Raw genomic sequence first — 54,857 nt, 5'->3', positions numbered from 1 at the left:
GCGCGAGCCGCCTTGAACGGCCCGAGCGCTGGGAGCGGACAGCGGAAATGGCCGTACCCGCACCTTTGCGCGTGATGAGCATGCCATCGGAGTCCGTTCCCAATCAGGCTGAACGACTTTAGGATGGGATCGCACGTGTCCAAATCTCTCGATAGCTTCAATTGTCGCCGCACGCTGACCGCTGCCGGCACCGAATATGTCTACTACGATTTGCTCGAGGCCGAGAAAAACGGCCTTGATGGTGTTTCCCGGCTTCCTTATTCGATGAAGGTGCTTCTGGAAAACCTTCTGCGCAACGAGGATGGCCGCTCCGTTACAAAGGAATCGATCCAGGCCGTGGCCAGCTGGCTCGATGACAAAGGCGCCGCCGGCGTCGAGATCGCCTATCGTCCCGCCCGCGTGCTGATGCAGGACTTCACCGGCGTGCCCGGCGTGGTCGACCTTGCCGCTATGCGCGACGGCATCGTCTCGCTTGGCGGCGATCCGCAGAAGATCAATCCTCTGGTGCCGGTGGATCTGGTCATCGACCACTCCGTCATCGTTGACGAGTTCGGCACGCCGCTGGCCTTCGCCCGCAACGTGGAACTCGAATATGAGCGCAACGAAGAGCGCTACAAGTTCCTGAAATGGGGCCAGCAGGCGTTCGACAATTTCCGCGTCGTTCCGCCCGGCACCGGCATCTGCCATCAGGTGAACCTCGAATATCTCGGTCAGGTCGTGTGGACGAAGGATGAGGACGGCGCGACCACCGCCTATCCGGACACCTGCGTCGGCACCGACTCGCACACCACCATGATCAACGGCCTTGGCGTGCTTGGCTGGGGCGTCGGCGGCATCGAGGCCGAGGCGGCGATGCTCGGCCAGCCCGTCTCCATGCTCCTGCCGGAGGTCATCGGCTTCCGCCTCACCGGCAGGCTGAAGGAAGGCGTCACCGCCACCGACCTCGTGCTCACCGTCACCCAGATGCTGCGCAAGAAGGGCGTCGTTGGCAAGTTCGTCGAGTTCTTCGGCCCCGGCCTCTCCAACATGACACTGGCCGATCGCGCCACCATCGGCAACATGTCACCGGAATATGGCGCGACCTGCGGCTTCTTCCCTGTCGACGGCGAAACCGTACGTTACCTGACAATGTCGGGCCGTGATGAAGGCCGCATTGCGTTGGTCGAGGCCTATTCGAAGGCGCAGGGCATGTGGCGCGACGACAGCTCGCAGGACCCCGTCTTCACCGACACGCTTGAACTCGACATGGGCGACGTCGTGCCTTCGATGGCCGGCCCCAAGCGTCCTGAAGGCCGCGTGCCGCTGGAAGGCATTGCCGACGGCTTCGCACAGGCGATGGAGACCGAGTACAAGAAGGCCGCCGATATGCACAGGCGCTATGCGGTCGAAGGCACGGACTATGATCTCGGTCATGGCGACGTGGTGATCGCGGCGATCACCTCCTGCACCAACACCTCCAACCCCTCGGTGCTGATCGGCGCCGGCCTGCTCGCCCGCAACGCCAACCGCCTCGGCCTCAAGCAGAAGCCGTGGGTGAAGACGTCGCTGGCGCCGGGCTCGCAGGTCGTGGCCGAGTATCTGGAAAAGGCTGGCCTGCAGAAGGAGCTCGACCAGATCGGCTTCAATCTGGTCGGCTTCGGCTGCACCACCTGCATCGGCAACTCCGGCCCGCTGCCGGCGCCCATCTCCAAGACCATCAACGACAAGGGCCTGATCGCCGCTGCCGTTCTGTCCGGCAACCGCAACTTCGAGGGCCGTGTCTCGCCGGACGTGCAGGCGAACTACCTCGCCTCGCCGCCGCTGGTGGTGGCGCATGCGCTGGCCGGAACCGTCACGAAGGACCTGACAAAAGAGCCGCTCGGCGAAGACCGCGACGGCAATCCGGTCTATCTGCGCGACATCTGGCCGACATCGGCCGAGATCAACGAGTTCATCGAGAAGAACGTCACGCGCGAGCTGTTCGCCCGCAAATATGCCGACGTCTTCAAGGGCGACGAGAACTGGCAGAAGGTGAAGGCGCCGGAAGGCCAGACCTATTCGTGGGACGACAAGTCGACCTATGTTCAGAACCCGCCCTATTTCGTGGGCATTAGCAAGGGTGCTGGCAAGGTGTCCGACATCAGGGGCGCTCGCATTCTCGGCCTGTTCGGCGACAAGATCACCACCGACCACATCTCGCCGGCAGGCTCGATCAAGGCTGCTTCGCCGGCGGGCAAATACCTGCTCGACCATGGCGTGAACGTTGCCGACTTCAACCAGTACGGCACGCGCCGCGGCAACCATGAAGTGATGATGCGCGGCACTTTCGCCAACATCCGCATCCGCAACCACATGCTGGGCGAGAACGGCAAGGAAGGCGGCTACACGATCCACTATCCTTCCAAGGAAGAGATGTCGATCTACGACGCCGCCATGGAGTACAAGAAGGAAGGTGTGCCGCTGGTCATCTTCGCCGGCGTCGAATATGGCAACGGCTCGTCGCGCGACTGGGCGGCCAAGGGCACCAACCTGCTCGGCGTGCGCGCCGTGATCGCCCAGTCCTTCGAGCGCATCCACCGCTCCAACCTCGTCGGCATGGGCATCATCCCCTTCGTGTTCGAGGAAGGCACCTCGTGGGCCTCGCTCAACCTCAAGGGTGACGAGCTGGTCGAGATCGACGGCGTGGAGACCATCAGGCCACGCCAGAAGATGGTGGCGAAGATCACCTATGCCGATGGTTCGGTGAAGGACGTTCCCATCCTGTGCCGCATCGATACGCTGGATGAGCTGGACTACTACAAGAACGGCGGCATCCTGCAGTACGTGCTGCGCGATCTCGCTGCCTGATCGTTCAGCAGTGCAGAAATAAAGGGTCGCCGGGATAACCGGCGGCCCTTTGCTTTTACGCAGGAATGGCTCACCGCAACGTGACTTTGCGGTGAGCGCCACATCTGCCAAACAGGTAGGTGCATAAAACAAAGCCGGATAAGCCGGCAGGTTCGGAAATTGCTATGCCAGTCAGAACATTTGTGCGGCTTTGTCTGTTTGCAGTCGCCTTGTCGGCAGTTTCTGGACAGGTGACGGCGCAGGAAAGCGAAACATCCGGTTTCGCAAAGCCCGTCGGGGTGGTGGAGCTGTTCACGAGCCAAGGGTGCAATTCATGCCCGCCGGCCGACAAGTTCTTTGCCGAGCTGGCCGGTAAGGACGATGTCATCGCGCTCGCCTATCATGTCGACTACTGGGACTATCTAGGCTGGCATGACACGCTGAGCACGAAGGATAATACCGAGCGCCAGTATGCCTATATGCGCGCCTTCGGGGCGCGATCGATCTATACGCCACAGGCGGTGATCAATGGCCGAACCCATGTCAATGGCGCGAACCGCAACGCGGTTCAGGGGGCCATGGGCATGCTGAAGTCTTCCGGCAACGGCATGGTGGTGCCGATCCGCGTGGCGCGCGAGGGCGATGGCGTGGTCATCGAAACCGGGGAGGCGGAAGCCGGTTCCGACCTGCCGGATACGGCGCATCTGGTGCTTGCCTATTTCGAGCCGCCGCAGACCGTGGAGATCGGCCGGGGACGCAACCGCGGCCGCGAGATGACATATTGGAACGCGGTTTCTTCCATGCAGACCGCGGGCATGTGGCATGGCAAGGCGCTTCGCTACGAGTTGCCGGCCAGTGAAGTGATGAAGAAAGGCGGATGCGCCGTGCTGCTGCAATCGGTGGCGAATGATGGGCTGCCGGGCCCCATCATCGGGGCGGCGGTCATCAACAGCCCGAAGCGCTGAGCCGCAGGAATTTCAGAGAAACAGGATTTGTGAGGGAGAGGCCGGCTCGGCGGGCATGCCGAGGTTGGTTCGATCCGACTCAGGCCCGTGGGCGGGGGGCTTGGGGGTTACAGGCAAGTGCCGGACCGAACCGTCTCAGGCAACGAGCACAGAGTCGTTTCACAATGGGGCGGAAGCGCGGATAAAAAGTGGCGAAAATGTGACGAAAGATCACCAATTTCTACAGGCTTTCACAAATGTAAGCGCCGGTTTACGCTGAACGAACAGTCTGGAGGCATCGTTTCGATTGCCAGACCCGCTTCCCATTTTTCACAAGACGTCCCGACAATCCAGAAGCACCCCCCTGTTCCCGGTCCGGGGCCACGATAGCCGGCGTACTTGCAATTGCTGCCGGAAAGGGCGAACCTGTCAGGATTGCAGTTGCATTTGCAAGGAATCTGGCATGAGCGAAGGCAGTGCGGGCGCGGGAGAAGGAGACGCTTCCGCAATACTCATCCCGCTTCAGGAGGCGCGCCGCGAGCGCCTCGGCATGCCGGTCTCCTTCGATCGCCGCGAACTCGACCTGATCCTGCGGCTCTATGGACGCATGGTCGCGGCCAATGAGTGGAAGGACTACGCCATCGATCATCTGGAGGACCGCGCGATCTTTTCCGTCTACCGGCGCGCCAGTGAGGTGCCCCTTTTCCAGATCGTCAAGGACCCGAAGCTGGCGAAGCGTCAGGGCGCTTTTTCGGTGATCGCCGCGGGCGGGCGCATCCTCAAGCGGGGGCACGAGCTGGCGCGGGTGCTGGGGGTTTTCGACAACAGGCTGAAGCTGGTGAAGGCGTAAGGCTCAGCCGTCCTTCAGAGCCTTTTCCGGCCATGAGTCAGGATCCGGCGGCTGTTTTGCGCCGCCGTTCATCTCAAGCTGCATGAAGGCCGTGTCCAGCCAGCGGCCGTGCTTGTAGCCCGATCCTTCGAGCTTGCCGGTGTGGCGGAAGCCGAGCTTCTCGTGCAGGCGCACCGACGGGCTGTCTGGTGTGCCGTCGCCAATGACGGCGACGAACTGGCGAAAGCCCAGTTCACGCACCTCTTCGATGAGTTCGCGCATCAGGGCGGTGCCGAGGCCGCGCCCCTTGGCTTCAGGGGAGATGTAGATCGAATCCTCGACGATGAAGCGATAGGCGGGGCGTGCCCGGAAGGGACCGGCATAGGCGTAGCCGAGCACGGTTCCATTGTCGTCCGTTGCGACCAGAAACGGATAGCCGCTGGCGCGCAGCGCCTCGAAACGGCCCTGCATTTCTTCCAACGAGGGCGGTTCAAGCTCGTAGGTGGCGGTACCGTTGAGAACGGCGTCACGGTAGATTTCCGTGATCGAGGCAAGATCGTCCGGGGTCGCCGTGCGTATCATCTGATGTGTCCGGGATGCTGGAGCCGAGGAACATATGCGCGGTCATGAGGCAAAAGAAAAGGGCGGCTGGTGGGCCGCCCTTTCATTTCGTTCGTTGCCTTCGCTCAGCGGCGGTCGCCCATGAACTGGAGCAGGAACATGAACAGGTTGATGAAGTCGAGATAGAGCGTCAGGGCGCCCATGATCGACTTGCGGCCGGCCACGTCGGCGTCGTCGGACTCGTAGTACATCTCCTTGATCTTCTGCGTGTCGTAGGCGGTAAGGCCGGCGAAGATCAGCACGCCGATGGCCGAAACCGCGAAGGACAGGGCCGAAGACTGCAGGAAGATGTTGATGACCATGGCGATGATCAGGCCGAACAGGCCCATGATCAGGAACGAGCCCATGGCCGTCAGGTCACGCTTGGTGGTGTAGCCGTAGAGCGACAGTGCGCCGAAGGCGGCCGCGGTGGCGAAGAAGGTCTGCGTGATCGAGGCGCTGGTGTAGATCAGGAACACCGACGAAAGCGACAGGCCAACCAGTCCCGCATAGACCCAGAAGGTGAGCTGAGCCGCGCCCACGCTCATCGACTGGACGCGGAACGACAGGAAGAACACGGCGGCCAGCGGAGCGAGAATCACAACCCACTTCAGCGGCGATGCGAAGATGGCATAGCCGAAAGAGGTCAGCATCTGGCCGCTCGGCAGCGTGGCGACTGCTGCGGCCGGGTTATTGGTCGTGGCCAGCATGATGGTGGCGACGGCCGCAAGACCGGTGATCAGCAGGCCCATGCCCATCAGGTTGTAGACGCGCAGCATGTAAGCGCGCAGGCCCTCGTCGATAGCCATGTCGGCGCGGCCGTAGGGGGCCGTACGCGTCTGGTAATTGTGAAGGGGGTCAGCCATTGTAGTCCTCTGTTGCTTCTTGCCCCGTCCGGTGTCGGGCGCGTGCCCAGGCGCCGCTGGCGGGGCCTCCAGCATGCCTGCCCGGAATATGAGGGTTCTTTTTGTCCGGAACAAGACCCGTAACCGGAGGAAATCGTTCGTGAGGCCCCAAATCGCGAATTTTTGATCTGCGCCGGCCCCTATGGTTAATGCAGGGCTGGCCGGCAGCTCTGCTGTGCTCTTTCCGCGCCGGAGCGGCTCTTTTTCGCGCGGCCGGTGATTCACAGGTCGCGCAAAACGGGTGCCGCCTTGTGTCCCAGCACCCTCCATGTGCCGACAAGGCCGATGCCGACGGTCAGTACCAGCGCCAGAACGATGGTGCCGAGCGCGACCTCGACCGAGAACTGCGAGGGCAGCGTCATGATCTGCGTGACGACATACCACGCCGCCACGCCGCCGGCCGCGAGGGCGAAAACGGCGGTGGCGAGGCCGAGCAGCATATATTCCAGCGCAAAGGCGGAAATCAGCGTGCGCCGCGTGGCGCCCAGCGTCTTCAGCACCACCGCGTCGTGGATGCGGGCGCGGTTGCCGGCGGCAAGCGCGCCGGCCAGCACCAGCACCGACGAGATCAGCGCCACGCCGGCGGCGGCGCGGATCGCCGTGCCCAACTCGCCGACGAGCTGGTTGACGATGTCGAGCGCATCCTTGACGCGCACCGTCGTCACCGCTGGAAAGGCGCGGGTTACGGCGTTGAGGATGCGTGCATCGTCCGCCACCGTGGCCGTGTCGTCGGAAAGTGTGGCCAGCCAGCTATGCGGCGCGCCCGCAAATGTGTTCGGCGAGAACACCATGACGAAGTTGATGCCGAGCGTTTCCCACTGCACCTGCCGGAAATTGGCGATGCGCGCCGTGAGGTTGCGGCCGAGCACGTTGACTGTCACCGTGTCGCCGACCGCGAGGCCGAGTTCCTCGCCTTCCTTGGCGGAGAATGAAACCAATGGCTCGCCCGTGTAATCGGCCTGCCACCAGCTTCCCGACGTCAGGGAGGCGTTGCGCGGCTGCTCGGCCTCATAGGTGAGGCCGCGATCGCCGCGCAGCACCCATGCGCCGGCCGGCGGAATGTCCAGTTCGCGCACATCGGTGCCGTTTAGCGCGGTGACGCGACCGCGCAGCATCGGCACTTTCACCAGTGTGCCCTGAGGCGCTTCCCTTGCAATGAGCGTGGAGAAGGCCTCGACGTTGGCGGCCTGTATGTCGACGAAGAAGAAGTTGGGTGCCTTTTCCGGCAGGCTGTCGGAAATCTGGCGGCGCAGATTGCCGTCGATGAGCGCCAGCGTGACGAGCAGCGTGAGGCCGAGCCCCAGCGCCAGCACCACCGAGGGGGTGAGCGCGCCCGGCCGGTGGATGTTGCCGACCGCCAGCCGCAACGAAGTGGAGCGCACGCGCGGCGCCCTTCTGGCCAGCCATTGCACCAGCCATGCCACGAGGCGCAGGACGAGAAAGGACAGCACCGCCGCGCCGACGAAGGTGACGGCGATGCGCCGGTCGTGGGCCGTGAAGATGGCAAGTGCGGCCAGAGACAGGGCGATGACTGCGGTGGCCGCGAGATAGACGAACCGCGGCCGCCCTCGCGCCTCGAAGCCGAGTTCGCGGAACAGGGCGGTGGCCGGCACATCGCGGGCACGGCCGAGCGGCATGAGCGCAAAGGCCAGCGTGACGAGCAGCCCGAAGGCGGTGGCAAGCGCGAGTGCGCCCGGATAGATGCCCGCTTCCGCCGGCACGGGAATGACTGCCTGCAGCGCGCCGGAGGCGGCAAAGGGCATCAATACGGCCAGCACGAGGCCGGCGGCGATGCCGATCGCCGCGATCAGAAGCGTCTGCACGAGATAGACGGTGAAGACGAAGCGGCCGGAGGCTCCAAGGCTCTTGAAGGAGGCGATGACGCCGCGCTTGCCGTCGAGATAGGCGCGCACCGCATTGGCGACGCCGACGCCGCCGACCACAAGCGAGGTGAGGCCGACCAGCGTGAGAAACTGCGAAAAGCGCTCGATATTGGCTGAAAGCGCCGGGGCGGCATTGGAGCGGTTGCGGATCGACCAGCCGGCTTCGGGGAAGGCTGTGCGCGCCTGTGCCTCCACCTGCGCAAGCCGGGCATCGCTGGCGCCGGGCTCCAGTTTCAGCTTGTAGGAATGTTCGACAAGGCTGCCCGTCACGACAAGGCCGGAAGCCTGCAGCCCTTCCAGCGAGACGAGCAGGCGCGGGGCGAAGCCGAAACCTTCCGAAACGGCATCCGGCTCGCTCATCAGAACGGCGCGCAGCTCGAAGGTCGCGTTGCCGAGCATGACGCGGTCGCCGACCTTCAGCCCAAGACGCTCGAACAGAAGGTCGGGCGCGGCAGCGCCAAAGGCGCCGGCGCTCTCGCTGAAAAGCTCTTCGTGCGCCAAAGCCGGCTGTGTCTCCAGCGTGCCGTAAAGTGGATAGGCATTGTCGACGCCCTTGACCTCGACCAGCGCCTGATCGGAGCTGTCGGGCAGGCGGGCCATGGAGCGCATGCTGGCGCTGGCCGACACGTCACCTGCAGCTTTCAGGAAGCCGAGTTCGGCGCTGTTCGCCTCGCGCTGGCTGAGGCGGAAGCGCAGGTCGCCGCCGAGCAGAGGCTGGCCCTGCGCTGCCACGCCGTCGCTGATCGAACGGGCGACGGAATTGACGCCGCCGATGGCTGTAACGCCGAGCGCAATGCAGGCGAGGAAAATGGCGAAGCCGGAAAGGCCGCCGCGCATTTCGCGCAGGGCAAAGCGGCAGGCAAGCGCAAGCTGGCGGGACATCGTCATCATGCGATCGCCGTCGCAGCCAGCGCGGGCCCGCTATCCTCCGTCTCCCCGCTCTCGATGCGGCCGGAGCGCATGGCGATGCGGCGCGAGCAGCGCGCGGCAAGTGCCGGATCGTGAGTGACGAGCACCAGCGTCATGCCGCGCTCGGCTGCCTTGGAAAACAGGAGGTCGGCGATCTGCCGGCCCGTCGCCTGATCGAGATTGCCGGTGGGCTCGTCGGCAATCAGGATCGGCGGGGAAGGGGCGAGCGCGCGGGCGATGGCGACGCGCTGCTGCTCGCCGCCGGAAAGCTCGCCCGGATAGTGGGTCAGGCGTTCGCCAAGGCCCACCGCCACCAGTTCCTGCTCTGCCACCCTGAAGGGTTCCGGATGGCCGGCCAGCTCCAGCGGCACGGCGACGTTTTCCAGCGCCGTCATGTTGGGAATGAGGTGGAAGGACTGGAACACGATGCCGATATTGCGGCCGCGGAAGGCGGCGATCTCGTCCTCACTCTTGCCGTTCAGCGTCATGCCGGCCATCGTCACGCGGCCGTCGTCGACGCGCTCGAGGCCCGCCAGAACCATCAGCAGCGTCGACTTGCCGGAACCGGAGGGGCCGACGATACCGGCGATCTCGCCCTCCCGGACGGTCAGATCGATGCCCTTCAGCACATGCACCGAGGATGCGCCTTCGCCCAGCGTCAGCGATACGTTTTCCAGTTCGATGACGGCTTTTGTCAAAACGGATTGATCCTATATGGAGGGAAGGGCAAACGCCCTTAAGCGAGAATGCATCGGACATATGGGGGCAAAAGCATGGCTTTCAAATACACGTTTTTGTTTCCTGCCTCGGTGTGGTGCGCGATGTTTGTCGGGGCGATGTTTTCATTTGCCGTCCCGGCTCGGGCGGATGCTGTGCAGATCGTCGGCTTCGGCGACAGCCTGATGGCCGGTTTCGGGCTGGGGCCGGGCGAAGGTTTCACCGAGCAGCTGCAGGATGCTCTCAGGGCCAGGGGCCATGACGTGGTTGTCGCCAATGCCGGCGTTTCCGGCGACACCTCCAGCGGCGGGCTCGCCCGTCTCGACTGGTCGGTGCCGGACGGGACCGATCTGGTCATTCTCGAACTCGGCGCCAACGACATGCTGCGCGGCATCGATCCGGCGATCGTCGAAAAGAACCTCGACGAGATGCTCGCGCGGCTGAAGGGGCGCGGCATCGATGTGCTGCTGGCGGGCATGGTGGCCGCCCCCAATCTCGGCCATGCCTATGGCGAGGCCTTCGGCTCGCTCTATCCGCACCTGGCGCAGAAGCACGGCGTCATCCTCTATCCGTTCTTTCTCGACGGCGTCGCCGCCGAGCAGGATCTGCTGAGCGAGGACGGCATGCACCCGAGCGCCGACGGTATCCGCACGATCGTCGGGCGGATCCTGCCCACCGTCGAGAAGGCGATTGCAGCGCTGCCGAAGGACTGACCACGGTTTTGTCTTTCCCCAGCGGAAACGGCGGAGGCCGAATAATTAGCTTGCCGAACCGTTCTATCGGTGGTCCGCTGACATACAGGGTTTCGATTCGAGGACAGGAGGCTATGCCATGCCGCGTCTTTTCACCGCTCTCGAAATTCCGCGTGATGCCGCGCTATCGCTCTCCCTGCTGCGGGGCGGCCTTCCCGGCGCCCGCTGGATCGACGTCGAAAACTATCACATCACGCTGCGCTTCATCGGCGATGTCGAGGGCCATGTGGCCGACGACATAGCCGACGCGCTCGACCGGGTGCGCCGGCCTTCCTTCACGCTGGCGCTCACCGGGGTTGGAGCCTTCGGCCAGAAGAAGCCGCACTCGATCTGGGCGGGGGTTACGGCCTCGCCGGATCTTTCCGCTCTGCAGGCGGAGATCGACCGCATCTGCCAGCGCCTCGGGATAGGTGCCGATCCGCGCAAGTTCACCCCGCATGTGACGCTGGCAAGGTTGCGCAATTCGAACCCCGCCGAGGTGGCGCGCTACCTGTCGGCACGCGGCAATTTCTCCGCCACGCCCTTCAAGGTCGGCCGTTTCGTGCTGATGTCGTCACGCGATTCGGTGGGTGGCGGACCCTATATCGTCGAGGAAGCCTGGCCGCTGACCGGCAGTGTCGCGGTAAGCCGCGTCGACAGTGCTTCCGACGCCTCGCGGATCATGCGGTAGACTTTCTCGAAGCCGTCCGCCCCGCCATAATAGGGGTCCGGAACGTCGCGCACGGTTCCCAGCGTGTAGTCGAGATAGAGATGGATGCGCGCCTGTGCGTCCTGCGGTGCCATGCGGCGCAGGTCCTGCACATTGGAGCGGTCCATCCCAAGGATGAGGTCGAAGCGGGAAAAATCCCCGGCATCGACCTTCCGCGCGGTCTGGCCCGAAATGTCGACGCCATAGCGCGCGGCCACGGCGATGGAGCGCGGATCGGGTGGCGACCCGGCATGCCAGCCGCCGGTTCCGGCAGAATCCGGCACAAACAGGTCACAGAACCCCCGTTCTGCGGCAACAGTGCGAAAAACGCCCTCCGCCAGCGGTGAGCGGCAGATGTTGCCGAGGCACACGAACAGGATCGAGCTTTTCGGTTTGGCGTCCATCACGGCAGGCCCTATGTTCAGTTGTTCCACGCGGATAACACGGAAACAGGCCATGGCACGAGAGAAACTGGCACCGGACGCCATCACCACGTCGCTTGAGGAACGTCCCGGCTGGGCGCTGAGCGAGGACCGGCTGGCCATCGAAAGGCGTTTCAGCTTCGGCAATTTTTCCGAAGCCTTCGCCTTCATGACGCGGGTGGCGCTGGCGGCGGAGAAAATGGACCATCACCCGGAATGGTCGAACGTCTACAAGACCGTCGATATCCGGCTCAGCACCCATGCTGCGGGCGGGCTCACTGAACTCGACTTCGGCCTCGCGCGCCGCATCGACCGGATTTTCGGCGCCTGAACCCTGTTTGAGACGCGAAAATCTTGCACCGCGCCCTTCGCCCCACCACATTACCGGCAAGGGCCGGCAGAAGGCGGGCCGTTTGAAGGAGATGCTGGCACATGGCTGAAAGGACCGTTTTCGATCTCTTCGGCTTCGCGGACAAGGTTGGCGGCGAACAGGAGGTGCGCGAAAAATTCTGGCGCACCGCCAAAAGAGCCGCGCGCCAAGTTCCGTTCATGGAAGATGTCGTCGCTGCCTACTATTGCGTACTGGACGCCAATACGCCGCTGAGAGCCAAGGGCATTCTCATTGCTGCGCTCGGCTACTTCGTGCTGCCGGTGGATGCCATCCCCGATGTGATCTTCGGCCTTGGCTTCACCGATGACATTGCGGTGCTGAGCGCTGCAATCGCCGCTGTCAGGACGCACATCACCCCCGCCCATAAGGCGGCTGCGAAAGACGCATTGGCCGAAGACGCCTGATTTCAATCTCTTAAGCATGTCGTTTTCCCGAAACCGCGTCACGCTTTCGGGCGACATGCTTTATTACGATGGTTTGGCAGGCCCCCGAACTCCGGTTCCGGGGCCGCTTCGCGTTCAATTTGGATAAAAGTCAAATTCTTGCCTTTTTCCTCCAGTCCAAGTCGCCGGCAGGGACGTCGCGCCGGACCCCGCAAAACGACAAATTGCGGGAAAAGCGCGGAGATGGCGGCGGTTTCTATGGCGGAAGTCCATTTTCTTTTGCGGTCTTCACGCTTTGGTAACCCAGATTAAATCAAATTGAAGAGATCGGGCAGGGCGAGACGCCGGCCTGCTCCCCACTGTTTGGAATATGGGAATCACAATGCGCCGATTGATTGCTACAGTTTCTGGTCTGATCATGCTCGCCACGGCTTCGCCCGTTCTGGCCCAGCAAGCGACCAAGATTGGCCAGCACAATGCGTGGGGCACCTACAGTTATCAGGCTTCCGGCGGCAAGGTTTGCTACGTGCTGACCGTTCCCACCGACAAGCAGCCTCCGACGCTCAATCATGGCGACATGTTCTTCTTCGTGTCGCAGCGCCCGGGACAGCAGGTCAGCTACGAGCCGCAATTCATTGCAGGCTATGATTTTCAGGCCAACTCGAAGGTTACCGTCAGCGTGGGCGACAGGTCCTTCACAATGTTCACGCGCGGCAAGTCCGCATGGGTCGAGAATGCCGCCGACGAGCCGCAGCTCATCGCCGCCATGCGCGCCGGCGCGGACATGAAGGTGCAGGCGAAGTCGGGACGCGGCAACACCACCAGCTACGTGTTCTCGCTCAAGGGCATTTCCGCGGCCCTCGGCTCCATCGCCAGCTGCAAGTAAGCCTGTTCCGCCAATCGGAATGCGAGCCGGGTCCTTTGGGCCCGGCTTTTTTGTTCGCGGCACATGTGACGACACTGGGCCATGAGTGCGGGCCCTGACTTTGGGGGCATGACTTGGGGGCCCCTGTCTTTTGGGGGCGATGACTCCGGGTCAAACTTGTGCTATCGGGCGCGCTTCATCCCGGATCTGCTGCTGCAATCGGCCGCAAAGCACCTATATTGGGCATCATGAGCCTTTCATTCGATCTCATTCCTGCCGGCGCGCGCGATGCGCTGCGCATTCGTCCAGCGCCTGAGAAGCCGTCGCTGATCGGTTTGTCGCGCGAGGAAATGGCTGATGCGCTGGTCGAGGCCGGTATCGTGCCGCAAAAGCAGGCGAAGATGCGTGTGCAGCAGCTCTGGCACTGGCTTTATGTGCGCGGCGTTTCAGACTTCGCGCAGATGTTCAACATCTCCAAGGATCTGCGCGCCGCGCTGGATCGCAGTTTCACCGTTGCGCGACCGGAAGTCGTCGAGGAGCAGATCTCCAACGACGGCACGCGCAAGTGGCTGTTCCGTTTTCCGCCGCGCGGCGCGGGTCGCCCGGTCGAGATCGAGACCGTCTATATCCCGGAAGAGGGGCGCGGAACGCTGTGCATTTCCAGTCAGGTCGGCTGCACGCTGACCTGCTCCTTCTGCCATACTGGCACCCAGAAGCTGGTGCGCAACCTGACCGCCGAGGAAATTCTGGCGCAATTGCTCACCGCGCGCGACCGGCTGGGCGACTTTCCCGACACCGATACGCCGGCAGGCGCCATCGTGCCGGCGGAAGGACGCAAGGTGTCCAACATCGTCATGATGGGCATGGGCGAGCCGCTCTACAATTTCGAGGCGGTGAAGAAGGCCCTGCTGATCGCCTCCGACGGAGACGGGCTGTCGCTGTCGAAGCGGCGCATCACGCTTTCCACCTCCGGCGTCGTGCCGGAGATTTACCGCACCGGCGAGGAGATCGGCGTCATGCTTGCGATCTCGCTGCATGCTGTGAACGACGATCTGCGCGACCTTCTGGTGCCGATCAACAGGAAGTATCCGCTCGAACAGCTGATGAAAGCCTGCCGCGAATATCCGGGCCTGTCCAATGCGCGCCGCATCACCTTCGAATATGTGATGCTCAAGGACGTCAATGACAGCCTCGAAGACGCAAAGCAGATGGTGAAGCTGCTGAAGGGCATTCCGGCCAAGATCAACCTGATCCCGTTCAACCCGTGGCCGGGCACCAACTACCAGTGCTCGGACTGGGAGACGATCGAGCGTTTCGCCGACTACATCAACGCCGCCGGCTATGCCTCGCCGATCCGCACGCCGCGCGGGCGCGACATTCTCGCCGCCTGCGGCCAGCTCAAGTCGGAATCGGAGCGCATGCGCAAGGTGGACAGGCTGGCGCTGGAGGCGATGATGATCGCCGGGCACGGCGAGGCTTGAGCGATCTGCTGAGGGTCCTGCTTCGCTTTGCGACGGTGGTCGCCGGTTATGCGGCCGCCTGCCTCGCCGCCAGTTTATTCCTCTACGTCCTGTTTCTCGGCTGGTCCGGGCTGGCGCAGGAACAGGAGCTTTCCACCTTTAATGCCGGCATGGTCGTGGCCGTGCCGATCTTTGCCCTGTTCATCGCTCATCTGAACTTCTGGCCGGCGGCTGTCGCCATTGTCGTGGGCGAGTTTCTCGGTCGGCGCGACTGGCTGTTCTATGCGATTGCCGGCGGGGTTGTTGCGGCGGCATTCGCCGGGCTGTTTTACGGAGGGACGGGACAGGCGGATGGTTCCGAAGACACCGCCATCCTTCTGGCGATGATCGGCAGCGGGCTTGTCGGCGGGCTGGCCTACTGGCTGGTGTCCGGCATGTGGACGCCGGACTGGCGTGGGCGCAACCGCGACCGGCTTCCGCCTACTTCGCCTGAGTCGTCAGGATCTTGATCGCGAAGGCCGAGAACACGCCGGCGAACAGATAATCCGTGAGCCGCGTGATGCGCGGGCTCTTCTTCAGCAGGTTTGCCAGACGGTCCGCCGCGATCACCATGGTCGCAGTGAACGGCAGCGCAATGAGGATGAACATCAGGCCAAGGAAGAACAGCTTGCCGGGCGCATGGGGATCGTGCGCCGATACGAATTGCGGGAGGAAGGTCATGAAGAACAGGATGATCTTGGGGTTCAGCAGGTTGATGCCCAGCCCTGTCGCCCAGTTGCGGGCGAGCGAGCGCGGCGCCTTGCCGGTCACCTCCGGCGAGAAGGCCGATCCATGACGGATCGCCTGAAAGGCGAGCCAGATCAGGTAGAGCGCGCCGACGATCTTGAGCACGAAGAAGGCCTGCGGTGAGGCCACGATCAGGGCCGACAGACCGAGCGCCACCAGCGCGGTGTGGAAGACGATGCCTGTCATGGCTCCGAAGGCGCAGGCAAAGCCGGCGGCTTTTCCCTGCGACAGGGCCCGTCCGACGAACAGGGTCATGTCCGGGCCCGGGGTGATCGTCAGGACAACGGTGGCGATGGCGAACTGCACCATCACGGTTGCGTCGGGAATGAAATTCATGGGCGGGCCTGCCTGAGAGAAGCGCAAAAGAAAAGGGCGCCGCATTGCGCGACGCCCTCTTATATCCGATCTGCGAATGCAGTTCGAGATGGGGTCAGCTGTCGAAATAGCTCTGCGTGCCGTGGGCCTCGATCGCTTCAGCCAGCCGGTTCAGCGCGTGGACATAGGCGGCCGTGCGCGGCGTGGTGCCCCGGTCGACCGAAAGCTGCCAGATGGCCCGGCCTTCGCGCTCCATGATGGTGCGCAGCTTGGTGTGGATTTCCTCCAGCTCCCAGTAATAGCCCTGCTTGTTCTGCACCCACTCGAAATAGGAGACGGTGACGCCGCCTGCATTGGCCAGAATATCGGGCAGCACCACGACGTTGCGTTCGGCGAGGATCTCGTCGGCTTCGGGCGTTACCGGGCCGTTGGCGAGTTCCAGGACGAGACGCGCCTTCACGGTGTGGGCGTTGTGCTTGTGGATCATGTTTTCCAGCGCCGCTGGCACAAGGATATCGCAGTCGACGCCGACCAGATCGTCGGCGGCAATGGCCTCATGGCCATCCTTTCCGGCAGTGTAGACGACCGAACGGTTATCGTTCTTGGCCGCCATCAGGGTGTCGAGGCTCAGCCCTTCTGCCGAATGCACGGCGCCGCCGGAATCCGAGACGGCCACGATCGTGTGGCCGTCGCCGGCGAGCAGCGAGGCGATGTACTGGCCGGCGTTGCCGAAGCCCTGAATGGCGATGCGAAGCTTGCCGTTCAGGCCCAGTTCCTGCGCCAGATGCCGCACCAGATAGTAGCCGCCGCGCGCGGTGGCGTCGCCGCGGCCGACGGAGCCGCCGAGCGCCAGCGGCTTGCCGGTGATGACGGCAGGCGAGCTCTTGCCGACGATCTGGCTGTACTCGTCAGCCATCCAGCCCATGATCATGGAGTTGGTGTAGACGTCGGGTGCGGGAATGTCGCGGTCCGGCCCGATAATGCCGGCGAAAGCCTGAATGTAAGCGCGCGACAGGCGCTCCAGCTCGGCCTTGGAGAGCTGGCGCGGGTCGACCTGAACGGCGCCTTTGCCGCCGCCATAGGGCAGGTTCATCACGGCGCATTTGAACGTCATCCAGAAGGCCAGCATCTCGACTTCTTCGGCCGTCGCGTCGGGATGGAAGCGGATGCCGCCCTTGGTCGGGCCGCGGGTGTCGTCATAGCGGCATCGCCATGCCAGGAAGGATTTTCGCGAACCGTCGTCCATGCGGATCATGAGGCGGGCTTTGGTCGTCTCTCGCGGATATTTCAGCTTCTCGATGACATCGGCGTCGACATTGAGGTGCCTTGCGGCATCGTCCAGACGTACCAGTGCGCTATCAAGAAGACTTTCTTCCGCCATCATATGATCCTGTCAGTTCGGGTGGTAATGATGCGCCCTGGCGGGCGCGGGCCATGAAATGCACGAAAAAGTGCAGATTCACAAGAAAAGGTTTTATATTGAGCACATTTCGTCATTTTGTTGCGCACTCTGCCGAAGCAGCAGGCACCTGCTGAGATTCCGTCCGGACGCTTTGCCGGCGCGGCTTTGCTGCCTCCCGTTCCTGCTTCCTGGGCGCTTGTCCGGCGCGGCTTTCCTGCTATGACTGCCCACGCAGTTTTTGCGCCTCGCCGCAGTCCCGGAACGAACATCGGAAACGCCCATGACCAAGCTGAAAGACGTCAAGAAGGTCGTGCTCGCCTATTCGGGCGGCCTCGACACCTCCATCATCCTGAAATGGCTGCAGACCGAGCTGGGCGCGGAGGTCGTCACCTTCACCGCCGATCTCGGACAGGGCGAGGAACTGGAGCCGGCGCGCCGCAAGGCCGAGATGATGGGCATCAAGGACATCCGCATCGTCGACCTGCGCGAGGAGTTCGTGAAGGATTTCGTGTTCCCGATGTTTCGCGCCAACGCGCTCTACGAGGGCACCTATCTGCTCGGCACCTCCATCGCCCGGCCGCTGATCTCCAAGCATCTGGTCCAGATCGCCGAGGAAACCGGGGCTGACGCCGTCGCCCATGGCGCGACCGGCAAGGGCAACGACCAGGTGCGCTTCGAGCTTTCGGCCTATGCGCTCAACCCCGACATCAAGGTCATCGCGCCGTGGCGCGACTGGTCGTTCAAGTCGCGCACCGATCTGATCGAATTCGCCGAAAAGCACCAGATCCCGGTGCCGAAGGACAAGCAGGGCGAAGCGCCGTTCTCGGTCGACGCCAATCTTCTGCACTCCTCCTCGGAGGGCAAGGTGCTGGAAGATCCGTGGGTGGAGCCGCCGGAATATGTGCACCAGCGCTCCGTCTCGCCGCTTGATGCGCCGGATGCCGCAACCGAGATCGAGATCGAGTTTTTCAGGGGCGACGCGGTCGCGCTCAACGGCAGGAAGCTGTCGCCGGCCACGCTGCTCGCCGCGCTCAATGACCTCGGCCGCGACAACGGCATCGGCCGCATCGATCTGGTCGAGAACCGTTTCGTCGGCATGAAGAGCCGCGGCGTCTACGAGACCCCCGGCGGCACCATCCTGATCGCAGCGCACCGCGCCATCGAGTCGATCACGCTGGATCGCGGCGCCGGCCATCTCAAGGATGAGCTGATGCCGCGCTATGCGGAACTCATCTACAACGGCTTCTGGTACTCGCCGGAGCGCGAGATGCTGCAGGCGCTGATCGACAAGAGCCAGGAAGACGTGGAAGGCACGGTGCGGCTGAAGCTCTACAAGGGCAACGTCATCGTCACCGGCCGCAAGTCGGCGAAGTCGCTCTACCGCGACGACCTCGTCACCTTCGAGGACGACCGTGGCGCCTATGACCAGAAGGACGCCGAAGGCTTCATCCGCCTCAACGCGTTGCGCCTGCGCACGCTGGCGGCCCGCCGCCGCAACACGCGGTAAAAAGCTTCAGGCAGCGCGCATCAGTTGAGCAGATGCGCGCTGCCGCTGACGATAAGCCGGATGCGCGTTCCGACCTGTGGCGCGCCGGCTGAAGGCTGGCGCAGGACGAGAGTGCCTGCTTCGCCCGCACCGTTGGCCACCTCTACCGTGAGCGTGCAGGTCGGTCCGCTGAATTCCGAATCCGTCACCATGGCGCTCGTGCCGCCGGCCTGATCCGGCCCGAGCCCGACCTGCTCCGGCCGCAGCAGGATTTCGGCCGTCTGGCGGCTTTCGTCGCGGTCGACGGGGATAGCGCCCAGAATGCAATGCGCGTGGCCGGCTGCGACGCGGGCTGGCAGGATGATTGCCTCGCCCAGAAACTCCGCCACCATGCGATCGCGGGGCCTGAGGTAAAGATCACGCGGAGAGCCGGCCTGCATGATCTTTCCCGCGCGCATCACCGCCACCTGATCGGCGAAGGACAGCGCCTCCTCCTGATCGTGGGTGACGAGGATGGTGGTGACGCCGGCCGCATCCAGAACGCCGGCGACCGTCTTGCGCATGGCCGCGCGAAGGCCCGTATCCAGCGCCGAGAACGGCTCGTCGAGCAGCATCAGGCGCGGCTTGCGGGCCAGCGCCCTTGCCAGCGCCACGCGCTGCTGCTGGCCGCCGGAAAGCTGGTGCGGACGCCGTTGCAGGAAGCTTTCGTCGAGGCCCACCAGCCGGATTAGGTGCTCGACCTGGCCATCGCGGTCCGGCCCGCCGCGGGGCATGCCGAAGCCGATATTGGCGGCGACGGAGAGGTGTGGGAACAGCGCGCCGTCCTGCGCGACGAGGCCGATAGGGCGCCGGTAGGCGGGAAGGAACGCGCCCGGTCCGGTAAGCGGCTCGCCATCGAGTTCGATGCTGCCCGCATCGGGCGGCTCGAAGCCGGCGATGAGACGCAAAAGCGTGGTCTTGCCGCAGCCGGAAGGGCCGACGATGGCGGTGCGGCCGCCGGCGGCGACGGAAAGGTCTATGCCGTTCACTGCTGCCACGGGGCCATAGTTTCGGCACAGGCCGGAAAGCTGAAGAAAACTCATTGTCCGGCCATCTTCTTCGATTGCACGTAAAGCAGCCATGTCAGCGGCAGCGAGGCCGCAACCATGATCAGCGCGTAGGGTGCGGCGGCCGCATAGTCGATCTCGCCGCTATAGGCCCAGAAGGCGAGCGCCAGCGTGCGGGTGCCGCTGGGGGCCAGCATCTGGGTGGCGGTCAGCTCGTTGAGGATGCCGAGCGCCACCAGCGCCATGCCAGCCGCGGCACCGGGTGCGGAAAGGCGGATGGTGGTGGACCACAGCGCGTTGAACGGGCGTCGCCCAAGATTCATCGCTGCCTGCTCCAGCTCCGGTGGCGCCTGCGCGATCGAGGCGCGCAGGCTGATGATGGCGCGCGGCAGGAACATCAGCATATAGGCGATGAGGATGGTGGCGAGCGTCTGGTAGAGCGGCAGCAGATAGCGCACGGTCAGCGTGACCAGCGCCAGCGCCACGACCACGCCGGGCAGCGACCCCACCATGTAGTTGCAGCCTTCCAACATGCGTTGCAGGCGCCCCGGCGCTCGGATCGACAGCCACGCCATGGGAATGGCGGCAAGGGTGGCGAGCAACGCGCCGCCGAGCGCCAGCACCGTGGTGTGGCCGAGTGCGGCGCCGATCTCGTCCATGCGCCAGACAGCGACCCCACCCGCCCACAGCCAGCGGGCGATGGTATAGAAAGGCACACCGAGCGACAGCGCCATCACCACGGCGAGCATCAGCAGGCAGGGCAGGGCGGCGCGGCCGAGCCTTGTCTTCGCCGGATGGCGGGCGGCGCCGGAGCCGACGCGGGCATAGCGCTCGTCGCCGCGCGCCAGCATTTCCAGCGCCAGCAGGGCGAAGCAGCAGGCGATCAGCACGCCGGCCAGCATGTTGGCGGCGGGGCCGTTGAAGGTGGACTGGAACTGGTCGACGATGGCCGTGGTGAACGTGTCGAAGCGCACGAAGACGAAGAGCCCGTATTCGGCAAGCAGATGCAGGCCAACCAGCAGCGCGCCGCCGCACAGCGCCAGCCGCAGCTGCGGCAGGATCACGCGGAAGAACACGCTCCACGGACCATGGCCAAGCGCTGCCGCCGCGTCTTCGAGCGCGGGGTCGAGACGCCTAAGGGCTGCCGAAACCGGCAGGTAGAGGAAGGGAAAATAGGCCAGCACCGAGACCAGAACGCCGGCTCCAAGACCGTTGAGGCCGGGCACGATGGTGACCCACGCATAGGAATGGATGAAGGCAGGCACGGCAAGCGGTGCCACGCACAGCCATGACCACAGACGTGCACCCGGCAGATCGCTGCGTTCCGTCAGCCAGCCAAGCGCCACTGAAAGCACCGCGCAAGCGGGTACGGCAAGCAGTTCGAGCAGCAGCGTGTTGACCAGAAGCTCGCCGACCCTTGGGCGGAAGATGAGCGATATGGCCGTTCGCCAGCCGGTCTGCACCGTCACCCACAGGATGAAGGCGAGTGGGACCAGCGTCAGCAGCGTGACCAGCAGCGCCGCGAACCCGATCCAAGAGAAGCGCAACGGTGCCGCCGCCGGCCGCGCGGCGGCAGGCCCGGCAATCAGGGTGCCGTCGGTCAAGGTCCGCATGGGCGTTTACATCAGGCCCGCATCGGTCATCAGGTCGGTCACTTTGCGGGAATTCAGCGTTTGCGGATCGATCTTCGGGGCCTGCAACTCCTCAAGCGGTACGAGGGCGGCGTTGGAAGGCTCGCCCCTGCCCACCGTGTATTCGTAGGACGTGCCTTCGCGCAGCACCTTTTGACCGCCCTTGCCGACGATCCATTTCAGGAACGCCTGCGCCTCCTGCGGGTGCTTGCTGGACGCCAGCACGCCGCCGCCGGAGATGGACACGAACGCGCCCGGATCGCCGTTGCGGAAGTAGTGCAGCTCGACGTCACTGCTGTTTTCTCCGGTGCGGGCGCGGTCGCCGAACCAGTAGTAGTGATAGATGATGCCGCCATCGATCTCGCCGCTGTTCACCGCCTTCAGAACGGTGTTGTTGCCGCGATAGGCCTTGAAATTGGTCTTCATCGCCTTCAGCCAGCCGGCCGTTAATTCTTCCCCCTTCAGTTGCAGGAGGGCGCTGACGATGGCCTGAAAATCCGGTCCCGAAGGCGAGGCGCCCCAGCGGCCCTTCCATTGCGGGTCGGCCAGATCGAGCAGCGAGTTGGGAAGCTGGTCCTGCGTCAGCCTGTTGCTGTTGTAGGCGAACACGGTGCTGCGCGCGGCGATGCCGATCCAGTGGCCGCCGGAAGGGCGATATTGCTCCTCGACCAGCGCCAGCGTGTCGGCATCTACCGGAGCGAACAGGCCGGCCTGCTCCACCTGCGTCATGGCGGGCGAATTCTCGGTCAGGAGCACGTCCGCGGGCGAAGCCTTGCCCTCGGCCACGATCTGGTTGGAAAACTCGCTGTCGGCGCCGTTGCGCAGCGTCACCCCGATGCCGGTTTCGGCGGTAAAGGCCGCAGCCCATTCCTTCGCAAGACTTTCATGCTGGGCATTGTAAACAATGATCTGCTTCTCCTGAGCCATTGCCTGCGAGGATAAGAGGAGGCCGGCCAGGGCCAGCGTGCTGCCGAATAGGGCGGAAAGGGCAGGGTGCATGAGTTGTCTCTCGAACATGCTTTTGCGGCGAAGTGCCTGAAAGCTCATACATGATCCTATCAGTCAACAATCGGGCGGCAAAGGATTCTCGAAATATCGCTTTTTCGCCAGAGTGGGCTGGTTTTGCACCGTTTGTCGCATATATTGCAGCGCAGCATTTTTATCCCTCCCATCGCGGAAAGGACCGTCATGAGCGCCACCAGAACCGCAGTTGTAACCGGCTCCACCTCCGGAATCGGCCTCGCCATTGCCCGCGCGCTTGCCGCGCAGGGCTGCAACGTGGTCGTGAATTCGTTTTCCGACAGACCGGAGGACCATGAGGTCGCGGCAGAAATAGCCCGCGACCACAAGGTGGAAGCGGCCTATATCGGAGCCGACATGTCAAAGCCCGCCGAATGCCGCGCCCTGGTGGCGAAGGCGGCCGAGCGTTTCGGGTCGGTCGATATCCTCGTCAACAATGCCGGCATCCAGCATGTGGCGCCGGTCGAGGAATTTCCCGTCGAGAAATGGGATGCCATAATCGCCATCAACCTGTCCTCGGCCTTTCACACCATTGCGGCGGCGATCCCGCTGATGAAGCGGGAAGGCGGCGGGCGCATCGTCAACATCGCCTCGGCCCACGGGCTCGTCGCCTCGCCGTTCAAGTCGGCCTATGTCGCGGCCAAGCACGGCATCATGGGCCTCACCAAGACCGTGGCGCTGGAAATCGCGCGCAACCACATCACCTGCAATGCGGTGTGCCCCGGCTATGTGCTCACCCCGCTGGTCGAGGCGCAGATCCCAGACCAGATGAAGGCCAACAACATGGACCGCGACACGGTCGTTCGCGAGGTGATGCTGGACAGGCAGCCGACCAAGGAATTCGTCACCGTGGAGCAGGTGGCAGCCGCTGTCACCTACCTCTGCTCGGAGGCCGCCGCGCAGGTCAACGGCACGCATATCTCCGTCGATGGCGGCTGGGTGGCGCAGTAAGCGCCGCCCGTCCCCACTCACTCCCCAGCCTTCGGAAGGATCGCATATGCGGGCCAACGGTAACACTGTGCAGCGCAAGAAGATCAACATCGCCTTGCAGGGCGGTGGATCGCATGGCGCCTTCACATGGGGGGTTCTGGATCGCCTGCTGGAAGACAACAGGCTCGACATTGTCGCCGTCTCCGGCACGAGCGCGGGCGCCATGAACGCGGTTGCGCTGGCCGATGGCTTCGTGCGCGGCGGTGCCGAAGGCGCGCGCACCAAGCTGGAGGATTTCTGGCGCGCCGTGGCGCGAAAGGGCCGTTTCAGCCCGGTGCAGCGCACGCCATGGGATGTGCTGTGGGGCAACTGGTCGATCGAGAATTCGCCCGGCTACATCTGGTTCGACACCATGTCACGCGTGGTGTCGCCCTATCTGGCCAATCCGCTCGGTCTCAATCCGCTGCGCGATGTGATCGAAAGCGAGATCGATTTCGACAATGTGCGCTCCTGCAAGGCCATGCAGGTGTTCATCTCGGCCACCAATGTCGAGACCGGCCAGATCCGTGTCTTTTCCGATGGCGAGATCGACCGCGACACGGTGATGGCGTCCGCCTGCCTGCCGCAACTGTTCCGCGCGGTCGAGATCGATGGCGTGCCTTACTGGGACGGCGGCTATGGCGGCAATCCGGCACTGTTTCCCTTTTTCAGGGCCACCGAGACCGAGGACGTGCTGCTGGTCCAGATCAACCCGGTGCAGCGCGAGGGCGTGCCGACCAGCTCCAGCGAGATCCAGAACCGCATGGACGAAATCGCCTTCAATGCAGCCTTGCTGCGCGAATTCCGTGCCATTGCCTTCGTCAAGGAACTGATCGCGGCGGGGCGGCTGCCGCATGGCGAGTATCGCGATATCCGCATGCATCGCATCGATGCCGATGCGGCGTTCAAAGGGCTGTCAGCTTCCTCCAAGATCAACGCCGAATGGGCGTTTCTGGAATATCTGCGCGATCTCGGGCGCGATGCGGCCAGCGACTGGCTTGAGGAGAATTTTGATGCGGTGGGCGAACGCGCCACGCTCGATCTCTCCGGCGAGCTGGACGACGGCATGAAGCCGCTGAAAGTAGCGGCGCCCCCTCCGGGTGCGCGCGTCAGTCGCTTCCTTGCCACCCGCAAGCGTCCGCCCGGGGCGGGCAGGGTGCAGGGCTGATCAGGGCAGCAGCCCTGCCAGATCGAGCGGCTGGATCACCGGCCCGGCACCGGCTTCGCCAAAAAAGGCTTCCACGCCATAGATGTCGCGCAGGTTCTGCGGGGTGAGCACCTGTTTTGGTGAACCATCGGCCACGATGCCGCCCTCATGAAGCAGCAGCAGGCGCGAACACCAGCGCGCCGCGAGTCCAAGGTCGTGCAGAGAGGCGACCACGCTTTTTCCGCCCGCGGCAAGCGAGGCGAACAGGCGCATCAGCGAAATCTGATGGGCCGGATCGAGGCCGGCCGTCGGCTCGTCGGCCAGCAGCAGCGGCGCATCCTGCGCCAGTGCGCGCGCGGTCAGAACCCGTGCCTTTTCGCCTCCGGAAAGCTCGGTGGCGATACGGTCGCGGAAGGCTTCGATGTGCATGCGCTGCATGGCGGCATCGATGATGGTTCTGTCCTGTGCATTCAGCGTGGCGAAGCCTGCGCGGTGGGGTTCGCGGCCGAGGGACACGATCGTCTCCACCGGCACGGCCCATGCGATTTCGCGCTCCTGCGCCAGATAGGCAACGCGGGTCGCGCGCCGGCGCGCGTTCATGGCTCCGGCGACCTCACCGGACAGGCGGATATGGCCCTGTGTCGGCACCAGATCGAGCACCGAACGCAGAAGGGTGGATTTGCCCGCTCCGTTCGGACCGATCAGCCCGACGAATTCGCCGGCTTCGACCTCGAATCCCAGCCCGTTCAGCACCTGCCGGTGCCCGAGCCTGACGGAAAGGTTTTCGACCGAGAGCAGAGTCACGTGAGGCTCCTGCGGGTGCGGAAGACGAGCCAGAGGAAGAACGGGGCACCGACGATTGCGGTGAGCACGCCAAGCTTGAGATCGCGCTCGGGAGCGATGATGCGCACCAGTATGTCGGCGCCGAGCACCATGGATGCACCGCCGAGCGCACTGGCCGGCAGCAGGCGCGACGGCCGCGCCCCCACCAGCGGGCGCAGGATGTGCGGCACCACCAGCCCGACGAAGCCGATGGCACCGGCCACGGCCGTCGCTGCGCCGACGCTGGCGGCCGTGCCGAACACGGCCAGCAATTGCACGCGGCGCAATTCGATGCCCATCGAGGCAGCCGTTTCGGAGCCGAGGGTGAGCGCATCGAGTGCGCGCCCCAGCGAGCCCAGCATGATCCAGCCGATCAGCATGAAGGGCGCGGAGAGCCACATATGCGTCATTGAGCGGTCGGTGAGTGAGCCCAGCATCCAGAACATGATCTCAAGGGCCGCGAACGGATTGGGCGACAGGTTGAGCGCCAGCGAGGTCATGGCCCCGGCGAAGCTGGTGACGGCAATACCGGCGAGAATGACGATGAGGGCCGACCCCCGCGCACCGGCAAGGGCCTGCACGATCAGAACGGCTGCTACCGCGCCGGCAAGGGCGGCAAGCGGCAGAGCGAGCAGGAAGGCGGCGGACAGGCCGGTATAGATGGCAAGAACGGCACCCAGCGAGGCGGAGGCGCTGATGCCGAGCAGACCGGGTTCTGCCAGAGGATTGCGCAGATAGCCTTGCAGGACAGCGCCGGAGAGGCCGAGCGTCGCGCCGATCATCAGCCCGAGAATGGCGCGCGGCAGCCTGATCTCGCGCATGATGAGGGCAACGCCATCGGCTTTGCCGGAGAACAGAGCCGCCATGCTGTCGCCAAAGCCGATGGCCGCCGGGCCGACCGTCAGCGACAACAGGAACAGCACCAGCGTGAGTGCGGCAAGCAGCGCGATCAGGAAATGGTAACGGCGATCGGCGTTCATGGCTGGCTCTGTTCCCTCGCCGCATCCTGCAGCATGAAGGCGGCATCAAGGGTGAAGGGCGCCCCGCAGATCATTTTCGCGACCGGCAGATCCACGACCTTCTGCCCTGCGAGGGCGCGGAAAGCCGGGTGGACGAGGTTTTCCTGCGCCAGCGCCGGTGTGCCGTAATCGCTGCTGGAACGGCCGATCAGATCGGGTTTTGCCATGATGAGCTGCTCCAGCGGCAGGCGCGCCGAGCCGGCGATTCCTAGCCTTTCGGCGATGTTGACCAACCCCGCCGCGGTGAAGATCTCGTTGGCCAGTGTGCCGCTGCCCGCCGTGTAGCTGTTTGGCTCGTACAGCGCGATGGTTTGGCCGGATTGCGGGCCGGAGGCGAGACGCGCAAGACCGGCGTCCACCTCGGCGATCAGTTCGGCGGCGCGCTGCTGGCGATGGAGGAGCTCACCGATGCGGGCGATATGGTTACGGACATCGTCAAAGGAGGTTGCCGGGGCGAATTCCTCAACCCTGAATCCCAGACGGCGCAGCAACCCGACGGTGGCGCGCGAGGAGAACGTGCCGGCGAGAACGAGGTCGGCTTCCATGAGGAAGATTTCCTCGGCAAGCGCGTGATTGATCACGAAGGCTTCCGCCTGCCGCGCCATCGCCGAGCTGCGCGGGTCGCTGGCCAGCACGGAGACGGAATGAAGCTGCCCCTCGCCGGCAATCAGCATGGCAAGCTGGTCGGTACACAGGTTCATGGAAACGACGCGGTGGGGCGCGGTATCCTGCGCAAGGGTCGGCATCACCGAAAGACCCACGGCAAATGCCGTCAGCAGATTTGCGCGCCATGCCGCAAAAATGGCGCGCAAAGGGGAATGCTTTCGGCGGTTGCCTCCGGGCACTAGAGCATTTCCGGTGAAAAAGGGATCACTTCCAATACTCTATCTCCATGTTTCCACGCAGTTCCGGACGCAAAACCGCTGCGCACTTTTGCTGGAACTGCTTTAGAACTTCGCCTTGATTCCCGCGAAGGCAGCGATACCGGGTGTGCCGTAGTCTTTCACGGTCTGGTAGTTCTCGTTGAGCAGGTTTTCACCCCGAAGATAGATCTGCGTGGACTCCGTGAGCTGGTAGGCGACTTTGGCGTTGAGCAGCACATAATCATCCAGCTTTGCGCCGCCGTCCACGACATCCGCGACGAATTTCACGTCTGCGCCAATGGTCCATTTTTCGGTGGGCCGTGCTTCGGCCGAAAGGACAACGGCATGTCGCGGAATACGGACGTTGCGGGTGCCGTCCGCCTTGCGGGAATCCGTATAGGTGTAGGAGCCGCCGAGGTCGAGCCAGCCGGTGGCGGCGTAGGTGAAGGAAGCTTCGACACCTTTCGAGCGCGTGGTGCCGGGTGTCTGGTCGTAGTAGCCGCCCCACGGATAGCTGAAATCGTTTATCCAGTCGATCTTGTCGTCCACCCTGATGTGGAAGTAGGTGACATCGGCCGTCAGCGCCCCGCCCAGCAACTGCTGCTCCACACCGATGTCGAAGCTGCGGCTCGTCTCGGGCTGAAGGTTCGGGTTGCCGACGCTGGAGGGGGCGTAAAGCTGGTAGAGGCTTGGAGCCAGAAAACCTGTTCCATAAGATGAATGAAGGCGGGTTCCTGTGATGGCAAACAGGTAGGACGCCGTGCCGCGATAGGTGGTGTGTCCGCCGAATTCGGAATGCTCGTCATGGCGAAGCCCAGCGGTGAGCACCAGATCATTCACCGGTTCGAGGACCGCCTGAGCCCACGCGCCGGTGAGGTCGAACTTGCCCAGCGGGCTGCCGCCGCCGGCATCGTCGGCTTCCTGTTTTTCATGGTCGAGGCCATATTGCAGGAGAACTCGTTCCGTCGCCTCGAACGACCCCTGATAGTCGATCTTCTGCCGCGTGCCGATGAAGAGGCTGGGAGACCCGTCCCACACGCTTTCACGGTCCGATTTGAAACCTTGAGCGGAGACGGTGTTCTTCAGCCTGCCGTCCATGAGATCGAAATTGAGGCCGAACCGGCCTCCGGTCATCCTCGCCCGCTCATAGCTGTCGGGATCGTCGGGGCCGTTGCCATCGAACTCGGCCTTGGAATTGAGATGCAGGACCGAGCCAAAGACCGAAAAGGCTTCGTTGATCCTGTGTTCGGCGGTTAGGTCGATATTCAGACTGTCGAGCCCATCCCGCTCCCGGCCGTCTGCCCGGGCCGAGATGCCGTCGGTGTGCAGTCCCGAGATGTTGCCCGCGAATCCCGATCCTTCGTTCGCAGCGGTAAATCCGTAGCGGCCGCGCACGGTGCCGAAGGAACCGCCCTCGGCCTCGACCGTATGGTGAATGCCGCTGTCCGGTTGGCCGAGTGTCGAGATGTTCACCAGACCGGCTATGGCACTGGAACCGTAGAGGGTGCTCTGGGAGCCCTTCAGAACGTCCACATTGCTGATGCCGCCGGTGAGAAGATACTGGTAATGCGTCAGCACCTGTGTGCCGGTTGGATCGGAAATGTCGATGCCATTGTAGAGCGTCTTGACGTAGCCGGAGCCAAGCCCGCGCACGAAAAGGCCGGTTGTGCCGCCGAGGCCGCCATTTCTGGCAACCGAAACGCCGGGCAGCAGGTTCAGATAGTCGCTGAGGACCGGACGGGATTTCGCCCCGATTTCCGCCTGCGTGATCTGCTCCACCTTCGAGCCGACCTTGTTCTTTTGGGTCGGGGTGCGGTTGGCGGTTACCGAGATTGTCTTCAGCTCGATGACATCGGTGGCCTGCGGGCTTTCATCCTGCGCCCGGACGGTACCGGTAAGCGTCAGCGAGCAGATGCCGGCCGCCAGAATCGTTGTTCTCATCGTCATTTCCCCCTGCCGGGCACGGGTGCGCCCGGAAAAACAGCCTTTCACCGGGAACTGGCAGGCAGGGGAGGTGCAGTCTGCACCCCCGGCCGTACCGGCACGCGGCAACACGTTTCGTGTCACCGCTGCGGACGGCCGCGCCCGATCTCACCCCGAGATCAGACATGGGTGACCGGAACCGGCAGGTCTCCTGACTTCCGCGTCATTGCCTCCCGCCGCCTTCCCGGACCGTTAAGATCCAGTGGCATATCGGGGGAGGCTCGGCGGCTACAGTTGCGGGGGCAGTCGCGGCTTTGCCGGCAATGCGGCAGACCGTGTTCCCTTTTCATCCGTAATCGGAACCAGTTCCGGTTGCGACGCTAAGCATCGCTGGCACGGCGTGTCAATTCCGACAGTACGGGATCAGGAATGCCCGCCGCACTTCTCGTCCTTGCGGGGTGGCGAAAATTCCGCTACGTCGCCGCTTTAGCTGACGGGAGCAGGCCATTGACCGACCGACAAGCCGATGTCGCCATCATCATGGGCAGCCAGTCCGACTGGGCGACCATGCGCCACGCCGCCGAAACGCTCGCCGAGCTTGGTGTGTCCCACAAAAGCCTCATCGTTTCCGCGCATCGCACGCCGCAACGTCTCTATGATTTTGCCCACGGCGCGAAGGCTGCCGGCTACAAGGTTGTGGTGGCCGGCGCCGGCGGGGCCGCGCATCTGCCGGGCATGACGGCGGCGATGACGTCGCTGCCCGTGTTCGGCGTGCCGGTGGAATCGAAGGCGCTGTCGGGGCAGGATTCGCTGTTGTCGATCGTGCAGATGCCGGCCGGCATTCCGGTCGGCACTCTGGCCATCGGCAAGGCCGGCGCGGTCAATGCGGCACTTCTGGCCGCCGCCGTGCTGGCGCTCACCGACCATGCGCTGGCCGGGCGGCTGGAAGCCTGGCGCGCCGCGCAGACGGACAAGGTTGCCCTCGAGCCGAAGGACGACGCGTGATGCTGGCGTCCGGATCGACCATCGGCATCGTTGGCGGCGGCCAGCTTGGCCGCATGCTGGCCATGGCAGCCGCCCGCCTCGGCTACCGCATCGCCGTGCTGGAGCCGCAGGCCGATTGCCCGGCCGCGCAGGTGGCGAACCGGCAGATCGTGGCTGCCTATGACGATCCGGCCGGGCTGGCCGAACTGGCCGCAATCAGCGATGTCATAACCTATGAGTTCGAGAACGTGCCGGTGGAGGCCGCCGAGAGGCTCGCCGGGCGCGTGCCCGTTCTGCCGCCGCCGCGCGCGCTGGAGGTGTCGCAGGACCGGCTGAGCGAAAAGCAGTTCCTCAACGGCATCGGTATCGACACGGCCCCCTTCCTTGCCGTCGACAGCGACGCGGACCTTGCGTCCGCCCTGCACAGCTTCGGCGGCAACGGCGTGCTGAAGACGCGCCGCATGGGTTATGACGGCAAGGGCCAGCGCGTGTTTCGCCATATGGAAAGCGGCAGCTATTCCGGCGTCTTCGAGGCGATGGGGTCGGTGCCGCTGATCCTCGAAGGGCTCATTTCCTTCGGGTGCGAGATTTCGGTGATCGGTGCGCGGGGCGCGGACGGCAGGGTGGAGACCTATGCGCCGGCGCGCAACGTCCATCGCGACGGCATCCTGCACACCTCCACCGTGCCTGCCGCCGTTCCCGACATTACCGCCGACGTTGCGCGGGCGGCTGCCGCCTCGATACTCGAAGCGCTCGGCTATGTGGGCGTCATCGGCGTGGAGTTCTTCGTGCTGGACGACGGGTCGGTGCTGGTCAACGAGATCGCGCCGCGGGTGCACAATTCAGGCCACTGGACCGAAGCCGCCTGCGTCGTTTCGCAGTTCGAACAGCACATCAGGGCCATTGCCGGGTTGCCGCTGGGCGACACGCGCCATCACAGCGCCTGCGTGATGGAGAACCTGATCGGCGACGATGTCGCGCGCGTGCCTGAACTCGTGGCGGAACCGGACGTCCTTGTCCATCTCTATGGAAAGGCAGAGGCGCGTCCCGGCCGCAAGATGGGCCATTTCACCCGCCTGACCGGCCGCAACTGAGCCTGCGGCAATGGCCGTACGGCGTATTCTTGTTCCTGTCGCAATTCGCTGTCAGGGGTAGCCGGGATCAAAGGCGGGGAAGTCTGCATTGGGACGTATATGGGTATTCGCGGCCGTATTGCTCGGCGCCCCGCTGTTGATGGGCGCTCATATGGGCGTGCAGCAATTGCTCGGCAACTTCCATGAGGTGATACCGGGCGAATTCTACCGCTCCGGACAACCGGACGGGGACGACGTCGCGACCTATGCGGACCGCTACCAGATCCGCACCATCATCAACCTGCGCAACGAGACCCCTGATGCCGAAGCGCTGGCAGCGCGCGCGGCGGCGGAGGGCCACGGCATCAGGATCATCGATTTCCCGATGTCCTCGTCGAAGGGCCTGCCCGTCGAAAAGTCTGCCGAACTTGCCGCCCTGATGCGCGACGCGGAAAAGCCGCTTCTGGTGCATTGCGACCATGGTGCGAACCGCACCGGGCTGGCATCGGCCATCTACACGGGTGCGATCGCCGGCAAGGGCGAGATCGCGGCCGAGTTGCAGCTTTCGCCCTATTACGGCCATGTGCCGATCCGCGGGGTTGGGCGATACGAAATGTATCGCTCATGGGACCGGTTCGAGGAAACGATCGGCTTCTGACGCTGGTCGAAGCCAGCTTTCCCTCATGTTCGCACGGATTTTCTTTCGTACGTGTACGGGTGCGACATGGTGCCCAAGTGACTTCTGGCGTGGCGGGACGTACTGAATTTTCAGAAATTTCTGAAAATTGGTCCGCCATGAACCTTCCGCCACTCATACAGTCTTTCGTGCTGCACTTCGGCGAGATGGGCAGCCGCTGGGGCATCAACCGCACGGTCGGCCAGATCTACGCGCTGCTCTATGTGTCGCCGGAACCTCTCTGCGCAGATCAGATCGTGGACGGGCTCGGCATTTCGCGCTCCAACGTTTCCATGGGGCTGCGCGAGCTTCAGGCGTGGAATCTGGTGATGCTGCGCCACATTCCCGGCGACCGTCGCGATTTTTTCGCCGCACCCGATGACATCTGGCAGATCCTGCGCACGCTGGCGGAGGAGCGCAAGAAGCGCGAGGTCGATCCCACCCTTTCGGTGCTGCGCGAGCTTCTCATGCAGCAGCCCAGCAGCGAGGAGGAACGTTACGCACAGTCCCGCCTTATGGAGATGAACGGACTCATCGAACAGCTCACGAACTGGTATGATGACGTCAAACGACTCGATACGGAACGGCTGGCGACACTGCTCAGCCTCGGCTCAAAGGTGACGAGGCTGCTCGATGCGAAGGATCGCATCGTCTCGCTTGGCCGCAAACGCAGGGGGGACGGACAACCGTGAGTGCGCTCGACACGGCGATTGCCCGGCAACTGGCTGAGGAACCGGCCCTGCGAAGGCCGGCTGAAGCCGAAATCCCCCAAATTTCGGAGCAGGTTGCGGTCAGGACGAAGCGCCGGCGCCGCGTTTCAAAGCCGTCCGCCTCGCCGGGCAGACTGCCGATCTTTCTTCAGTCGGCGGCATCACTGATCTGGATCGGGCAGGCCGCTCTGCTGGCGCTGGCCATCGGCGACATCGCTGCCGGCACCGGCATGAACGCGGTGATCTGGCCGGCCGTCGGCGTCTTCCTGCTTGGCGTGGTGCGGGCGGGTATGGACCGGGCAGGATCGCGCCTTGCCTTCCTCGCCGCGCGGCGGGAGCTTTCCCGGCTGCGGGATCATGCCGTTTCGGTGCTCGCCACCCGCTCGCCGCTCGATGCGTCGCGCCCGTCATCCGGCTTCGTCGCCAGCACGATGGCCGAGCAGGCCGAGGCGGTGGTGCCCTATGTCGCGCGTTTCCAGCCGCTGCGCTGGCGCGCCGTGATCGTTCCGCTCGCCATCTTCGTTTGCGTTCTGCCGCTTTCCTGGGTGGCTGCCCTGATCATGCTGATCGCGCTGCCGCTGATCCCGATCTTCATGGCCCTGGTCGGCTGGCGGGCGAAGGAGGCGAGCGAGCGCCAGCTTGCCAAGATGGGCGATATGAACGCCTTCCTGCTCGACCGGCTGCGCGGCCTTGCCACGATCCGCAGCTTGGGCGCGGTCGACCGCACGGCGTTGCGCCTGCGCGAGGAAGCCGATCTCCTGCGCAGCCGCACCATGACGGTGTTGCGCATCGCTTTCCTGTCCTCGGCGGTGCTGGAGCTGTTTTCGGCGCTGGGCGTCGCCATGGTGGCCGTCTATGTCGGGTTCCATTTCCTCGGCCAGCTCTCGTTCGGGGCATGGGGCGGGCAACTGTCGCTGACTGAGGGCGTGTTCATCCTCATGCTCGCGCCGGCCTTCTTCGAGCCCATGCGCGACCTGTCCGCCGTCTGGCACGACCGTGCCGCCGGTGTGGCGGCTCTGGAAGCCCTGCAAAAAGTGGCGGCAGCCGGTGAGCCTATCGTTGCCGCCGAGCGGACCGGCACGGCGAAAGCCGATGGCGCCGCTGTGGGCATCGCCATCGACGATCTCCATTTCAGCCATGCCGGACAGGATTGCCCGGAGCATGGTCTTCAGGTCTTCGATGGCCTGTCGCTGGGTATTGCGCCGGGCGAGCGCGTGGCCGTCATGGCGCCGAGCGGTGGCGGCAAGTCCACCCTGCTGGCGCTGATCGCCGGGCTTGCGGTGCCGGAAGCGGGCACCATCCGCATCGGCGGGGAGACCTTGAGGCCGCAGACGGCGGCGCGGCTGCGGGCGGGCATGGCGTGGGTCGGCCAGTCGCCGCATATCTTTGCGGGAACGCTTGCGGGCAATGTCACGCTTGGCCGTCCGGGTCTGGACGCCGCGGTCGACGCCGCGCTCGATGCCGCACGTCTCGGTGACGTGGCACGGGACCGCAGGTCCGTGCTTCTGGGCGAGGGCGGGGCCGGGCTTTCCGGCGGCGAGGCGCTGCGCCTTGCCATTGCGCGTGCGGCCGCAACACCCGGCGTCGGGCTCGTGCTGGCCGATGAGCCGACCGCACACCTCGACCGCCGCACGGCCGGCGAGATCACCGATATGCTGCTGGACATCGCCGAAGGGCGCACGCTTATCGTCGCCACCCATGATCCGGTTCTGGCGGCCCGAATGGATCGTATCGTCACGCTTGGTGACGCAGCCGGGAAAGGGGAGCGGACATGAGCGCTTTGCGGCATCTGCGCGCTGTCGCCGCGCTGTTCTGGTCCGGCAACCGGCCGATGCTGGCAGCCGGTGCGCTGCTGGCGCTGTGCACCGCGCTGGCGGGCATTGCGCTGCTCGGCCTGTCCGGCTGGTTCATTACGGCCACCGCGATTGCCGGGGCCTCCGTGGCGACCGCGCTTGCCTTCGACGTGTTCGCGCCCGCCGCCGGCATTCGCTTCCTGGCGCTTGCCCGCACCTTTTCCCGCTACGGCGAACGACTGGTCACGCATGATGCGACATTGAAGGTGCTGGCGCGCCTGCGCGAGCGGGTGTTCCGCGGCTTCGCCACCGACATGCAGGCGCGCAGCCTCGCGGCCCGTCCGTCGCGGCTGCTGTTCAGGCTCACCGTCGACATCGATGCGCTGGATTCGCTTTATTTGCGCGTTGTGGTGCCGCTGGTGGCGGCGCTTGGTTCGGCGCTGGTGAAGGCTGCCGTGCTCGGGGTCATCGCGCCGGTTCTGGGCATTGGCATCGGTCTCCTGCTCTTTTCGTGCGGGCTCGCCATTCCGGCGGTTGCCGCCGCATGTTCGCAAAAACCGGCGCGGCGGCGCGCCCATGCGCTGGAAGTGCTGCGCTCGCGCACCATCGACCTGATGCGCGGCCAGACCGATCTGGTGATGACGAACAGGCTGGCCGCACAGGCAACGGCGGTTTCCCACGCCGACGCGCGGCTTGCCTCCGCCGACGATGCGCTGAACCGCATCGAAACCAATACGGGCTTTGCCTTCGCCATTGCCGGCGCGGCTCTGCTGGCGATCACGCTGGTCGCCGCTGCCATGCTGGCGGAAAGCGGCGCCATCGGCGCGCCTGTGGCGGCGCTGGCCGTGTTCGTGGCGCTTGCCTGTCTCGAACCCTTCACCGGCCTGCGCCGTGGCGCGCTGGAGCTTGGGCGCGTTCTGCTCTCCGCCCGCAGGCTGGGCCCGAAGCTTGGCGATGCAGCAGATGAGGTGCGCGGCGCCGCCCGCCCCGCTGACTCCACCAATGCGATCGAGATCACGGATGCGACGCTCTCCTACCGCTGCGGCGAACGCCCGGTTCTGCAAGGCCAGTCGCTTTCGATCGCCAAAGGCGAGCGCGTTGCCCTGATCGGCACGAGCGGGGCTGGCAAGTCCACCATGCTGTCGCTGATCGCGGGCGAACTGGTCCCGCAGGCGGGAACTGTCGCCACGCTGCCCGCCACCCTGCTCACCCAGCGCACGGAGCTGTTTCGCGACACGTTGCGCGGCAATCTTCAGCTTGCCCGTGCCGATGCCGGCGACGGTGAAATGATGCAGGCGCTGCACGCAGCCGGACTTGGCACCTTCGTGGCCGAATTTCCCGAAGGCCTGGACACGATGCTGGGCGAGGGCGGCACCGGCCTTTCCACCGGTCAGGCGCGCCGGCTGGCGCTGGCCCGCCTGTTGCTGCGGGACACGCCGGTGTGGCTGCTCGACGAGCCCACCGAGGGCGTGGACGGTGCGACGGCGCGCGATGTCGTCGACTGCATCGGCGCCTGTGCGGAAGGTCGCACGCTCGTCATCGTTACGCATATACGCCGTGAAGCGGAACTGGCCGACCGCATCGTGGTCATGGAGGAGGGCCGGGTGGAGAATGATTTCACGCGCGGCAGCGAAGGCTATCGCAGATTGCTCGACCGGCTGCGGCCGGACTGAGCACAGGGTTCTCGACGCCGGGAAAAGGCGTCACATCAGCCAAGGAGGCCGGAAAGCCGGAGTAGCCATGGAACTCGATATTGTCGATCTGTCGCGACTTCAGTTCGCGATCACCGCTCTGTACCACTTCCTATTCGTGCCGCTGACGCTCGGCCTGTCCGTGGTCATCGCGATCATGGAAACCGTCTATGTGATGACCGGCCGCGACATTTGGCGCCAGATGACCAAGTTCTGGGGCACGCTGTTCGGCATCAACTTCGTCATGGGCGTGGCCACCGGCATCGTTATGGAATTCCAGTTCGGCATGAACTGGAGCTATTACAGCCATTATGTCGGTGACATCTTTGGCGCGCCGCTGGCGATCGAAGGGCTGATGGCGTTCTTCCTCGAAGCGACCTTCGTCGGCCTGTTCTTCTTTGGCTGGGACAAGCTCTCGCGCCTCGGCCATCTGGCCGCGACATGGGCGGTGGCCATCGGCTCCAACTTCTCGGCGCTGTGGATTCTCATCGCCAACGGGTGGATGCAGAACCCCGTGGGATCCTCCTTCAATCCGCAGACCATGCGCATGGAGGTCAACGATTTTGCCGCCGTGCTGTTCAATCCGGTGGCGCAGGCGAAATTCGTGCACACCGTCTCGGCCGGCTACGTCACGGCATCGATCTTCGTGCTCGGCGTTTCGGCTTGGTATCTGCTGAAGGGACGCCATCTCGAACTCGCCAAGCGCTCGCTCACAGTCGCGGCTTCGTTCGGCCTCGCCGCGTCGCTGTCGGTGGTGGTGCTGGGTGACGAGAGCGGCTACCTCTCCACCGAGCATCAGAAGATGAAGCTCGCGGCCATCGAGGCGATGTGGAAGACCGAGCCGGCGCCTGCCGCCTTCACCGCCATCGGCTTTCCCGATCAGGAAGCGCGCAAGACCCACTATGCCGTCCATATTCCGTGGGTGATGGGCCTGATCGGCACGCGCTCGCTGACCACCGAAATCCCCGGCATCGAGGACCTCGTGGCCCATGCCGAGACGCGCATCCGCAACGGCATGGCGGCCTATGGCGCGCTGCAGGAAATCCGGGCGGCCGGCAGCGATGCGGCCATACCGGAAGCCGCGCGCACGACCTTCGAGGAAAATGGCGCGGACCTCGGCTATGCGCTTCTGCTGAAGCCCTATCTCGACGACCCGACGCAGGCCAGCGACGAGCAGATCGCGCAGGCGGCATGGGATACCGTGCCCAACGTTCCGACGCTGTTCTGGACCTTCCGCATCATGGTGGGGCTGGGCTTCTTCTTCATCGCGCTGACGGCCGTGTTCTTCTACCTCTCGGCCCGCCATCAGCTTGACCGCTATCCGTGGCTGCTGCGCGTCGGCGTGTTCGCCATACCGCTGCCGTGGATCGCGGCCGAATGCGGCTGGATCGTCGCCGAATTCGGACGCCAGCCATGGATCATCGAGGGCGTTCTGCCGACAGCGGCTGCCGTCTCCAATCTCGGGGCCGCGACGGTGCTGGCCACCATTGTCGGCTTCTCGCTGATCTATTCGGTGCTGTTCGTCGTCGAAATGGCGCTGATGCTGGCCGCGATCCGCAAGGGTCCGGAGGCCGATCACGCCCCGCGCACCCGGCTTGCACCTCCTTCCCTCGCTCCGGCGGAGTAGATGACATGATCCTGCATGAACTTCTCGACTATCAGACCCTGAGGGTCATCTGGTGGCTGTTGCTCGGCGTGCTGCTGATCGGCTTCGCCGTCATGGACGGTTTCGATCTCGGCACCGGCATGCTCCTGCCCTTCGTCGGCAGGGACGATGTCGAGCGCCGCGTCGTCATCAACACGGTCGGCCCCGTCTGGGAAGGCAATCAGGTGTGGCTGATCCTCGGCGGCGGAGCGATCTTCGCCGCCTGGCCGCCGCTTTACGCCGTGTCCTTCTCAGGCTTCTACCTCGCCATGTTCGCCATCCTGTTCGCGCTGATCCTGCGCCCGGTTGGTTTCAAATACCGTTCCAAACGCGAAAGTGCCGCGTGGCGCAGCGGCTGGGACTGGGCCCTGTTCATCGGCGGCCTCGTGCCGGCGCTGGTGATGGGCGTGGCGGTCGGCAATGTGCTGCAGGGCGTGCCGTTCCGCTTCGGCACGGATCTGCGCATCTTCTATGACGGGACGACGCTGTTCGAGCTGCTCAATCCGTTCGGCCTGCTGTGCGGGCTGCTTTCGGTGGCCATGCTGGTCATGCACGGCGCCTCGTGGCTGGTGCTCAAGACCGAAGGCACGGTTGCGGCGCGCGCCCGCCGCTATGGCGTGGGGGCGGCGATCGCCACGATCGTCCTGTTCGCGCTCGGCGGCATCTGGCTGTGGCTGGGGATCGATGGCTATCACATCACCAGCACGGTGGTGACGGACGGACCCTCCAACCCGCTCGCCAAGACCGTGGAGCGGGCATCGGGCGTGTGGTTCGAGAACTATGGCAACCATCCGTGGATGATCATCGCGCCGGTGCTGGGCTTTGTCGGGGCGCTTGCCAATCTGGCGCTGCAGCGGGGCAGGCGCGAGATCGTGCCGGTGCTCGCCAGTGCCGTCTCGATCCTCGGCATCATCTCGACGGTCGGTCTGTCGATGTTCCCGATGATCCTGCCGTCCTCGCTCGATCCCAACTCCAGCCTGACGGTGTGGGACGCCTCTTCCAGCCACCTCACCCTGTTCATCATGCTGGTGGTGACGGCGATCTTCATCCCGCTCATCGTCGCCTATACGAGCTGGGTCTACCATGTGCTGTGGGGCAAGGTGGACGAGAAGGAAATCCGCGACGGCAGCGGCCACGCTTACTGACGCAAAGGAGACGTGAAATGTGGTATTTCGCCTGGCTGCTCGGCCTGCCGCTCGCCGCCGCTTTCGCGGTGCTGAACGCCATGTGGTACGAGCTCATGGATGATGCCGCCAAGGCGGCCGCGCCGGCGCCGGCTGCGGCCCCGAAAAAGAACAGGTAAGGCACAACCATATCCGGCAACCGCCACACGGAAGTTGCCGGATATGGCCTGCGACAGGGCTATCGTGACGCTGCCTGTCGCAGGCGCAGCAGATCCACCGGGCGGTTGTCGATGATCGCTTCCATCGAAAAATAACCGGTGACGGTCGCCAGATCGAAGTCGGTGATCAGCCTTTGATAGAAAGCGTCATAGCCGGCCATGCCGCGGGTGATCACCTTCACCATGTAATCCCAGTCGCCGCCGATCCGGTAGAAGTCGATGACCTCCGGCAGCTTCTCGACATGCTTGCGAAAGCGTTCCGCCCATTCCTTCGAATGATGGCGCGTGCGGATCATGACGAGCACGGTCAGGTCGAGCCCAAGCGCGGAGAGGTCGATGTCGGCATGCGAGCCGCGAAGGATGCCGTCGCTCGTCAGCCGCTGCAAACGCCGCCAGCAGGCATTCTGCGAAATGCCGGCTTGCTCGGCCAGATCGCGCTGCGACAGCCCGGCCTGCTGTTGCAGGCAGTTCAGAATTCTGAGGTCGATGCTATCAATTTTCGCCATTCTTAGATCATGTGACCCAATTTTTGCCATTCTGTGCATTAAACAGGTGAAGTTTCAACCGATAATCCGCGTAGAATCTTCCATCTCGTATCTTCGAATGGGTCAGAGGTGGGCAAATGACGGTTTCGGCGCAGTTTGGCGGCAGTCCGCTGGACCGGTTTCGGCAGGAACTGGCGCGGGAAGACATCGTGGCGGAGCTGCGCGCCGGCCTGATCGGGGCGGATGCCGTCATCGACGGTCCGTTCGGCGCGAAGCCCATGGTCTATGCCGATTATGTCGCCTCGGGGCGGGCCTTGCGGCAGGTGGAACGCTTCGTGCTGGAAGAGGTGCTGCCCTATTACGCCAACAGCCATACCGAGGCGTCCTGGTGCGGTGGCTTCATGACCCGTTTGCGGCGCGACGCGCGTGCCGTGATTGCCAGTCATTGCGGCGCTGACGAGAGCCACGCGGTCATCTTCACCGGGTCGGGCGCGACCGCCGGCATCAACCGGCTGGTCAGCCTGTTCGGCGTTGCCGAGGCGGTGCGGTCCGGCCGGCGCGTGCGTGTCATCATCGGCCCCTACGAGCACCATTCCAACATCCTTCCATGGCGCGAAAGCGGTGCCGACATCGTGGAAATCGCGGAAGCTGCGCAGGGCGGTCCCGATGCGGGGATGCTTGCCGATGCTCTGGGCGAGACAGGTTTTGATCTGACGGTTTGCGCCTTTTCCGCTGCATCGAACGTGACCGGCATCGTGGCCGATGTTGCGGGCCTGACGCGGATGGTGAAGGCTGCCGGCGCGCTGATGGTGTGGGACTACGCCGGCGGCGGCCCCTATCTGCCGATCGCCATGACGCCGGAAGATGATGCGGTGATCGACGCCATCGTGTTGTCGCCGCACAAGTTCATCGGCGGACCCGGAGCTTCCGGCGTGCTGGTGGTTCGGCGTGATGCGGCGGCGATCAGCAAACCCTCTTGGCCGGGTGGCGGAACGGTGCGTTTCGTAACCTCGCAGGCGCATGACTACAGCGGCAATCTCGAAGCACGCGAAGAAGCCGGCACCCCGAATGTGGTGGGTGATATCCGCGCTGCGCTTTCCGTCCTCGTCAAGGAAGCGATCGGCGCGGACTTCATGCAGCGCCGCAACAGCGAACTGGCTGGCCGTGCCGCGCGCGCGTGGCAGGGCGTCGAAAATCTCGAACTGCTTGGCCTGCCCGTGCCGGGCCGGTTGCCGGTGTTCTCGTTTCGCATTCGGGACGGCCGGGGTGGCTATGTGCATCAGCAACTGGTGACGCGCATGCTGAGCGACCGTTTCGGCATTCAGGCGCGTGGCGGCTGCGCCTGCGCCGGTCCTTACGTGCTGAGACTGCTGTCGATCGATGAGGGACGCGCGCAGGAGTTGCGGCAGGCGATCCTGTCCGGAGACGAGATGGCGAAGCCGGGTTTCACGCGGCTGAACTTCAGCGTTCTGCTCGACGATGACAAGGCGGACTACATCATTGATGCGGTGAGGCAGATGGCCGGCGATGCCGCCATCCATGCGCCGCGCTATGACTTCGATCCCGGCCGGGCGATCTTCTTCCCCGCAAAATCGGCCTGAGCGGGCGCTTCCCGCAGCAAGCCGGTTTCAGGCCACGCCAACGCGTTGCAGCGCCAGTGCCTTCTCGATCGGCAGCGCAGGCGAGAACAGGTACCCCTGTGCGCATGCGCAGCCCATCGATTGCAGGATGCGCGCCTGATCCGGGGTTTCCACGCCTTCCGCCATCACCTCGATGCCAAGCGTCTGCGCGAGGTCTATGACCGCTTTCATCAGCAGGCGGCTTTCCTTGGCGCCTGCCAGATCGTTGGCAAAGCTGCGGTCAATCTTGACCTTGGAAATGCGGCCGTCCTTGAGGGAGGCCAGCGTGGAAAATCCGGCCCCGAAATCATCCAGCACGATCGAGATGCCGGCGCGGGCCAGCCGGCCGAGTTTTTCGCCGACGCGCCCCAGATCGACGGGGGCTTCCTCGGTGATCTCGATTTCCAGCATCGAAGTCGTCAATCCGCGTTCGGCCAGACCTGCGAGGATCATGGTGTCGATGTCGGCTGCTTCGAGTTCCCGGGGGGAAATGTTGATGGCGATACGGATCCCGCTTCTGCCTTCCTCGCGCAGCCTGTCCATCATGTCGCAGGCGTTCCAGAAGACTGTTTCAGTAAGTGCCGGCAGCAGGCCTGTGGTTCGCGCGGTCGTGATGATCTCGGGCGGCGCAATCTGCCCATGCTCGGGATGCTCCCAGCGCAGCAGGCTTTCGAAGCCGACGATCCTGCGCGTGTCGAGGCGTACGATTGGCTGATACCAGCTTTGCAGCTCTCCCGATGCCAGCGCGGCCTTCAGGTCGCGTTCGATGCATTGCTGGCGTCTGAAGGCCCCCTCAAGCACGGTATCGAAGATGCACAGATTGTTCCGCCCCCTGTCCTTTGCCGTGTAGAGAGCAAAATCCGCGCGCAGCAGCATATGCGTGAGATGCGGATCATCGGCAACATGGATGCCGACGGACGCGCCGACCTGAATGGAATTGATGCCGGCATAGGGCCGCGAAATCGAGGCGATGATGCGCAGGGCGAGCTGCTCGGTATCGGCTGCGGCCGCGCGCCCGAAAAGCAGGACGAATTCGTCGCCGCCCACGCGCGCCAGAGTGGCCTCGGCCGGGGCCTCGGCCCTTATCCGTCCCGCGATCTTCAGAAGCAGATCGTCGCCGACGCGGTGGCCGTAGGTGTCGTTTACCGATTTGAAGCCATCGAGATCGATGAGCATCGCCGTGAAGGGGCCATCCGCAGGTTTCAGGCGACTGACGGCCTGCTCAAGTCCGCGCCTGTTCAGAAGACCCGTAAGCGGGTCTTCTCTGGAATTCTTCTCCATTTTACCGGCATGGTGATTGGCTTCATATTTGAGCCTGCTCGTTTCGCGAAAACGCTCCTGCCCGAGGAAGGAGCTTTTCACCAGCCCTCCGAAAAACAGCGTGCTCGTGAAGGCGAGAACGTAGTCGTCGAGCTCTCCACCCATGATCATGCACACCACGACCGCAAGCAGCGGGGGAGCCATGAACAGAATGGGAAGCGCCGCATAGCAGGCACTGTAAGATACCGCGCCGGCCGAGATGCCGGCAACGATGACCAGATAAACGGGTGTTTCGGGAGCCGTGAAGCCGTCCGAGATAACGGCGACATATGCCCAGGCAACGCCCGCCAGAAATGCCAGCGCCATGTAGCCGCGCAGCCATTTCGAGAGCGTTGCGTAGTCCTGTTTTTCCAGCTCTTCATCCTGCGGCTGGCGCAGCGCCAGGAGAATGCGCGCGCCATTGACCACGTTCACGATCACGAGCCAGGCGAGCGTCGTCCAGTCGGCGCCGGAAATGGATTTGACAAGAACGATCAGCACGGAAAGCACGGTGCTGATGGGCATCGAAATGAGAAGGCTGGCTCGCAGATCAGCGAGCTGATCGCGCAGAACGCCCAGCTCAACCCCTTTTTGTCCTGCCGGAAATGGCATCTCGTTCGCGCGCTTTGACACTCTCATCCCGCCGTCTGATACGGTAGCAGGTTGAAGAACGCATTAACGCTTTCACCCGCCATCACGGCAAGCCATCATGCGGAATGAAAATCCGGTTTATGGGGAATTCGTGCGATTTGTTCTGTTAGGGTAAACGACGCGAGCCTCAGCTGTTGTTCACTCAATCTGAAGATCGTGCAGACATCGGCCGCAGCGTCGTCATCAGCCGACGGGATCGGCGATCGTGTTCTCGATGGCGGCGATATTGAGTTCCAGATAGGCAACGCGCTGAATGGTGCTGTTGCTTGGCAGCGCTTTGTTTCTGGCTGCTTCCAGCAGCAGAGCGGCCTGCTCCTTGCGCAGCATCTTCGAAAGGTTCTGCAACTGAGATTTTTCTTGACCCGTCATGAAGCCGGTATAGCGACAGGAGCCACATCACTCAAGCATTGTCATGACATAAAGCCGGCAAGAAGAAGCTGATCCGCCACGGCCCGGAATCAGGGAAGTTGGTGGAGCTGAGGGGGATCGAACCCCTGACCTCGTCATTGCGAACGACGCGCTCTCCCAGCTGAGCTACAGCCCCATCAGCAGGATGGCGCATTTATGTGCGGCGGGCGAAAACTGTCAAGCGTGCAATTTTGTGTTTTCGCCCGCAAAGCCGAGGCCATGCAGGACTTGCCGGTCCGGGCCGCAATGGCTACATGTCGTCAACAATCGGAGACCCGCATGATCGCCCTTATCCAGACTGTCGTCCTGGCGCTTGACCTCTACTGGTGGATCATCATCGCCTCGGCCATCTTCTCCTGGCTCTATGCGTTCAACGTCGTCAATCCGCGCAACCAGTTCGTCGGAACCATCGGCAATATGCTGTTTAGGCTGACCGAGCCGGCGCTGCGGCCGATCCGCCGTTTCATGCCGGACCTTGGCGGCATCGACATCTCGCCGATCATCCTGCTGCTGGTGCTGTTCTTCGTACGCCAGTTCCTGCTGATGAGCGTGGCGCCTCTGTTCCTGTAGGACAGGTAGTGGATCTGCCATGCAGGCTTCGGGACGACGGGCTCGACCTCTATGTACGGCTTACGCCGAAATCGTCGAAGGACGAGCTGGGCGGCGTCGAAGCTTCAGCTGACGGGAAGATTTACCTCAAGGCGCGCGTTCGTGCAGTACCCGAAAAGGGAGCTGCCAACATGGCGCTGGAAAAGCTGGTTGCAAAGAGCCTTGGCGTGCCTGCGACGACGGTGCAGGTGGTGGCGGGGGGAACCGCGCGGCTCAAGACGGTGCGGATAAGCGGAGAGCCGCTGACGCTTCAGCAGAAGCTGGAGCAGACCCTGTCGCGGTGATGGTGTCACCTAACGGGGTCTGCTGAAAAAGCTTACTTCGAGGCGCGGGCGCGCTCGAGGCCTTCGACGATCATCTGACGGGCGCGGTCCGCACCGTGCCAGCCGCCGATCTTGACCCACTTGCCGGGTTCCAGATCCTTGTAGTGCTGGAAGAAGTGCGCGATCTGGTCGAGCGAGATCTGCGGCAGGTCGGTATAGTCGTGGACGTTTTCGTAGCGCTTGGTGATGTGCGGGGACGGCACGGCGATGATCTTCTCATCCTGACCGGCATTGTCTTCCATGATCAGGACGCCGATCGGGCGCGCATTGATCACGCAACCCGGCACCAGCGCGCGGGTATTGCAAACCAGAACGTCGACCGGATCGCCGTCGCCGGACAGCGTATGCGGCACGAAGCCGTAATTCCCGGGATAGCGCATCGGCGTGTAGAGGAAGCGGTCGACGAACAGCGTGCCGGCTTCCTTGTCCATTTCGTACTTGATCGGCTCGCCGCCGACCGGAACCTCGATAATGACGTTGACGTCTTCCGGAGGGTTGTTTCCGGGCGATATGGCGTCGATGCGCATGTCTGGGCCTCTTGGTTTGCAGAATTCCCGGCACGGCACCGGCGGGTGTCGTTGCGGGAACGAGATGAAAATCAGGGAGAGACTGCATCCTGAAACGACGCAGCATCACGTCCTGCGCGTCGCAATAGCGGGGCTTTCCGTCGCAGGCAATGCGACGGAACGAACCGATTGCACATTTGATCCCGAAAAAGACGCCGGCTGTTGCAATCGAGCGTTCAGCAGGAGTGGAGAGCGAAGCGTCTGCAGGTCACTCCCAGATGAAAGCGACCTTCTTCAGGGCTTTCTGCTCGAAGATCTCGACGCCTTCGGCGACATCGCGGCCGCCGGCTCCCGCATAGAAGGCCAGCGCATTGTCGTTTTCTTCCAGAGCCCAGACCACGAGGCCCTTCAGGCCATGTTCGGCCAGACGGCGGCGCGCTTCGGCAAACAGACGGCTGCCAAGGCCGATGCCCTGATATTCGGGGCGCAGGTAAAGCTCGTAGATTTCGCCCTGCTGGGAAAGCTCACGCGCGCGGTTGCGCCCAATGGTGGCATAGCCCGCGATGACGCCGCCGATTTCCACCACGAGAACCGTGGCTGCACGCCGGATGGCATTGGCCCACCAGTCGCTGCCGCGGCGGTTGATCATCGAGGTCAGGGCCTTGTGGGGAATGATGCCGGCATAGGCGCCCTGCCATGCCTCAAGGTGAACGCTCGCTATTGCGACTGCGTCGCGCGGCTCGGCTCTGCGGATGTCGATGGCCAGGGTCTTCATAATTCCTTAACCATAATCTCCGCGCGCGGCAGAGCGCAAGACCCGTGCCGGTTTTCCTGCCCGGGTTGCACACAGGAAGTCTTGTCCGTCAGATTTCGATCAGATGGTCGTCGAGTTCGTTTTCGTTGCCGGGCGAGAGGGGGAAATGCTCTGCCAGAACGGATCCGACCGATCCGATGGCCTGAACGAAGCCGTCCGCCAGCCGGTCCTGATGCGCATGTGCGGTAAGATCGCGGATCGTGTCTTCCCACAAAAGTGGGTCGACGCGACTGCCGATGCCGACATCCGCGATGACTTCGGCATAGCGTTCGGCCAGCGAAACGAAGATCAGCACGCCGGTGCGGCCGGCCGTGCGGTGCACATTGCGTCCCAGAAACTGGCGCCGTGCATTGTCGCGGGCGGCACGGTGGCGCATCTGCCATGGCACCAGATGAATGCGCAGCGCCGGCACTAGCCACAAAAGCGCCAGCACGGCAGCCACTGCGGCAAGCTGCTTGAGGATGAAATGCGGCAGGCGGATCGATACCCACCAGTATTCGGACACGAAGGCGACGGCGAGGCTGGCGAGCAGGATGCCGATCATCGCCATGCAGGCGGCGGGAAAGAAGTAGCCGTCGCTCTGGCGGGCGACGACGCAGTAGATTTCGCCGTCGGTTTTCGCCTCCGCCTCGCGAATGGCGGCAGCCACGCGCTCGCGGTCGGCTTCGCTTATGGGTTTCGTCGCCATCTACCAGCCTCCAGATGCGCCGCCGCCGCCGGACGAGCCGCCGCCGCCCGAGAAACCACCGCCGCCGGACGACCAGCCACCGCCGCCGCCGGATGACCAGCCGCCACCGCCCGAGCGGCGCGAAGAGCCGCTGCTGCGGTTGACCTCGAAGACCATGCCGAGCCAGCGATAGCGGCCGGGTCCGATCTTTTCGCCGAAGATGGGCGGCAGGATCGCCATGGCGAAGCCGCCGAAGAACAGGATCGCCCAGATGGTGATAAACAGGACCGGAATCCAGTCCTCGATGTCGTTGCCGCTGGCCGGGTTGCGCCTGCCGCGCGCCTCCAGTTCCTCCGGATTGCCGTGCAGCACCATGATGATGTCGTCGATGGCCTTTTCGATGCCGCCGGAAAAGTCGCCGGCGCGGAATGCCGGCACCAGATCGTTTTCGATGATCAGCCGGCTGTGCAGGTCGGTGAGCGTACCTTCGAGGCCGTAGCCGACCTCGATGCGCATCTTGCGGTCATCGCGCGAAATCAGCAGCAGGACGCCGTTGTTCTCGCCGGCCTGCCCGAGCTTCCACTCCCGGAACAGCCGGTTGGCGTAGGGCTCGATGGCCTCTCCGTCGAGGTCTTCCACCGTCGCGACGACGATCTGGTCCGAACCTTCTTTCTCGAAATCCGCCAGCTTCTGCTCCAACAGGACGCGGGTGGCGGCATCGATCATGCCGGCCTGATCGACCACGCGGCCGGTGAGGGCGGGCAGGGCGGCGCCCAGCGCCACGGCAGGCAGCAACAACCCCATCAGGAAGATGGCCAGCATCTTCCTGAAACCACGGTGTGGGGCCCGCTCCGATGCGAGGCAGTGCCGGGTCATCAACTCACCTTGCCAGATCAGCGCGCGCGGACGCTCAGCCGCCCTGACCGGTGCCGAAGTTCACCCGCGGGGCCTGCATCTTGTCCTCGTCCACGGTGAAGTTCTGGAATGGCTGGTTGGAACGGAACCACAGGGTCGCCCAGATCACCGAGGGGAAGGTGCGCAGGGTGAGGTTGTAGTCGCGCACCGCCTGAATGTAGTCGCGGCGGGCGACGGCGATGCGGTTCTCGGTGCCTTCAAGCTGGGCCTGCAGGGCAAGGAAATTCTGGTTCGCCTTCAGGTCGGGATAGTTCTCGACCACGGCCAGCAGGCGCGACAGCGCGCTGGTCAGGCCGGCCTGATTTTCCTGAAACGCCTTGAAGGCATTGGGGTCGGACAGCGTTTCGGGCGTGACGGTCACCTGCGTGGCTTTGGCGCGCGCTTCGACCACGCCTTCAAGCACGTCCTTTTCGTGGCTGGCGTAGCCCTTCACGGTCTCGACCAGATTGGGGATGAGGTCGGCGCGGCGCTGATACTGGTTGAGGACCTCGCTCCATGCCGCCTTGGCGTTTTCTTCCGCCGTGGGGATCGTGTTGTAGCCGCAGCCGGCCAGAAGCGGCAGCAACAGTGCCATGATCAGGAGCGTGGGCATGGTGCGCAGCGCAAAAGGCAGGGGGTGGCGGCGGGCGGCAATGGACTGAACGGGCATGGGCAGGTCTCTCAGCTGCGGATGGTGGACCAAGAAATAGCACAAACAGACGCGGAGAAAATGCCCGCCATGTGCGACAGCCGTGTTATAGGCAAAGAAGAGCCGATACCATGGCTTCGGAACGAATGGCCCATGTCAGGGATATCGTTATGGCAGCAGACAGGAATGACAGGCGGGAACAGGAATCGCGCCGCATTCTGAAAGGGATCGCAAGCGAGGCCGGCCCCGGCCAGTCTTCGCTGGCCGCGCGCGTGTCGAAGCGTGCGCACGATCATCTGACGGCTGTCGATGCCGACCAGTCCGATCGCATAGAAACATGGGGCACACGCATCGGCCGTGTGCTGGGCATGGTGATCATGATCGGTCTGGCCGTGTGGCTGTTCCGCCTTCTCGTCAGCAACGGATAAAGCATGACCTCGCATCTTCCCGTGCCGAAGCCGGCCGTCATCGTCATTTCCAGTCATGTCGCGCGCGGCACCGTGGGCAACCGCGCGGCGGTGTTCGCGCTGGAGACGCTGGGTTTCCCGGTGTGGGCCGTGCCGACGGTCATGCTGCCCTGGCACCTGGGTCACGGACCGGGAACGAAGATCGTGGCGCCGCCCGAACAGTTCGCGGCCTTGCTCAGGGACCTTGAGGGCTCGAAGTGGCTGGGTGAGGTCAGGGGTGTGCTGTCCGGCTTTCTTGGCGATTACCGGCAGGCCGATGCGGTCGCTTCGCTGGTGCGTGCCGTGAAGCAGCGCAATCCGGACGCGCTTTACGTGTGCGATCCGGTCATGGGCGATGTGGGCGGCCTCTATGTGCCGCAGGCGGTGGCCGAGGCGATGCGCGACCAGCTCATGCCGCTTGCCGATATCGCTACGCCCAACCGTTATGAACTGGCGTGGATGAGCGGGCGCGAGCTGACCGATCTGCCGTCGCTGGCGCAGGCAGCGCGCGCCGCGCCACCGCGCACCATGCTGGTGACGTCTTCACCCGCCGCGATTGCCGGTCGCGTCGGCAATCTGCTGGTGGAGGGCGAGCAGGAAATGTTCGCCGAACATGATCTGGTGCGCAATCCGCCGAACGGCGTCGGAGACCTCACGGCCTCGCTCTATCTGGCGCATGTGCTTGGCGGCGATACCGCGCAGGAGGCCCTGCACGCAACGACGGCTTCGGTCTATGAGGTGCTGAAAAGAGCGGCGCAGCGCGGCAGCAACGAGTTGCAGATCGAGACGGATGCCCACAGCCTCCGGCATCCCGAAACGGAAGTTTCGGTGCGGCAATTGCAGGCCGTGTAACGCCGGCGGTCAGCATTTTATTCGGCCTGCGTTGCGATTCTTCGTTGATCGGCAGGCCTCTTTCCCGTTAGACCGGCCCCAGCCAACACAGGCTGTCCGCCATCCCCAACGGAAAGCAACCGCCGGCCATGACCCATCTGCCCGAACACCTCCTCAACGGCTACCGCAATTTCATGCAGGGCCGCTACGCTTCCGAGAGTGGCCGATATGTCTCGCTGGCGCGGGAGGGGCAGCATCCTGATACGATGATCGTCGCCTGCTGCGACTCGCGTTCCGCACCTGAAACCATTTTCGACAGCGGACCGGGCGAGCTGTTCGTTTTGCGCAACGTGGCCAATCTGGTTCCGCCCTATGAGCCGGATGGAGAATTCCATGCCACCTCAGCGGCGCTCGAATTCGCGGTGCAGAGCCTGAAGGTCAAGAACATCGTGGTCATGGGCCATGGCCGTTGCGGCGGCATCAAGGCGGCCCTCAGCAACAATGCGCCGCTTTCTCCCGGAGATTTCATCGGCAAGTGGATGAGCATGATCGGCCCGGCCGCCGAAACCGTGGCATCCAGCACGCTGATGACGGCTTCCGAACGGCAGACGGCGCTGGAACGCATCTCCATCCGCTATTCGCTTGCCAATCTGCGCACTTTCCCGTGCGTGAACATACTGGAGAGCAAGGGCCGGCTGACGCTATACGGCGCATGGTTCGACATCTCCACCGGCGAATTGTGGGTGATGAACAAGGAAACCGGCGATTTCGAGCGGCCGGAACTTGGCTGACCCTTTTCGCGTTTGATGCGGGAAGAGAATCGTTCGGGGAACTGGCCATGTCTTCCGTGAAGAGGGCCCTGCTGGCGTTGACTGCGGCACTTCTGCTCGCGGCCGGCGGCGCGCGAGCCGATAATCAGGTCATCGAGCGCTGGTATGCCGCGCTGCTCACGGCCGACCGCGACACACTCGCCGAACTACTCGCCGACGACGCCCGCATCAGTCTCGATGATCTCGACGTTATTCAGGACAAGCAGGAATTTCTCGATTCCATGGACGAGTGGGAGAACGCCGTCACCGGCGCCTCCATCCGCCACCGGGTGGAGAAGCAGGATGAGGGCGTCACCACCGTCATGGTCTGCTACGACTTTCCCGACAACCGCATGCTGATGCAGGAAACGTTCGCGGTGAGCGACGGACGCATCACGGCGAGTTCGCAGGCCGAAGTCGCCGACAATTGCGACGGTTACTGAGCCCGGCCTGAGCATGGCCCCGAGCACGGCCGGGCAACGGTTGCAGAGAGCGGCCGGCGGGCCTACATCGGCGGTACGAGAATTCAATCGCCGAAAGTTGTTTCATGTCCTCTGCAAAGACAATCGACCTTGCCGCCCATCCGCTCACGGCATGGAACGGGCCGCTTGGCCTGCCTGATTTCACCCGCATTTCCGATGCCGATTTCGGGCCGGTGTTCGACGCAGCCTTCGCCGCTCACGAAGCCGAGATCGAGGCCATCGCCGGCAATGCAGAAGAGCCGACGATAGAGAACACGCTGGCAGCCCTTGAGCTTTCCGGTCAGGCGCTGGAGCGGGTTGCATCGATTTTCTGGTGCAAGGCGGGCGCCAATACCAATGAGGCCATCCAGAAGCTGGAGCGCGAGATTTCGCCGAAGATGTCGCGGCATTTCTCGGCCATCTCCATGAACGAAGAGCTGTTTGCCCGCATCGATGCGCTGTATGCGAAGCGCGCCGATCTGGGCCTCGATGCGGAAACGCTGCGCGTTCTGGAAAAGAGCTGGAAGGGCTTCGTGCGTTCCGGCGCAAGGCTTGACGCCGACGGCAAGAAGCGGCTTGCGGCCATCAACGAGGAACTGTCGTCGCTCGGCACCGGCTTCGGCCAGAACGTGCTGGCCGACGAGCGCGACTGGGCATTGTTCCTCGACGCGGGCGACCTCGCCGGCCTGCCGGATTTCCTGAAAAGCGCGATGGCCGAAGCGGCTGCCGCGCGGGGGCAGGAGGGTCGCTATGCGGTGACGCTGTCGCGCTCGATCTACGAGCCCTTCACCACCTTCTCAGAGCGCCGCGATCTGCGCGAGGCGGCGTGGCGCGCTTTCACCTCGCGCGGGCAGAATGGCGGCGCGAGCGACAACACCGCGCTGGTGCGCGATACGCTGAAGCTGCGTGCCGAAAAGGCGAAGCTGCTCGGCTATGACAGCTTTGCCGCGCTGAAGCTCGACGACACCATGGCCAAGACACCGAAGGCGGTGCACGACCTGCTCGCCCCGGTGTGGAAGAAGGCGCTGGAAAAGGCCGGCGAGGACCAGAAGGAACTGGAGCGGCTGGCGACAGAGGCCGGCAGCAACGAGCCTTTCGCGGCATGGGACTGGCGTTATTATCAGGAGAAGCTGCGCGCCGAGAAATTCGCCTTCGACGAGGCCGAGCTGAAACCCTATCTCCAGCTTGAGCGCATCATTGCCGCGTGTTTCGACGTGGCCGGCCGCCTGTTCGGCATCAGCTTCGAGGAAAAGACCGGCATCGCCGGATGGCATGAGGATGTGCGCGTCTTCGTGGTGAAGAACGCCGACGGTTCGGAGCGCGGCCTGTTCCTGGCCGATTATTTCGCGCGTTCATCGAAGCGCTCGGGCGCGTGGATGAGTTCATTGCAGTCCGGCTACAGGCTGGGCGATGGCTCGACGCCGATCATCTACAACATCATGAATTTCGCCAAACCGCCGAAGGGCGAGCCGGCGCTGCTGTCCATGGATGAGGCCAGAACTCTGTTCCATGAATTCGGCCATGCGTTGCACGGCATGCTGACCGAAGTGACGTGGCCGAGCGTGTCGGGCACCTCCGTCAGCCGCGATTTCGTGGAACTTCCCTCACAGCTTTACGAGCACTGGCTGACAGTGCCTGCCGTGCTGGAAAAGCACGCGCTGCATTACCGCGACGGCAGTGCGATGCCGAAGGCGCTGCTCGACAAGATGCTGGCGGCGCAGACGTTCGGAGCCGGCTTCGCCACGGTCGAGTTTACCGCTTCGGCGCTGGTTGACATGGCCTATCACGCGAGGCCGGACGCGCCGCAGGAGCCGCTGGCCTTCGAGGCCGAGACGCTGGCCGGGCTCGACATGCCCGACACCATCGCCATGCGCCACCGCACGCCGCATTTTTCCCATGTGTTCTCAGGTGACGGTTACTCAGCCGGCTACTATTCCTACATGTGGTCGGAAGTGCTCGATGCGGACGCCTTCTCCGCCTTCGAGGAAAGCGGCGATCCCTTCAATCCGGAACTGGCCAGGCGCTTGCGCGAAAACATCTATTCGGCCGGCGGCTCGAAAGATCCGGAAGCGCTTTACACGGCATTCCGGGGCAAGATGCCGTCGCCCGAGGCGATGATGGCCAAGCGCGGGCTGGTCTAGCCACCAGCCTTCGGGCTCGCATCGATCAGCAGTTCGGCATTGCGGGCGACGGCTTGTGCCGGACCGCCGGCACCGAAGAGCTGGCCGGAAATATAGGCGCCTTCGATCAGCAGCAGCAGGCCGTCGCCGAGTGTGTCGGCATCGGCCGCGCCCATGCCGCGCGCCATTTCGCGCAGGCGCCGGCGCAGTTCGCGCTTGTTGTCCTCGCTCACCCTGCGGGCCGGATGGTCGGCTTGAGGATATTCCACCGCCGCATTGGTCATGCCGCAGCCGCGATAGGCAGGGGTCTGCGTGCGCTGGCCGACGCGGGTGAGGAAGGCAAGGATCTGGGCGCGCGGGTCGCCGGGATGCGCCGCCACAGCGTCGTCGAACCGCTCCCAGAATTCGCGGTCATATTGCCTCAGATAGGAGGCGGCCAGTTCGTCCTTGGAGGAAAAGGCGCGGTAAAGGCTGGGCTTGGCGACGCCCGCCGTCCTGACGATCTCGTCGACGCCGATCGCCCTGATGCCCTGCCGGTAGAACAGGTCGCGCGCGACATCGAGAATCCGCTTTGCCGCCGCCGGCTGGCGATCTTTTCCGGCTTGGCCTTCAATTTTGCTGTTCTGTGCCATCAGCGAAGTTCACTTGACAATGTTACCGATCGGTACGTACAGCTTGCGTGTTGAAACGTACCGGTCAGTTACATGATAGCCAGATCCGCTCCCTTTGGCCAGCGCTACGCTTTTGTGGTCGTTGCCGTCATCTTCCTGTGCCTGCTGATCGCGGCGGGGCTGCGCTCGGCTCCGGCCGTGATGATGCTGCCTCTGGAAGAGAGCCTTGGCTGGGGCCGCGACAGCATTTCCTTCGCGGCCGCCGTCGGCATTTTCCTTTATGGCCTTGCCGGGCCGTTCGCCGCCGCACTGATGGAACGCATCGGTCTCAGGCGTGTGCTGCTGGCCGCGCTGGTGCTGATGTCGGCAGCGACGGCGCTCAGCCTGTGGATGACGCAGCCATGGCACATGGTGCTCACATGGGGCATCCTTTCTGGGATCGGATCCGGCGCGGTCGCCACCGTGCTCGGCGCCACCATCGTCAACCGCTGGTTCAAGACCAATCGCGGCCTGGTCATGGGGCTGATGTCGGCGTCCAGCGCCTCCGGCATGCTGGTGTTCCTGCCACTGCTGGCGGCCCTTGCCCAGTCGGGCGGATGGCGGCCGGTGGCGCTGACGGTTTCCATCGCCACGGCGGCACTTTTGCCGCTGGTGTGGTTTCTGGTGCCGGAACGCCCCGCCTCTGTCGGCCTTGTGCGCTACGGTGCGGATGCCGATGATGCGCCGCCAGTGCCGCCCTCGGCACGCGGCAATTTCTTCGTCCACACGCTGTCGACCCTGAGGCGGGCCGCCGGCACGCGCATCTTCTGGTATCTGTTCGCCACTTTCTTCATCTGCGGTTTCACCACCAACGGGCTGGTCGGCACGCATCTCATCGCGTTTTGCGGCGACATGGGCATCAACGAGATTCAGGCGGCGGGGCTGCTGTCGCTGATGGGCGTGTTCGATCTGATCGGCACCACGCTGTCCGGCTGGCTGACCGACCGCTTCGATCCGCGCAAGCTGCTGTTCATCTATTACGGCATTCGCGGCCTGTCGCTGATGTATCTGCCTTATTCAGGCTTCTCGGCCACGGCCCTCATCGTCTTCGCCATTTTCTACGGCCTCGACTGGATCGCCACGGTGCCGCCAACGCTGCGGCTGGCCAATGAAGGTTTCGGCGATGCGGCGGGTCCGCTGGTGTTTGGCTGGGTGGTGGCCGGCCATCAGGTGGGCGCGGCGGCGGCCGCCTATTTCGGCGGCATCATGCATGAGTTGCAGGGCGACTACGAAATGGCCTTCCTGATCGCCGGGCTGACCGGGCTTGCGGCGGCCTGCATCTCGATGCTGATCGATACCAGCAAGCCGCAAAGCGATCCCGAGCCGCAACCGGCCTGAGTGAAGAGATCAGCCGGGGAAGCAGGCGAGCGGCACGTTCGGCCAAACTGCATCGGCGCAGCCGGCCTCGCGCTGGCGCTCGCGGAAGGCGGAGCTGACCGGGCCGGTCACCATGTGGTCGACGCCGTCGGGCGCATCGGCAAAGAGCTGCTGGGCGGCGGTGACGGACAGGACCCTGTCCTCGCTGTCGCCCTTGACTGAGGTCATGGAATGGGCTGCACCGCCTGCGAGGACGGCGGCCATGCACAGCATGGTGAGGCGGAATCCGGTTCGCGCTGCAGTCGGCATGGCCATGTCCAATCGCCTTTCGGAAAGGGTTCGCTGTACCCTTGGTTAACGAAACTTTATCGCATCCGGACCCTTAACAAATCGTAAGCGGCGA

Annotated in this window: 55 protein-coding genes, 1 tRNA gene and 1 riboswitch; of the genes, 31 read left to right on the top strand and 25 right to left on the bottom strand. The window is 64.0% G+C overall.

What is annotated here, in order from left to right; translation table 11 throughout:
• The first annotated feature begins 135 nt into the window (after positions 1-135).
• The 3 genes from acnA to MIC97_RS09375 all read left to right on the top strand — a co-directional run bounded on the left by acnA (position 136) and on the right by MIC97_RS09375 (position 4,599).
• Positions 136-2,826, top strand: a complete 2,691-nt coding sequence (gene acnA / locus MIC97_RS09385) for an aconitate hydratase AcnA (protein ID WP_345773543.1) — start codon at positions 136-138, stop codon at positions 2,824-2,826.
• A gap of 164 nt (positions 2,827-2,990) precedes the next feature.
• Positions 2,991-3,770, top strand: coding sequence for a thioredoxin family protein (locus MIC97_RS09380; RefSeq protein WP_239799803.1), 780 nt, complete (start codon positions 2,991-2,993; stop codon positions 3,768-3,770).
• Positions 3,771-4,212: 442 nt separating this feature from the next.
• On the top strand, positions 4,213-4,599 hold the full coding sequence (locus MIC97_RS09375; RefSeq protein WP_183824871.1) for a DUF2794 domain-containing protein: 387 nt from the start codon (positions 4,213-4,215) through the stop codon (positions 4,597-4,599).
• A 3-nt stretch (positions 4,600-4,602) separates the two neighbouring features.
• On the opposite strand, the gene MIC97_RS09370 is transcribed toward MIC97_RS09375, so the two are convergent.
• From MIC97_RS09370 to MIC97_RS09355, 4 genes are all read right to left on the bottom strand, one after another.
• Positions 4,603-5,160, bottom strand: a complete 558-nt coding sequence (locus tag MIC97_RS09370) for a GNAT family N-acetyltransferase (protein WP_239799802.1) — start codon at positions 5,158-5,160, stop codon at positions 4,603-4,605.
• 104 nt (positions 5,161-5,264) lie between these two features.
• Entirely contained in the window at positions 5,265-6,044 is a 780-nt protein-coding gene (locus MIC97_RS09365) for a Bax inhibitor-1/YccA family protein (RefSeq protein WP_183824865.1), read from the bottom strand.
• A gap of 260 nt (positions 6,045-6,304) precedes the next feature.
• Complete coding sequence (locus MIC97_RS09360) at positions 6,305-8,854, bottom strand: ABC transporter permease (RefSeq protein ID WP_239801078.1); 2,550 nt, start codon at positions 8,852-8,854, stop codon at positions 6,305-6,307.
• The gene (locus MIC97_RS09355) at positions 8,854-9,573 is read right to left on the bottom strand and encodes an ABC transporter ATP-binding protein (RefSeq protein WP_239799801.1); all 720 of its coding nucleotides are present in this window, start codon (positions 9,571-9,573) and stop codon (positions 8,854-8,856) included. Before MIC97_RS09355 ends, MIC97_RS09360 begins: the two co-directional genes overlap by 1 nt.
• Before the next feature lie 75 nt (positions 9,574-9,648).
• On the opposite strand from MIC97_RS09355, the gene MIC97_RS09350 reads away from it, so the two are divergent.
• Entirely contained in the window at positions 9,649-10,305 is a 657-nt protein-coding gene (locus tag MIC97_RS09350) for an arylesterase (RefSeq protein WP_239799800.1), read from the top strand.
• 118 nt (positions 10,306-10,423) lie between these two features.
• On the top strand, positions 10,424-11,014 hold the full coding sequence (gene thpR / locus MIC97_RS09345) for an RNA 2',3'-cyclic phosphodiesterase (RefSeq protein WP_239799799.1): 591 nt from the start codon (positions 10,424-10,426) through the stop codon (positions 11,012-11,014).
• On the opposite strand, the gene MIC97_RS09340 is transcribed toward thpR, so the two are convergent.
• Positions 10,924-11,436 (bottom strand): low molecular weight protein-tyrosine-phosphatase, encoded by a 513-nt coding sequence (locus tag MIC97_RS09340; protein WP_239799798.1) that lies wholly within the window; start codon positions 11,434-11,436, stop codon positions 10,924-10,926. The genes thpR and MIC97_RS09340 overlap by 91 nt on opposite strands.
• 52 nt (positions 11,437-11,488) lie before the next feature.
• On the opposite strand from MIC97_RS09340, the gene MIC97_RS09335 reads away from it, so the two are divergent.
• From MIC97_RS09335 to MIC97_RS09315, 5 genes are all read left to right on the top strand, one after another.
• On the top strand, positions 11,489-11,785 hold the full coding sequence (locus MIC97_RS09335) for a 4a-hydroxytetrahydrobiopterin dehydratase (protein ID WP_239799797.1): 297 nt from the start codon (positions 11,489-11,491) through the stop codon (positions 11,783-11,785).
• Between the two features lie 101 nt (positions 11,786-11,886).
• Positions 11,887-12,249 carry a YkvA family protein gene (locus tag MIC97_RS09330; RefSeq protein WP_239799796.1) on the top strand — a complete coding sequence of 121 codons (363 nt, stop codon included), beginning with the start codon at positions 11,887-11,889 and terminating at the stop codon, positions 12,247-12,249.
• A 361-nt stretch (positions 12,250-12,610) separates the two neighbouring features.
• On the top strand, positions 12,611-13,114 hold the full coding sequence (locus MIC97_RS09325; protein WP_239799795.1) for an invasion associated locus B family protein: 504 nt from the start codon (positions 12,611-12,613) through the stop codon (positions 13,112-13,114).
• Positions 13,115-13,341: 227 nt separating this feature from the next.
• Positions 13,342-14,574, top strand: coding sequence for a 23S rRNA (adenine(2503)-C(2))-methyltransferase RlmN (gene rlmN / locus MIC97_RS09320; RefSeq protein ID WP_239799794.1), 1,233 nt, complete (start codon positions 13,342-13,344; stop codon positions 14,572-14,574).
• Complete coding sequence (locus MIC97_RS09315; protein ID WP_239799793.1) at positions 14,571-15,062, top strand: hypothetical protein; 492 nt, start codon at positions 14,571-14,573, stop codon at positions 15,060-15,062. Before rlmN ends, MIC97_RS09315 begins: the two co-directional genes overlap by 4 nt.
• Here the strand turns inward: MIC97_RS09315 and MIC97_RS09310 are convergent.
• Both MIC97_RS09310 and MIC97_RS09305 read right to left on the bottom strand, forming a co-directional pair.
• Complete coding sequence (locus tag MIC97_RS09310) at positions 15,034-15,675, bottom strand: LysE family translocator (protein WP_183824836.1); 642 nt, start codon at positions 15,673-15,675, stop codon at positions 15,034-15,036. The genes MIC97_RS09315 and MIC97_RS09310 overlap by 29 nt on opposite strands.
• 94 nt (positions 15,676-15,769) lie before the next feature.
• On the bottom strand, positions 15,770-17,035 hold the full coding sequence (locus tag MIC97_RS09305) for a Glu/Leu/Phe/Val dehydrogenase (RefSeq protein ID WP_183824833.1): 1,266 nt from the start codon (positions 17,033-17,035) through the stop codon (positions 15,770-15,772).
• A gap of 301 nt (positions 17,036-17,336) precedes the next feature.
• On the opposite strand from MIC97_RS09305, the gene MIC97_RS09300 reads away from it, so the two are divergent.
• Positions 17,337-18,563: an argininosuccinate synthase gene (locus MIC97_RS09300; protein ID WP_239799792.1), complete on the top strand. Its 1,227-nt coding sequence runs from the start codon at positions 17,337-17,339 to the stop codon at positions 18,561-18,563.
• A gap of 20 nt (positions 18,564-18,583) precedes the next feature.
• On the opposite strand, the gene MIC97_RS09295 is transcribed toward MIC97_RS09300, so the two are convergent.
• Genes MIC97_RS09295 through MIC97_RS09285 form a run of 3 tightly spaced genes read right to left on the bottom strand, consistent with a single transcriptional unit; the run spans position 18,584 to position 22,218 of the window.
• The gene (locus MIC97_RS09295) at positions 18,584-19,624 is read right to left on the bottom strand and encodes an ABC transporter ATP-binding protein (protein ID WP_239799791.1); all 1,041 of its coding nucleotides are present in this window, start codon (positions 19,622-19,624) and stop codon (positions 18,584-18,586) included.
• Complete coding sequence (locus MIC97_RS09290; RefSeq protein ID WP_239799790.1) at positions 19,621-21,201, bottom strand: iron ABC transporter permease; 1,581 nt, start codon at positions 21,199-21,201, stop codon at positions 19,621-19,623. Before MIC97_RS09290 ends, MIC97_RS09295 begins: the two co-directional genes overlap by 4 nt.
• 6 nt (positions 21,202-21,207) lie before the next feature.
• Positions 21,208-22,218, bottom strand: a complete 1,011-nt coding sequence (locus tag MIC97_RS09285; RefSeq protein ID WP_239801077.1) for an iron ABC transporter substrate-binding protein — start codon at positions 22,216-22,218, stop codon at positions 21,208-21,210.
• A gap of 189 nt (positions 22,219-22,407) precedes the next feature.
• Here MIC97_RS09285 and MIC97_RS09280 point away from each other — a divergent pair, with 189 nt between their 5' ends.
• Both MIC97_RS09280 and MIC97_RS09275 read left to right on the top strand, forming a co-directional pair.
• The gene (locus tag MIC97_RS09280; RefSeq protein ID WP_239799789.1) at positions 22,408-23,190 is read left to right on the top strand and encodes a 3-hydroxybutyrate dehydrogenase; all 783 of its coding nucleotides are present in this window, start codon (positions 22,408-22,410) and stop codon (positions 23,188-23,190) included.
• 46 nt (positions 23,191-23,236) lie between these two features.
• Entirely contained in the window at positions 23,237-24,376 is a 1,140-nt protein-coding gene (locus tag MIC97_RS09275; protein ID WP_239799788.1) for a patatin-like phospholipase family protein, read from the top strand.
• On the opposite strand, the gene MIC97_RS09270 is transcribed toward MIC97_RS09275, so the two are convergent.
• From MIC97_RS09270 to MIC97_RS09255, 4 genes are all read right to left on the bottom strand, one after another.
• Positions 24,377-25,159, bottom strand: coding sequence for an ABC transporter ATP-binding protein (locus MIC97_RS09270; protein ID WP_239799787.1), 783 nt, complete (start codon positions 25,157-25,159; stop codon positions 24,377-24,379).
• Positions 25,156-26,157: an iron ABC transporter permease gene (locus tag MIC97_RS09265; protein WP_239799786.1), complete on the bottom strand. Its 1,002-nt coding sequence runs from the start codon at positions 26,155-26,157 to the stop codon at positions 25,156-25,158. Before MIC97_RS09265 ends, MIC97_RS09270 begins: the two co-directional genes overlap by 4 nt.
• Complete coding sequence (locus tag MIC97_RS09260) at positions 26,154-27,008, bottom strand: ABC transporter substrate-binding protein (protein ID WP_239799785.1); 855 nt, start codon at positions 27,006-27,008, stop codon at positions 26,154-26,156. The genes MIC97_RS09265 and MIC97_RS09260 overlap by 4 nt, the downstream gene beginning before the upstream one ends.
• A gap of 135 nt (positions 27,009-27,143) precedes the next feature.
• Positions 27,144-29,000: a TonB-dependent receptor gene (locus tag MIC97_RS09255; protein WP_239799784.1), complete on the bottom strand. Its 1,857-nt coding sequence runs from the start codon at positions 28,998-29,000 to the stop codon at positions 27,144-27,146.
• Between the two features lie 165 nt (positions 29,001-29,165).
• Positions 29,166-29,364, bottom strand: a riboswitch (cobalamin riboswitch).
• A 125-nt stretch (positions 29,365-29,489) separates the two neighbouring features.
• Between MIC97_RS09255 and purE the strand changes: the two genes are divergently transcribed.
• The 9 genes from purE to cydX all read left to right on the top strand — a co-directional run bounded on the left by purE (position 29,490) and on the right by cydX (position 38,857).
• Positions 29,490-29,987: a 5-(carboxyamino)imidazole ribonucleotide mutase gene (purE, locus tag MIC97_RS09250; RefSeq protein ID WP_239799783.1), complete on the top strand. Its 498-nt coding sequence runs from the start codon at positions 29,490-29,492 to the stop codon at positions 29,985-29,987.
• Entirely contained in the window at positions 29,984-31,060 is a 1,077-nt protein-coding gene (locus MIC97_RS09245) for a 5-(carboxyamino)imidazole ribonucleotide synthase (protein ID WP_239799782.1), read from the top strand. Before purE ends, MIC97_RS09245 begins: the two co-directional genes overlap by 4 nt.
• A gap of 139 nt (positions 31,061-31,199) precedes the next feature.
• On the top strand, positions 31,200-31,697 hold the full coding sequence (locus MIC97_RS09240; RefSeq protein ID WP_239801076.1) for a tyrosine-protein phosphatase: 498 nt from the start codon (positions 31,200-31,202) through the stop codon (positions 31,695-31,697).
• A 137-nt stretch (positions 31,698-31,834) separates the two neighbouring features.
• Complete coding sequence (locus tag MIC97_RS09235) at positions 31,835-32,407, top strand: GbsR/MarR family transcriptional regulator (RefSeq protein ID WP_239799781.1); 573 nt, start codon at positions 31,835-31,837, stop codon at positions 32,405-32,407.
• Positions 32,404-34,200 (top strand): thiol reductant ABC exporter subunit CydD, encoded by a 1,797-nt coding sequence (gene cydD, locus MIC97_RS09230; protein ID WP_239799780.1) that lies wholly within the window; start codon positions 32,404-32,406, stop codon positions 34,198-34,200. Before MIC97_RS09235 ends, cydD begins: the two co-directional genes overlap by 4 nt.
• Positions 34,197-35,891: a thiol reductant ABC exporter subunit CydC gene (cydC, locus tag MIC97_RS09225; protein WP_239799779.1), complete on the top strand. Its 1,695-nt coding sequence runs from the start codon at positions 34,197-34,199 to the stop codon at positions 35,889-35,891. Before cydD ends, cydC begins: the two co-directional genes overlap by 4 nt.
• Positions 35,892-35,958: 67 nt before the next feature.
• On the top strand, positions 35,959-37,536 hold the full coding sequence (locus MIC97_RS09220) for a cytochrome ubiquinol oxidase subunit I (protein WP_239799778.1): 1,578 nt from the start codon (positions 35,959-35,961) through the stop codon (positions 37,534-37,536).
• A 5-nt stretch (positions 37,537-37,541) separates the two neighbouring features.
• Positions 37,542-38,699 carry a cytochrome d ubiquinol oxidase subunit II gene (gene cydB, locus MIC97_RS09215; protein ID WP_239799777.1) on the top strand — a complete coding sequence of 386 codons (1,158 nt, stop codon included), beginning with the start codon at positions 37,542-37,544 and terminating at the stop codon, positions 38,697-38,699.
• Positions 38,700-38,716: 17 nt separating this feature from the next.
• The gene (gene cydX, locus MIC97_RS09210) at positions 38,717-38,857 is read left to right on the top strand and encodes a cytochrome bd-I oxidase subunit CydX (RefSeq protein WP_239799776.1); all 141 of its coding nucleotides are present in this window, start codon (positions 38,717-38,719) and stop codon (positions 38,855-38,857) included.
• A gap of 59 nt (positions 38,858-38,916) precedes the next feature.
• Here cydX and MIC97_RS09205 read toward each other — a convergent pair whose 3' ends face one another.
• A complete protein-coding gene (locus tag MIC97_RS09205; RefSeq protein WP_239799775.1) occupies positions 38,917-39,402 on the bottom strand; it encodes an Lrp/AsnC family transcriptional regulator in 486 nt (161 codons plus the stop codon).
• A 116-nt stretch (positions 39,403-39,518) separates the two neighbouring features.
• On the opposite strand from MIC97_RS09205, the gene MIC97_RS09200 reads away from it, so the two are divergent.
• On the top strand, positions 39,519-40,982 hold the full coding sequence (locus MIC97_RS09200; RefSeq protein ID WP_239799774.1) for an aminotransferase class V-fold PLP-dependent enzyme: 1,464 nt from the start codon (positions 39,519-39,521) through the stop codon (positions 40,980-40,982).
• Between the two features lie 27 nt (positions 40,983-41,009).
• Here MIC97_RS09200 and MIC97_RS09195 read toward each other — a convergent pair whose 3' ends face one another.
• The 3 genes from MIC97_RS09195 to MIC97_RS09185 form a co-directional block, all read right to left on the bottom strand.
• A complete protein-coding gene (locus MIC97_RS09195; protein WP_239799773.1) occupies positions 41,010-42,932 on the bottom strand; it encodes a bifunctional diguanylate cyclase/phosphodiesterase in 1,923 nt (640 codons plus the stop codon).
• Between the two features lie 201 nt (positions 42,933-43,133).
• The gene (locus MIC97_RS09190) at positions 43,134-43,295 is read right to left on the bottom strand and encodes a hypothetical protein (protein WP_239799772.1); all 162 of its coding nucleotides are present in this window, start codon (positions 43,293-43,295) and stop codon (positions 43,134-43,136) included.
• 123 nt (positions 43,296-43,418) lie between these two features.
• Positions 43,419-43,494, bottom strand: a tRNA-Ala gene (locus MIC97_RS09185).
• Positions 43,495-43,637: 143 nt separating this feature from the next.
• On the opposite strand from MIC97_RS09185, the gene MIC97_RS09180 reads away from it, so the two are divergent.
• Together MIC97_RS09180 and MIC97_RS09175 are read left to right on the top strand one after the other, a co-directional pair.
• Positions 43,638-43,928, top strand: a complete 291-nt coding sequence (locus MIC97_RS09180) for a YggT family protein (protein WP_239799771.1) — start codon at positions 43,638-43,640, stop codon at positions 43,926-43,928.
• Positions 43,929-43,936: 8 nt separating this feature from the next.
• Positions 43,937-44,251 (top strand): DUF167 family protein, encoded by a 315-nt coding sequence (locus MIC97_RS09175; RefSeq protein WP_239799770.1) that lies wholly within the window; start codon positions 43,937-43,939, stop codon positions 44,249-44,251.
• Positions 44,252-44,283: 32 nt separating this feature from the next.
• On the opposite strand, the gene ppa is transcribed toward MIC97_RS09175, so the two are convergent.
• From ppa to MIC97_RS09150, 5 genes are all read right to left on the bottom strand, one after another.
• The gene (gene ppa, locus MIC97_RS09170) at positions 44,284-44,817 is read right to left on the bottom strand and encodes an inorganic diphosphatase (protein ID WP_239799769.1); all 534 of its coding nucleotides are present in this window, start codon (positions 44,815-44,817) and stop codon (positions 44,284-44,286) included.
• A gap of 247 nt (positions 44,818-45,064) precedes the next feature.
• Entirely contained in the window at positions 45,065-45,571 is a 507-nt protein-coding gene (locus MIC97_RS09165) for a GNAT family N-acetyltransferase (protein WP_183824760.1), read from the bottom strand.
• Positions 45,572-45,659: 88 nt separating this feature from the next.
• Positions 45,660-46,298 carry a TPM domain-containing protein gene (locus MIC97_RS09160; protein WP_239799768.1) on the bottom strand — a complete coding sequence of 213 codons (639 nt, stop codon included), beginning with the start codon at positions 46,296-46,298 and terminating at the stop codon, positions 45,660-45,662.
• Complete coding sequence (locus MIC97_RS09155) at positions 46,299-47,099, bottom strand: YgcG family protein (RefSeq protein WP_239801075.1); 801 nt, start codon at positions 47,097-47,099, stop codon at positions 46,299-46,301. It abuts the gene before it with no gap.
• An 88-nt stretch (positions 47,100-47,187) separates the two neighbouring features.
• Complete coding sequence (locus tag MIC97_RS09150) at positions 47,188-47,841, bottom strand: LemA family protein (RefSeq protein ID WP_239799767.1); 654 nt, start codon at positions 47,839-47,841, stop codon at positions 47,188-47,190.
• 149 nt (positions 47,842-47,990) lie between these two features.
• Between MIC97_RS09150 and MIC97_RS09145 the strand changes: the two genes are divergently transcribed.
• The 5 genes from MIC97_RS09145 (at position 47,991) to MIC97_RS09125 (ending at position 52,508) form a co-directional block, all read left to right on the top strand.
• Positions 47,991-48,248 (top strand): hypothetical protein, encoded by a 258-nt coding sequence (locus MIC97_RS09145; protein WP_239799766.1) that lies wholly within the window; start codon positions 47,991-47,993, stop codon positions 48,246-48,248.
• 3 nt (positions 48,249-48,251) lie between these two features.
• Positions 48,252-49,118: a pyridoxal kinase PdxY gene (gene pdxY, locus MIC97_RS09140; protein WP_239799765.1), complete on the top strand. Its 867-nt coding sequence runs from the start codon at positions 48,252-48,254 to the stop codon at positions 49,116-49,118.
• A gap of 128 nt (positions 49,119-49,246) precedes the next feature.
• Positions 49,247-49,888 (top strand): carbonic anhydrase, encoded by a 642-nt coding sequence (locus tag MIC97_RS09135; RefSeq protein WP_183824743.1) that lies wholly within the window; start codon positions 49,247-49,249, stop codon positions 49,886-49,888.
• Between the two features lie 47 nt (positions 49,889-49,935).
• Complete coding sequence (locus MIC97_RS09130) at positions 49,936-50,349, top strand: DUF4440 domain-containing protein (RefSeq protein WP_239799764.1); 414 nt, start codon at positions 49,936-49,938, stop codon at positions 50,347-50,349.
• Between the two features lie 104 nt (positions 50,350-50,453).
• Positions 50,454-52,508, top strand: a complete 2,055-nt coding sequence (locus MIC97_RS09125; RefSeq protein WP_239799763.1) for a M3 family metallopeptidase — start codon at positions 50,454-50,456, stop codon at positions 52,506-52,508.
• Here the strand turns inward: MIC97_RS09125 and MIC97_RS09120 are convergent.
• Complete coding sequence (locus MIC97_RS09120; protein ID WP_239799762.1) at positions 52,505-53,119, bottom strand: TetR/AcrR family transcriptional regulator; 615 nt, start codon at positions 53,117-53,119, stop codon at positions 52,505-52,507. The genes MIC97_RS09125 and MIC97_RS09120 overlap by 4 nt on opposite strands.
• Before the next feature lie 72 nt (positions 53,120-53,191).
• Between MIC97_RS09120 and MIC97_RS09115 the strand changes: the two genes are divergently transcribed.
• Positions 53,192-54,475: an MFS transporter gene (locus MIC97_RS09115; protein WP_239799761.1), complete on the top strand. Its 1,284-nt coding sequence runs from the start codon at positions 53,192-53,194 to the stop codon at positions 54,473-54,475.
• Positions 54,476-54,484: 9 nt separating this feature from the next.
• Here the strand turns inward: MIC97_RS09115 and MIC97_RS09110 are convergent, their stop codons facing one another.
• Positions 54,485-54,769: a hypothetical protein gene (locus MIC97_RS09110; RefSeq protein WP_239799760.1), complete on the bottom strand. Its 285-nt coding sequence runs from the start codon at positions 54,767-54,769 to the stop codon at positions 54,485-54,487.
• Between the last annotated feature and the right edge of the window lie 88 nt (positions 54,770-54,857).

Source organism: Aquamicrobium sp. NLF2-7, assembly GCF_022359935.1.
GTDB lineage: Bacteria > Pseudomonadota > Alphaproteobacteria > Rhizobiales > Rhizobiaceae > Mesorhizobium > Mesorhizobium lusatiense.
This window is presented reverse-complemented; position numbering and strand designations above follow the sequence as displayed.

What these genes read in the sequence shown, in the direction of transcription:
- MIC97_RS09380 (WP_239799803.1), top strand. Translation starts at nt 2,991, where the DNA reads ATGCCAGTCAGAACATTTGTGCGGCTTTGTCTGTTTGCAGTCGCCTTG.
- MIC97_RS09375 (WP_183824871.1), top strand. Translation starts at nt 4,213, where the DNA reads ATGAGCGAAGGCAGTGCGGGCGCGGGAGAAGGAGACGCTTCCGCAATA.
- MIC97_RS09370 (WP_239799802.1), bottom strand. Translation starts at nt 5,160, where the DNA reads ATGATACGCACGGCGACCCCGGACGATCTTGCCTCGATCACGGAAATC.
- MIC97_RS09365 (WP_183824865.1), bottom strand. Translation starts at nt 6,044, where the DNA reads ATGGCTGACCCCCTTCACAATTACCAGACGCGTACGGCCCCCTACGGC.
- MIC97_RS09360 (WP_239801078.1), bottom strand. Translation starts at nt 8,854, where the DNA reads ATGACGATGTCCCGCCAGCTTGCGCTTGCCTGCCGCTTTGCCCTGCGC.
- MIC97_RS09350 (WP_239799800.1), top strand. Translation starts at nt 9,649, where the DNA reads ATGGCTTTCAAATACACGTTTTTGTTTCCTGCCTCGGTGTGGTGCGCG.
- thpR (WP_239799799.1), top strand. Translation starts at nt 10,424, where the DNA reads ATGCCGCGTCTTTTCACCGCTCTCGAAATTCCGCGTGATGCCGCGCTA.
- MIC97_RS09340 (WP_239799798.1), bottom strand. Translation starts at nt 11,436, where the DNA reads ATGGACGCCAAACCGAAAAGCTCGATCCTGTTCGTGTGCCTCGGCAAC.
- MIC97_RS09335 (WP_239799797.1), top strand. Translation starts at nt 11,489, where the DNA reads ATGGCACGAGAGAAACTGGCACCGGACGCCATCACCACGTCGCTTGAG.
- MIC97_RS09330 (WP_239799796.1), top strand. Translation starts at nt 11,887, where the DNA reads ATGGCTGAAAGGACCGTTTTCGATCTCTTCGGCTTCGCGGACAAGGTT.
- MIC97_RS09325 (WP_239799795.1), top strand. Translation starts at nt 12,611, where the DNA reads ATGCGCCGATTGATTGCTACAGTTTCTGGTCTGATCATGCTCGCCACG.
- rlmN (WP_239799794.1), top strand. Translation starts at nt 13,342, where the DNA reads ATGAGCCTTTCATTCGATCTCATTCCTGCCGGCGCGCGCGATGCGCTG.
- MIC97_RS09310 (WP_183824836.1), bottom strand. Translation starts at nt 15,675, where the DNA reads ATGAATTTCATTCCCGACGCAACCGTGATGGTGCAGTTCGCCATCGCC.
- MIC97_RS09305 (WP_183824833.1), bottom strand. Translation starts at nt 17,035, where the DNA reads ATGGCGGAAGAAAGTCTTCTTGATAGCGCACTGGTACGTCTGGACGAT.
- MIC97_RS09300 (WP_239799792.1), top strand. Translation starts at nt 17,337, where the DNA reads ATGACCAAGCTGAAAGACGTCAAGAAGGTCGTGCTCGCCTATTCGGGC.
- MIC97_RS09295 (WP_239799791.1), bottom strand. Translation starts at nt 19,624, where the DNA reads ATGAGTTTTCTTCAGCTTTCCGGCCTGTGCCGAAACTATGGCCCCGTG.
- MIC97_RS09290 (WP_239799790.1), bottom strand. Translation starts at nt 21,201, where the DNA reads ATGCGGACCTTGACCGACGGCACCCTGATTGCCGGGCCTGCCGCCGCG.
- MIC97_RS09285 (WP_239801077.1), bottom strand. Translation starts at nt 22,218, where the DNA reads ATGCACCCTGCCCTTTCCGCCCTATTCGGCAGCACGCTGGCCCTGGCC.
- MIC97_RS09280 (WP_239799789.1), top strand. Translation starts at nt 22,408, where the DNA reads ATGAGCGCCACCAGAACCGCAGTTGTAACCGGCTCCACCTCCGGAATC.
- MIC97_RS09275 (WP_239799788.1), top strand. Translation starts at nt 23,237, where the DNA reads ATGCGGGCCAACGGTAACACTGTGCAGCGCAAGAAGATCAACATCGCC.
- MIC97_RS09265 (WP_239799786.1), bottom strand. Translation starts at nt 26,157, where the DNA reads ATGAACGCCGATCGCCGTTACCATTTCCTGATCGCGCTGCTTGCCGCA.
- MIC97_RS09255 (WP_239799784.1), bottom strand. Translation starts at nt 29,000, where the DNA reads ATGAGAACAACGATTCTGGCGGCCGGCATCTGCTCGCTGACGCTTACC.
- MIC97_RS09240 (WP_239801076.1), top strand. Translation starts at nt 31,200, where the DNA reads ATGGGCGCTCATATGGGCGTGCAGCAATTGCTCGGCAACTTCCATGAG.
- MIC97_RS09235 (WP_239799781.1), top strand. Translation starts at nt 31,835, where the DNA reads ATGAACCTTCCGCCACTCATACAGTCTTTCGTGCTGCACTTCGGCGAG.
- cydC (WP_239799779.1), top strand. Translation starts at nt 34,197, where the DNA reads ATGAGCGCTTTGCGGCATCTGCGCGCTGTCGCCGCGCTGTTCTGGTCC.
- MIC97_RS09220 (WP_239799778.1), top strand. Translation starts at nt 35,959, where the DNA reads ATGGAACTCGATATTGTCGATCTGTCGCGACTTCAGTTCGCGATCACC.
- cydB (WP_239799777.1), top strand. Translation starts at nt 37,542, where the DNA reads ATGATCCTGCATGAACTTCTCGACTATCAGACCCTGAGGGTCATCTGG.
- cydX (WP_239799776.1), top strand. Translation starts at nt 38,717, where the DNA reads ATGTGGTATTTCGCCTGGCTGCTCGGCCTGCCGCTCGCCGCCGCTTTC.
- MIC97_RS09205 (WP_239799775.1), bottom strand. Translation starts at nt 39,402, where the DNA reads ATGGCGAAAATTGATAGCATCGACCTCAGAATTCTGAACTGCCTGCAA.
- MIC97_RS09200 (WP_239799774.1), top strand. Translation starts at nt 39,519, where the DNA reads ATGACGGTTTCGGCGCAGTTTGGCGGCAGTCCGCTGGACCGGTTTCGG.
- MIC97_RS09180 (WP_239799771.1), top strand. Translation starts at nt 43,638, where the DNA reads ATGATCGCCCTTATCCAGACTGTCGTCCTGGCGCTTGACCTCTACTGG.
- ppa (WP_239799769.1), bottom strand. Translation starts at nt 44,817, where the DNA reads ATGCGCATCGACGCCATATCGCCCGGAAACAACCCTCCGGAAGACGTC.
- MIC97_RS09165 (WP_183824760.1), bottom strand. Translation starts at nt 45,571, where the DNA reads ATGAAGACCCTGGCCATCGACATCCGCAGAGCCGAGCCGCGCGACGCA.
- MIC97_RS09160 (WP_239799768.1), bottom strand. Translation starts at nt 46,298, where the DNA reads ATGGCGACGAAACCCATAAGCGAAGCCGACCGCGAGCGCGTGGCTGCC.
- MIC97_RS09155 (WP_239801075.1), bottom strand. Translation starts at nt 47,099, where the DNA reads ATGCTGGCCATCTTCCTGATGGGGTTGTTGCTGCCTGCCGTGGCGCTG.
- MIC97_RS09150 (WP_239799767.1), bottom strand. Translation starts at nt 47,841, where the DNA reads ATGCCCGTTCAGTCCATTGCCGCCCGCCGCCACCCCCTGCCTTTTGCG.
- MIC97_RS09145 (WP_239799766.1), top strand. Translation starts at nt 47,991, where the DNA reads ATGGCAGCAGACAGGAATGACAGGCGGGAACAGGAATCGCGCCGCATT.
- pdxY (WP_239799765.1), top strand. Translation starts at nt 48,252, where the DNA reads ATGACCTCGCATCTTCCCGTGCCGAAGCCGGCCGTCATCGTCATTTCC.
- MIC97_RS09135 (WP_183824743.1), top strand. Translation starts at nt 49,247, where the DNA reads ATGACCCATCTGCCCGAACACCTCCTCAACGGCTACCGCAATTTCATG.
- MIC97_RS09130 (WP_239799764.1), top strand. Translation starts at nt 49,936, where the DNA reads ATGTCTTCCGTGAAGAGGGCCCTGCTGGCGTTGACTGCGGCACTTCTG.
- MIC97_RS09125 (WP_239799763.1), top strand. Translation starts at nt 50,454, where the DNA reads ATGTCCTCTGCAAAGACAATCGACCTTGCCGCCCATCCGCTCACGGCA.
- MIC97_RS09120 (WP_239799762.1), bottom strand. Translation starts at nt 53,119, where the DNA reads ATGGCACAGAACAGCAAAATTGAAGGCCAAGCCGGAAAAGATCGCCAG.
- MIC97_RS09115 (WP_239799761.1), top strand. Translation starts at nt 53,192, where the DNA reads ATGATAGCCAGATCCGCTCCCTTTGGCCAGCGCTACGCTTTTGTGGTC.
- MIC97_RS09110 (WP_239799760.1), bottom strand. Translation starts at nt 54,769, where the DNA reads ATGGCCATGCCGACTGCAGCGCGAACCGGATTCCGCCTCACCATGCTG.